This is a genomic window from Evtepia sp. (genome assembly GCF_056797215.1).
This window is the reverse complement of sequence record NZ_JBQILM010000006.1, coordinates 1-50961: the sequence shown is the minus strand read 5'-3', so window position 1 is coordinate 50961 and position 50961 is coordinate 1. Positions and strand designations below refer to the sequence as shown.

Below are 50961 nucleotides of genomic sequence, written 5' to 3'. Positions count from 1 at the left end.
GGTGATCACATCGTTGAGCACAGATATGATGGTATATGGTGCACTGCTTGCAGCTAAGGTGCCCTCAACAATCTCTGTATAGTCCAGGATTTTGCTGATCTGGTTGGACAGCCGCTTCCCTGCGGTTTGGATCGACTGCACATCCCCCCGGAGTTCCGGGGAAAGCTTCTTGCCCAGCGCCACCTCGCTGATCCCGAGGACCATGTTAACAGGCGTGCGAAGCTCATGGGACACATTGGATAAAAATTCAGCGTTCTGTTGTTCCACTGTTTCCAGCTGCGTAAGGGTTTCAGCATACCACTGCCGCTCTTCTATCCTCCGGTTGATCCGGTACTTTGCGATGGACAGCGCACCTGCTACGATGACCGCCCCCAAGCCCAGGCGTATCACATCCTGTACATCCATGCTGGATGTAATGGTGTGTAAGATCAGGCCATGATATAACAGCTCTACTATGTATAGGGCGGCTATCATATAGAGCGGCAAGGTCTTATCCAGCATGGAAAAAATCAGGAACACGATGCAGGCCACAGCAGGGATATCAAACAGGCTGACGCTGTGTACACCGAAAAAGAAAAAGCCGATCAGCAGCAAGCCCGAACACAAATTTTCATAGAGCGCTTTTGAGCCAATCCGCCCAATGTGGAGAAACCACACCAAGCCATTTCCGATCACAAAAATCGGGACCATCCAAAGCTCCCACGAAAACGCAATGGTGATCAGCATCAGCATCATGCCGACCATGGTGACAACGACAGCCAGAAGCAGATGTTTACTTGTCTGCTTGTCTGCCCTCATTTAAGATCCAGCTCCTTTGCAACACGTTTCAGCAGTTCCTGGGGATAAAAGGGCTTTTTCAGGTAATTCGCCGCCCCCAGCTCAATGGCACGCATGACATCGTCTGCGTCCCCGGATGCCGTCAGGAAGATCACAGGGACATCAATGGGGATCTCTTTCATGTGTTCAAAGGTCTCAATGCCAGACATGGATGGCATGGCAATATCCAAGAGGACCAGATCGACTTTTCTGGTTTTCAGCTTCGTAAGTGCTACTTCTCCGGACTCTGCAAGAAGCACCGCATAGGTCTTCTCCAAAATCTTTTTTGTCCGCATCAAATTCATTTTGTCGTCATCGACAACCAAGATACATTTCGTCAGCATACAGCTTCCTCCTTCTTCACAGTTCAGGGTTTCCCCGCCTATTCTAATATGGCGCAGCGATAAAATCAAGAGCAATCTATCGGCCAAGCACCCCCTATCCCATGTCCAAATATGCCTCCACATCAAAGGGCCGCACCAGCTCATCCTTGCGCAGATACAGCGGATGATGTGGGTGACCTTTTTTACTGCACTTCCCCGCACACAGCCACCGGGCCCCATACTCCTTCCCAATGCGGATCATATCCCCCACACAGTGGCGCAAATAAGGCCGTTTCTCAATGATGGTCCCCCAGGCCGCCCAGACGGCGGGGGCGTAGCCCGCCCCCACCTGCTCCAACACAAAGCGGAACGCCGCCATGTTCTCCCGGTGGAGGGCCTGGTTGCAGACCTGATCCATATCCTCTGGGCGGGTGGCCCGCTGGGCGTAGACATTGAACATCAAGAAGCTGTCGAAGCCGTTGCCTGCGGCAATGCGTTCCACAGATTTCAAGGTGTTGTCCAGATCCCCCGGGGCGGCGGTGGAGGGGTTGATGCCGATACAGATCAGCGGGTTCTCCCCACGGGTGCCCAGGAGGTAACGGTATTCAGCATAGTGGTCGGGGATGTACCACCAGCGGTCCCGGTCATAGTCCTCCTGGGTGGGGACCATGGCCTGTTGAAAAGTCAAAATTTCCAGTTCTTGTGTCTCACAAAGTGGGATGTGCATAGCTGCCTCCTCTGCTGTCCTTCAAAGGGCTTGTGGTTTCTCTGTTAGGGTCCGGCTCCCCTTCCGCAGCATGGCCAGGAGGAGAAGCATCCCCACCCCACCAGTGAGGGTAGCGAATGCCAAAAGGGCGGGGACTCCGGCGTAGTCCAGGAGCAGGCCCCCCACGAAGCTGGCCAAGACATTACCCAGGGTGATGGCCATAGCAAACCACGCCTGGCCCTGGACCCGCTCCGCCTCTGCCACGCTCTCATTGACAAAATAGATGGCTGCCAGGGTATAAAGGGCATAGCCCGTCATCTCAAACACCTGGACCAGATAGGCCACCCCCATATTGGGGGCCACCCACATGCCCAGGGCGTGGAAGAAGAACCCTGTCCCAGATAGCTGCACCCAAAAACGGCTGCTCTTCTTCCCCAGCATCCAGGAGAAGAGGAACATCACCGGCAGCTCCAACAGGGACTGAACGAAAAGCAAATCCCCCATGGCCTCGCTGTCACCCCCCAGGGGCTGGACAATCTGAAAGGTATAAATATTCAAGATATTGTGGCTGATGAACAGGCACACCACCCCAAACAACAGGGGAACCACGCCGTAGTAGTTGGCCACGAACATGCCACCTCGGGGTTCCCTCTGCCCCGCTTTTTTGGGGGCCTCCCGCTCTCCCCGGTCCGCAAAGCGGAAGGCCAGGATAGATAGGAGCAAAATCACGTTCAGCACAGTCAAGGCCACTGGGATGGAAGTCTCCCCAAATTGCAGCACTAGACGCCCACAGAGGGAGGAGACCACCCCATAGAGGATGGACCCGGCACTCCGGGCCACGCCAAAGTTCAGGGGCGTCCCGGCGTCGATACAGGCCATCCCAAGTGCGGAGGTCAGGGGCATGATGAGCTGCACAATGATGAGAAGGAAGGCATACAGCCCCGTTTGGGGCACCTGTCCCGGCAAGAGGGGCAGGGCCACACCGCCGGCGAGAAACAGCACCACCAGCAGGGCAGAAAACTGCCGCAGGGACATCCGCCTCAGCCCGTCCGCCAGCTTGGACACCAGGGGCTGCAACAACGCGGACAGCAGCCCCGAAACACTGATGAGGGTGCCAATCTGGACGTTGGAAAAGTCCCGGGAGAGCAGGTATACGCTGGAAAAGGTGACCACACAGCAGTAGCTGGCCCAATAGCTCCCCTGGATGGCTGTATATTGAGCGGTAGGCCGCAAATTCGCAATACGAAATCTTGCCATTCCCTTCCCTCCTCCTTGAGACGTTTTCCCCATCATACCCCATGCCTATCACTTTTGCAACAAAATTTCCGCAAATTTCCCCTTAAAAATCCTGCAATATGGGGCTTGACAGAGGGGTGATCCTATGCTATCCTTTGAGAAACCGATGAGCAAGAGGAGTACTCTTGAGCGGGAGGGTCCAAGCGAGCTGCGGACGGTGAGAGCGCGGCACCTGACCCCAGGAGGAATGGCCTTGGGAGGGCGAGCTGAACGGGAGGATTCCCCAGTAGGTGAGACGGAGATGGCTGACCGTTACCAGAAAAGCCGGCGTATGATGGTACGCTAAAGTGGGCGCAGTGTGCGCCAAGCCGGGTGGTACCGCAGGAGTTTGTCGCTCTTGTCCCTGCATTTTGCAGAGACAGGGGCGTTTTGTTTTGTCTCTGCACCAAAATCTCTCGAAAAAGGAGCAAGCATCATGAACAACATCCCTTACAAAATCTATCTGGACGAAGCGGAGCTGCCCAAGCAATGGTACAACCTCCGGGCCGATATGAAGAATAAGCCCGCCCCCCTGCTGGACCCCGCCACCCTCCAACCTATGACCGCCCAAGCCCTGAGCGGCGTATTTTGCGAGGAGCTGGTGAAGCAGGAGCTGGACGACACCACTCCCTATATCGACATCCCCCAAGAAATCCAGGACTACTATAAGACCTTCCGCCCCGCCCCCCTGATGCGGGCCTATAACTTGGAAAAAGCCCTGGGCACCCCTGCGAATATTTATTACAAGTTCGAGGGCAACAACACCAGCGGCAGCCACAAGCTCAACTCCGCCATTGCCCAGGCCTACTATGCCAAACAGCAGGGCCTGAAAGGCGTCACCACCGAGACCGGGGCCGGACAGTGGGGCACCGCCCTGTCCATGGCCTGCGCCTACCTGGGCCTGGACTGCAAGGTCTATATGGTCAAGGTCTCCTATGAACAAAAGCCCTTCCGGCGGGAGGTCATGCGGACGTACGGCGCCTCCGTGGTCCCCTCCCCCTCTATGGACACCGCTGTGGGCCGGAAAATCCTCCAAGAACACCCCGGCACTGGCGGCAGCCTGGGCTGTGCCATCTCCGAAGCGGTAGAGGTGGCCACCTCCACCCCCGGTTACCGCTACGTCCTGGGCAGTGTCCTGAACCAAGTTCTGCTGCACCAGTCTGTTATCGGCTTGGAAGCCAAGACCGCCCTGGACAAATACGGCATCAAGGCCGACATCGTCATCGGCTGCGCTGGGGGCGGCAGCAACCTGGGCGGCCTCATCGCCCCCTTTGTGGGGGAAAAGCTCCGGGGTGAGGCAGACTACCGCATCATCGCCGTGGAGCCCGCCTCCTGCCCCAGCTTCACCCGGGGCAAATTCGTCTACGACTTCTGCGACACCGGCATGATTTGTCCCCTGGCTAAAATGTACACCCTGGGCAGCGGCTTCATCCCCGCCCCCAACCACGCCGGCGGCCTGCGCTTCCACGGTATGAGCACCACCCTGAGCCAGCTCTACCACGATGGCTTGATGGAGGCCACGTCCGTGGAGCAAACCGCCGTATTTGCCGCGGCGGAACAATTCGCCCGGATTGAGGGCATTCTCCCCGCCCCGGAGAGCAGCCACGCCATCAAGGCTGCCATAGACGAAGCCCTGCACTGTAAGGAAACCGGGGAGGAAAAGACCATCCTCTTCGGCCTCACCGGCACCGGCTATTTTGATATGTACGCCTATGAGGCGTTCCACGACGGGCGGATGCACGACTATGTCCCCACAGACGAGGACCTAGCCCCAGGCTTCGCCTCCCTGCCTAAAGTTTAACGGTTTCGTCCCGCCTGACAAAAGCCAGAACTCCTTGAACTCACGCAATCGTTACCCCCAGGTAACTATGCCACAAAATTGTGCGTACTTTTACACCCCGGAAGATCTGAAAGATGCGGAGGCCAAGATTCGCTATTTGGAAGAGCTGAAGGCCATTGCCGCCTCCTGCGCCGGCGCGGCGTCCTTCAAAGCCGCGGTCCAGGAACGGTATCCGGCTTACAGCGGGGAAAATTATCTGGACATGACCACAGGATTTTTCTTCCCTTGATTTTACACAAATCCTCCCCCCGGCAAAGCCCGGGGGGAGGATTTATCATGAACAGGTATCCATTGGGTGTAGACTACAACACTCCGGTAATTATAAGCGATCCCTTCTGGACGGCTTACAGCGAAGCCGCCTGTTCCTCTAGCTTCCCGATGAGCGCGGCCAATTTCTCCGCCCGTTCCCGCTCGGCAGCTACCACATTCTCCGGGGCTTTGGAGACAAAGCCGGGGTTGCCCAGCTTCTTTTCCAGCTTGTCCAGCTCGTCCCGGTTCTTCTTCAACTGCTTGGCGATGCGCTCCCGCTCCTTGTCCAGGTCCACCAGTTCCGCCAGGGGCAGGAAGAGACGGGCGGCGTGGGTGATGATCTCCACCCGTCCGGCCTTGGCTTCCTCCCCAGAGGAAGCGGCATCCGCCACGCCCTCCACGGTGACATCACTGGCGTAGCCCAGCCGCTTGAGGAAGGGAATGCCGGCGGTAAAGATGTCCCCCTCCTGGGTCGCGATGGTGAGATGGGCCTTCTTGGAGGGGGGCACGTTCATCTCCGCCCGGCGGGTACGGATGGCCTTCACCGCGTCCATGAGCATCTCCACCGCCTTCTCCTCCTGGGGGAACGCCAAGTCCTCCCGGTAGGCAGGCCAGGACTGCATCATCAAAAAGTCGCCTTGGCAACCGGCCTCATGGGGTAGGGCCTGCCAAATCTCCTCGGTGAGGAAGGGCATGAAGGGGTGCAGCAGCTTCAAAATATCCGTGAGCACGTAGCACAGCACCTTTTGCGCCTGCTCCTTGGCGGCCACATCCTCCCCTTGCAGCCGGGGCTTGGTCATTTCAATATACCAATCGCAATAGCTGTCCCAGATAAAGTCATAAATCTTCTGGGCGGCTACCCCCAGCTCATAGCGGTCCATATTCTCCGTGATCTCCGCCACCACAGTGTTCATCTTGGAGAGAATCCATTTGTCCTCCAACTCCAGCTTCTCCGGCAAGGCGTTCTCCCCGATGGTCAGGTTCATCATCAGGAAACGGGAGGCGTTCCAAATCTTATTGGCAAAGTTACGCATGGCCTCACAGCGCTCGGTGTAAAAACGCATGTCGTTGCCAGGGCTGTTGCCGGTGACCAGGTTGAAACGCAGGGCATCGGCGCCGTACTGCTCGGCAATTTCCAGGGGGTCAATGCCGTTGCCCAGGGACTTACTCATCTTCCGGCCCTTATCGTCCCGGATCAGGCCATGGATGAACACAGTGTGGAAGGGGGGCTTCCCTGTGTGCTCACAGGCGGAGAAGATCATCCGGGCCACCCAGAAGAAGATGATATCATAGCCGGTGACCAGCACGTCGGTGGGATAGAAAAAGTCCAAGTCCTCGGTCTTTTCCGGCCAACCCAAAGTGGAGAAAGGCCACAGGGCGGAGCTGAACCAGGTGTCCAGCACGTCGGGGTCCCGCTCAATATTCTTGGAGCCGCATTTTTCACATTGGGTGGCATCTGTCCGGGAGACGGTCATGTGGCCGCAGTCCGCACAGTACCACACGGGAATTTGGTGCCCCCACCAGAGCTGGCGGGAGATACACCAGTCGTGGACATTCTCCATCCAGTTGGTATACGTCTTGGCGAAGCGGTCGGGGACGAAGCGGGTCTCCCCCTCGTTGACCACCCGCAGGGCCTCCTTGGCCAGGGGCTCCATCTTCACGAACCACTGGGCGGAGATGATGGGCTCCACATCGTTGTGGCAGCGGTAGCAGGTGCCCACGTTGTGCTGGTGGTCCTCCACTTTTTCCAAGAAGCCCAGAGCTTCCAGGTCTGCCACCACGGCCTTCCGGGCCTCATAGCGCTCCATCCCCTCATACTTGCCCCCCAGCTCGTTGACCACACCGTGGTCGTCTAGGACACGGATGGATTCCAGCTTGTGGCGCAAGCCCACCTCAAAGTCGTTGGGGTCGTGGGCGGGGGTCATCTTCACACAGCCAGTACCAAACTCCATCTCCACATATTCGTCGGCCACGATGGGGATTTCCCGGTCCATGAGAGGCAGGATGCAGTGCTTGCCCACCAGGTCCTTGTAGCGCGCGTCGTCGGGGTGGACGGCCACGCCGGAGTCCCCCAGCATGGTTTCCGGCCGGGTGGTGGCCACAATCACGTAGCGCCCCGGCTCGTCCTTGATGGGGTACTTGATGTGCCACAGGTGGCCGGGCTTGTCCACATATTCCACCTCGGCGTCGGAGAGGGCGGTGACGCAGTTGGGGCACCAGTTGATGATGCGGCTGCCTTTATAGATCAAGCCCTTCTCATAAAGGCTGACAAACACCTCCCGGACAGCATGGGACAGCCCGTCGTCCATGGTGAAACGGGCCCGGTCCCAGTCACAGGAGACCCCCAGCTTCTTCTGCTGCTCCACAATACGGGCACCGTACTTGGCCTTCCAAGACCACACCCGCTCCAAGAATTTTTCCCGGCCCAGGTCATAGCGGCTCAAGCCCTCGTTGTTGCGCAAGTCCTCCTCCACCTTCACCTGGGTGGAGATGCCCGCGTGGTCCACGCCAGGGACCCACAGGGCGGCATAGCCCTCCATACGCTTGAAGCGGATGAGGATATCTTGCAGGGTACAGTCCATGGCGTGGCCCATGTGGAGCTGTCCGGTGACGTTGGGGGGCGGCATGACAATGGTATAGGGCTTCTTCTTGGCATCCCGGATACCGGCGAAGCACTTGTTCTCCTCCCACTGGGCATAAATGCGGCCTTCCACCTCTCTGGGGTCGTAGACCTTTGGCAATTCTTTTCTCATGGGTTCCTCCTCATTTGTTCAGCGGCCCAGGGGCCGCGCAGTTTTCAAAATTCCTGGATGGGGAGCTGGGTGTGCTGGCCAATGAAGCTCTTAAAGCCCAGGGCATCCCCCTCGGTAAAGCCTGTCTTTTCCAAAATGACCCCGTGATCCTCATCGAAAAACAGGACGTACCACTGCTCGTCCGCCACCACGGCAAAGACCTGCTCATAGGGGTGGTGGGTCACCCCCGCCTGGGTGGCGCAGGTGAACTCCTCCTCCTCAAAGGCATAGGTACATACCTTCATGGCGCTTTGAAGCTGGCGCTGGGAGGAGCGGAGCTGGTAGGCGTCCCAACGCAGGACCATCAACAGCAGGAAGAGCCCGTAGAGGATGAGCAGCGACCCAGCCAGTTGCCAGCCTTCTCCCTTGTAGCAATAGATGCCCCCCGACAGGAAGGCCACACCGATGATGGCATTGCCGCCCCGGGTACGCCGGGATTTCTCCTTGCGCACGCTGGCCTGAGCCAGGCGGTTCATGGCCGCCAGGGCCCGGCGGTCATAGGTGGTTTGGTTGATGAACAGCGCGTTTTCGTTCATGGTCACAATCCTCTCTGTCCGGGTACAGCAAAAAACGCCCCAGGCCCCCGTAAGGGCTCCAGGGCGAAGAAACTCTGCGGTACCACCTGAGTTCAGGCCAAGGGCCTGCGCTTCTTATCCCGGTAACGGGGGACCGGCCTGCCTTACTCCAAGGTTCGGGCAGGCAGCTCCGGGACGACTTCCCCGCAGCTGGGGGGAGACTCACAGCAACCGTCCCCTCTCTGTACCCCCGCTTGGCGTGTACTACTTCCCTTCCTTGCTTTCATTTAACAGTATAGGGAACATTCTAGTTGTTGTCAAGAGTTAACTATTCCAAATGCCTTAGATCGAAAGTATTATTTTCCTTGTTTATATTTTCTCCTTTCAGCCATATGCTTAGCCGCAAGGGGACTTCCATGTCTCAATCCATCAGACATCAATTCCATAAAAAAAGCATCTTTTTCATAGCACAATCCTTCGAGTTGACTAATTCTTTTGTCCTTCCTCTCTATCTCTTTTTTTAATTGTGGGATTTCATTCTTATCCTTTTTTGATCTGAATAAACTCATTGTATTCAACCCTTTCATGCTAAAATAAACTTTTTACATAAATTGATCAAGGCATTCAACCAATCTTTTCAACACATCATTTTCTAACAAACTCAAATCTATTTTTTATTATTCCCATAATAATCCAATATTCTGGCATTCAATCGTAACCATCTTGTCACAACTATCACATTCATGGTCAATTTCAAAATCTCCTTGAAGTGCAACTATGTTAGAAGAAAAATAGAATCCAGCATTATATTCTCCACAATATGGGCAATACCAATCAACACTTATAAATCCCCCTGTAGAATCAACATCTATTTTAACATTTGACCCTCTTATTCTTTTCATAATTTTCTCCTTGATATTCACGAATTTATTAGCGGTATAGACACAATAATCTTTTAAGATATCATAAAAACTCTAAATTACTGCAGAAAGAGTATCACATATACTCATTTCTGTCAAGTTATATTAGGCATATAGAACAGGTCAACAGCATTTGAAAAAATACTAAGAGAGTTCGGACCATTGAAAGTAGATCACAAACTCTCTCGATTTCCTTCTTTCCTTTTAACCCTGTTACCTTCAGTCCTTCTCTCCCTGCCGTTGAAAAACCAACCCTACTGTGATAAAATAGGAAACATCCCATACGACGAAGGAAAAGAAGGAACAATCCCTATGGTAAACTTTGATTACATGGACTTTGAGCGCCTCAACGGCCCCCCTATGACCCAGGCGCAAATCGACGAATATTTGAACCGCATCGGCCTCAGCGGCCCCGTCTCCCTGAACCTGGCAGGGCTCACCCGTCTCCACCAGGCCCATCAGCGCAGTGTCCCCTTTGAGAACTTGGACGTGTTGGCAGGGCGGCCCATCTCCTTGGAGCGAGAGGCCTTGTTTGAAAAGATCGTCCGGCAGAAGCGGGGCGGGTTGTGCTCAGAAATCAACACCCTATACAACTGGCTGCTCATCTCCCTGGGCTTCCAGGTCATCAGCTACAACGCCCGGATCACCGGCTATGGCAAGATAGAATTTCGCCGCCACCGGGTCCTGGGGGTCAGCCTCAACGGCACCCAATACACCACCGATGTGGGCTCCACCCTGGAATACGCCCGCATCCCTCTGCTGCTCATGGGCAACATCATCCAGGAGGACGGCGCTTGCGAGTATATGTACAAAGAGGACCCCTTTTACGGCTGGGTCCAGTACCAGCGCTGCCCCGGTGAGGACTGGAAGTCCCTCTACGGCTTCTCCCTGGAACCCAACATCGACCTGGACTATGTCACCCCCACCTTTTATTATGCCCATCATCCAGACTCCGTGATGGTCCAGGCCCCCCGGGTATCCATCTACACCCCCGACGGCATCGTGGCCGTGCGGCGGCACTGCTACTTTGAGGAACGCAACGGCCAGGAACAGCTCTGCCGTCCCTTGGAGGACTGGGAAGAGGAAAAACGTCTGCTCCGGGACATCTTCCATCTGCCCACCGAGGGCATCGGTTAAGGCCGGAAATACCCACCATCGGGGCGCAGGTCCCGATCCCGGAAGAGGGCATCCACAGCAAAACGGTAGTCTGCCAGTGATTTGGACTTGCGGATGGCTTTCATATACCGGCTGGGGTCGTCAAACAAGGCGGCGTGGTAAAACCATAGCTCCTTCATTTTCCCCAGCACCGGCCGTTCCCCGGAGAGGGTTTCCCGGTAGGCCTCCAACAGGCGGTCGTGGAAGGTCCGCAGCTCCCCCTTTTCCAGGGGCGCTCCCCCCTGAAGCTGCCGCCCCAGGGCAGGGTTGGCAATCAGCCCCCGGCCCAGCATGAGCCCCGCCACCGCTGGGAACCGCGCCTGGATGGCGGTGCAGTCCGCCGGAGTGTTCAGGTCCCCGTTGTAGCACAGGGGCAGGCCGCTGTGCTCTGCCGTGTAAGCGAACGCCCCCAGGCGCACCGGCTCCCGGTAAAAGTCCTGGCGGACCCGGGGGTGAATGATAAGCAGCCGGATGGGATAGCGGTCAAAGATTTCCAGCAGAGTTGTCCACTCCTTTTCATCCTCCCAGCCCACCCGGGTTTTTACCGAGAGCTGGATATCCGGGGCGGCGTCAAAAACCCTTTGAAAAAAGGCGTCCAGGCGCTCCGGCTCCCGGAGGAACCCCGCCCCCTTGCCCTTGGCTGTCACGGTACCGGAGGGGCAACCAAGGTTCCAGTTGATCTCCCGATACCCCAACGTCTCCAGGCCTTTTGCGGCGGCGAGGAAATCCTCTGCCCGGTTGGTGAGCAGCTGTGGGACCAGGGTAAGGCCGTGGTTGTGCTCCGGCTGCAGGTCTGCAAGGCCCTTGTTGGTCAAGGGGCTGTCCCCGGTGGGGGCAAAGAATGGGGCATAATAGGCATCCAGGCCGGGGAACATAGCATGATGGATGCTCCGGTAGACCCAGCCGGTGATCCCCTCCAAGGGGGCAAATGAAATCTTCATAAGCATTCTCCCAAGCAATGGCATATAGTGTCAATAGGGCCCTGATACCACCTCAGGGCAAAACAACCGCTACATAATTTTTAGAGGAGGTAAACAAGATGGCAGAATGGAAAAACCTTGGGGAAAAGGCAAAGAACCTAACCCTCACCGGCCTGGGCAAGGCCAAGGACCTGGGCGAGAGCGCCAAGCTGAACCTGGACAATGTCTCCGAAGAGGAGAACAAGAAGAAGGCCTATGCCGAGATCGGCAAGTGCTTCGTGGCCGCCAACCCCGTGCCCCCAGAGGGCTACGAGTTCTGGTACCGCCAACTGGAAGAGGCCAACGCCAAGATTCAAGCCAACAACGCCCGGCTCTCTGAGTTGAAAGAGCCCATCTGATTGTTCCATCCCGGAAAGAGGCGCGTCGCAGAATAGCTCTGCAACGCGCCTCTTTTTTTGTCCTCTGACCGGCCTCAGATGATCCGCCGGGCTGCGTAGTAATGGTTGGTGTAGTAGGTAGAGTTCAAGTCGCTGATGATCACGCCGGTGGTAGACGTGGAGGCGTGGATGAACTTTCCGTTGCCGATGTAAAGCCCCACATGGCTCACCGTGTTGCCATCCCGGGAGAAGAGGAGCAAGTCCGCAGGCTGAAGCTGGGACTTGTCCACCGGGACACCGTTGCGCAGCTGGTCCCTGGACGAGCGGTTCAGGCGGTAGCCGAAGTGTTTGAACACGTAGGAGGTGAAACCGGAACAGTCAAAGCTGTTGGGGCCCGCTGCACCGTACACATAGGGGTAGCCCTTGAACTGAAGGGCATAGTTGACAATCTCCTGGGCCTTGGTGCCGTCGTACTCGGAGTCCGTCAGGCCGTCGTTGGTGTCCCCACCACCGTTGATCAAATCATCCACAGTCTTTTCCAGGATGAATTCTGCGGAGACGTAGCCGGTACGGCCGTTGCAGGCAATCTGATACCAGCCATCCACCTTGCCGGTGATGGCGAACAGGTTCCCGTCGTTGACAGTACACAGGATGGGATAGGTGGTGCCGGGGCCCTGGCGCACCCGCAGGGGGTCGCCACCGGCGTTCACGCAGGCAAACACCACGTCCTCCGGGTTTTTGGCCGTAACGGTGGCGCTGGTCTCCTGGCCGTTCTGATCCTGGTAGACCACCTGGAAGCTGCCCTGGGCCTGATCCCCAGTCACAGTGATGGGGCTGGTACCGTTGCCCTGGGCCTGGACGGCGGAAGCGGGCTTGTCCGTGCCCACCTGGATGGCAGAGCCGCTGCTTTGGGCCCGCTGGGCTGCCTGGGCAGCGATGATTTCACTTTCCGACGCCATCCCCTCGTCCCCTGGCGCGGCCAGGGCAGTGACGGAGAGGAGGGAGACGGCGGCCAGGGTGCAGGCCGCCACTCTCCTGCTGAATTGTGCAAGTCTCATTTGTGGCACCTCCCTTAGCGTGCGGCCAAGGCGCGCTCCAACCAGACAGAGGCAATGTCAATGGCCGCGTACAGGCTGTCCTTTTCGCTGCGCTTGACCACCCGGTCCCGGCTCTTCAAATCCGGGTCCGTGAGTTGGAGCTGGATGTTCACCTTGGTGGCCACCTTCAGGTCGCCCACCGGCTTGGTCTCCTGGATCTGCAACAGGATGATGTGAGAGTCGGCCATGTCGCCGTAGTAGATCAGATCGTCCTTCCGACGAAGGGGATGACCCTTATAAGTAAGGGGAATGGATTCGTTTGCCATAAAAACCTCCTGGTTGGGTGATGAAAGGGAATGCCAGCCTATAGGTGCAGGCTGACAGCAGGGCATTTGCCCTGTTCATAGATACTTCAATATACCATGGACGGCCGGGATTGTCAAATTCTTTTGCCTTGCCAGCAGAGGCCAAGGGCCGGCTATCCCTCTAGCAGCCGGCCCTTGGTCTGTTCAGTCCATTCCCCGATAGGGGTTCAACGTGATGTTCACCACCCCGCAGAGGATGCCCCCCACGGCAAACACCCACCAAGTAGTCCCCCACAGATGCAGGGCCAAGCCCAGCCCCACATAAACCGCCGTAACAGTGACCATCAGCCCCCCGCATATCATGCTGATGAGCCCCTTGCGAGCCTTCACCTCTGGGGTGGGGTTGTTCTCTCGGTTATACTTCTCCACATTATACTTCTCGCTTTGCAGACCGCCGTAGACAAAGGTCGTCACCGCCCCTGCCACAATGGCCAAAAACACCGCTGCCATCTGGTCCCCATAAAATTCCTCCTCTAAGAATTGCTCCCCCAGAGTCAGCAGCACCACGCCAAAGAGAATGGCCCCCACGCCGCCGGAGATGAGCCACACGAATTTTCTCTGAAAGGCGCTGCGTTGTTTCGGCGTATAGAAATCCACAATGGTGGGGTGCTCCTTACAAAAGGCGCTATATTGGATGCCGCTGGCCACCATCACCACCACTGACACCGTCACCACCAGCAGGAACAGGGCACAGCTCACCGCCTCCGACACGCCGTAGGCATCCAGAAAGCCCTGCAGTGCCACCCCCAGGAGAATGGCCCCCACGGAGAGGGCGATGCGCCAAGAAAAGACATCCATAAATCGGTCATACTGGGCAGTGTCCCCCTCCCTGCTCTTCTCCACACTGCCCCGGAGCAGCGTATCCAGGTCCACATCGTAGCGGTCGCACAGGCGCAGCAGCGTTTCCATCTCCGGAAAGCTCTGGCCCCCCTCCCATTTGCTCACAGATTGCCGGGAAACTTCCAGCTCCTCGGCCAACTGCTCCTGGGTCATCCCCGCCTTGGTGCGAAGGAATTGTAGATTGTCGGAAAATGCCATATCCATGTACCTCCTGTACTGTAATCTTGCCCTATCATACCTGGGCAGGGTCCGCAACGCCAGCAATTCCTTGTTGCGTTTGGATATTTCCATGTCGCGTTGCGGTTGCGCGGGGCCATTTCCCTCTATTTCTGCCAGGGCTGCAAGCTCCGCTTCAGTATCCGCCCTGACCAAGCAAGACAGCCTGCAAATCCCCTTGCCAGGGGATACCTTGGTAATAAACTGCATTTTATTTTCAATTTATGGCAAATAATGATTGATTCTTTCGCTGATTTGTATATAATATACATATATCCAAACGGAAAAGGAGGTTTTTCCCATGCCTAGAAAACCGAAAGGCACAGCGAAGCCCATCGCCAAAACATCCGCTCGGATGTCCCGTAAGGCTGCGCTCACTCCCACGCAACTGGAAAAAGTGGACGCTTACTGGCGCGCATCCAACTATCTCTCTGCCTGCCAGCTTTATCTACTGGACAACCCTCTGCTGAAAGAGCCCCTGCAGCCCGAACATATCAAGAAGAAAATCGTCGGCCATTGGGGCACCGTACCCGGTCAGAACTTCATCTATACCCACCTCAACCGGGCCATCGTCAAGTATGACCTGGACATGATTTACCTCTCCGGCCCCGGCCACGGCGGCAACGCCATGGTGGCCCAGACCTATATGGAAGGGGTATACAGTGAAGTCTATCCCAACATCAGCCAGGACCTGGAAGGGATGCGCCGCCTCTTCAAGCAGTTCTCCTTCCCCGGCGGCATCCCCAGCCATGTGGCACCGGAAACCCCCGGTTCCATCCATGAGGGCGGCGAGCTGGGCTACTCCCTGGCCCATGCTTTCGGCGCAGTGTTCGACAACCCCGACCTCATCGCCGCCTGCGTGGTGGGGGACGGCGAGGCGGAAACCGGCCCCCTGGCCACCGCCTGGCACTCCAACAAGTTCCTCAACCCCGTGGGGGACGGGGCAGTGCTGCCCATCCTCCACCTGAACGGCTTCAAAATCCACAACCCCACCATCTTCTCCCGCATCTCCAAGACGGAGATGGAGGACTTCTTCCGGGGCTGCGGCTGGGAACCCCGCTTCGTGGAGGGGGATGACCCCAAGGACATGCACCAGAAGATGGCCTCTGCCCTGGACTGGGCCATTCGGGAGATCAAGCGCATCCAGGCCAATGCCCGGGTCAGCGGCGAGGAGGCCCGGCCTGCTTGGCCCATGATCGTCCTGCGCTCCCCCAAAGGCTGGACCGGCCCCAAGGAAGTGGACGGCCAGGTGATCGAGGGCTCTTTCCGGGCCCATCAGGTGCCCATCGACATGTCCAAGCCGGAGCACCTGGGCCTGCTGGAACAGTGGCTGAAGAGCTACCGTCCCGAAGAGCTCTTCACCGACGACGGCAAGCTGGTCTCCTCCCTCCAGGAGCTGATCCCCCAGGGGGACCGGCGCATGGGTGCCAACCCCCACGCCAACGGCGGCAAGCTCCTGCGGGAACTGCGCCTGCCGGACTTCCGCCAGTACGGCATCGACATCCCCTCCCCCGGCGCGGTGGAGGCCCAGGACATGCTGGTACTGGGTGAGTTCGTGCGGGATATCGTAAAGGAAAACGAGGCAGCGAAAAACTTCCGGGTCTTTGGCCCCGATGAGAGCAAGTCCAACCGCCTCACCCCCATGTTCGAAGCCACCAACCGGGTCTGGAACGCGGAGACCGGCCCCAACGACGAATTTTTGGGCCGCAGCGGACGGGCCATGGACGCCATGCTCTCCGAGCACATGTGCGAGGGCTGGCTGGAAGGCTATCTGCTCACAGGCCGCCACGGCTTCTTCAACAGCTATGAGGCATTCATCCGCATCGTGGACTCCATGTTCGCCCAGCACGCCAAATGGCTGAAAACCTGCAATGAGCTGCCTTGGCGGCAGAGCATCGCCTCCTTGAACTATATCCTCTCCTCTAACGTCTGGCAGCAGGACCACAACGGCTTCACCCATCAGGACCCCGGTTTCCTGGACCATGTGGTGAACAAAAAGGCCGACGTCGTGCGCATTTACTTGCCCCCGGATGCCAACTGCCTGCTCTCCTGCTTCAACCATTGCATCGCCAGCCGGGACTATGTCAACGTCTTGGTAACCTCCAAGCATCCCCGGCCCCAGTGGCTGACCATGGAACAGGCGGTGAAGCACTGCACCCAGGGCATCGGCATCTGGCAGTGGGCCTCCAACGACCAAGGGGAAGAACCCGACATCGTCCTGGCCTGCTGCGGCGAGACCCCCACCCTAGAGACCTTGGCCACCGTCACCATCCTCCGGGAGCACTTCCCCGATGTGAAGGTCCGGGTCATCAACGTGGTGGATCTGATGCGCCTGCAGTCCGACAGCCAGCATCCCCACGGCCTGTCCGACCAGCAGTATGACATGCTCTTCACCAAGGACAAGCCCATCCTCTTCACCTTCCACGGTTACCCGTCCCTCATCCATGAGCTGACCTACCGCCGGAAGAACAAGAACCTCCACGTACGGGGGTATATCGAAGAGGGCACCATCACCACCCCCTTCGACATGCGTGTGCTGAACAACCTGGACCGTTTCCATCTCGCCATGGATGTGGTCAACCTCCTGCCGGAGAAGTTGGGCACCCGGGGTGCTTTCCTCATCCAACAGCTTCAGGACAAGCTGGTGGAGCACAAGCAGTATATCGCCGAGTACGGGATGGACCTGCCAGAAATCCGCGATTGGACGTGGAGCGACGGCAGCGCCGAATAACCAACCCTGTCTCATCGGCCCGTGTTTCCTCCAAAATACACGGTTGTACAACAAAAAGGCCAAGTCGCCCTTCCGGGCAGGCTTGGCCTTTTTCTCATACCTCCAACAGCGCCTTCCCATTCAACACCGCCTCCACCAGGGTGTCCCCCTGGTAGGATAGCTTTAAGGAGAAGAAAGGCACGTCCTGACGGAGCAGATCCAAAAAGATCTTGTCCCCCGTCCAAATGGGCAGGTCACAGACCTTATCTATGTCCACCCACTCCAAATCCCCCTCATCGCAGGGGAGTAGCTCCCCCTCCCAGGCGTCGGCGGTGAAGAGGTGCATATACTCCGTGGTCCAGCGGTCGGAGACGAAGGTGACCAGCCCCCGGTAGGCATAGTGGGTCAGGGTCAACCCCGTCTCCTCCTTCACCTCCCGGAGCAAGCATTCCTCGGGGCTCTCCTTGTCCTCAAACTTGCCCCCTACACCGATCCACTTCTCGTGGTTGATATCGTTCTCCTTCTTCACCCGGTGGAGCATCAGGTATTGCCCCTCCCGCTGGATATAGCACAGGGTTGTGTTCCACATATCCCTCACCCCTCAGTATTCCTTGGCGAAGCGGTCGTAAATGTTGCGCACCTCCCCATCGATGCAGCGCATGGCCTCCGCCCGAATGGCCTTCGGCACGCCGTAAAAGGCCGCCGCCACCCCACCGGTGATGGTGGCAATGGTATCGCTGTCGCCCCCAATGGAGATGGCCCCCCGGATGGCGTCCTCAAAGTCCTCCGCCTCAAAAAAGGCCTCTAGGGCTTGGGGGACACTGCCGGCACAACTGGTGTCCTGGGTATAGTCCTTGCGAATCTCGTCCAGGGTGAAGTCCAGGCGGTAGTAGCGGGTCACATGATCCCGGATGGTCTCCTTGTCCTCCCCTGTCCGGGCCAGATACACCGCCCCGGCCACAGCCAGGGCCCCGGCAATGCCGTCGGGGTGGTCGTGGGTCACCTCCGCGGAGGCTTTCGCCAGGGCTAAGCACTCCGGCAGGCTCTCCGCCACCCAGGCCACCGGGGAGACCCGTGCGGCACTGCCGTTTCCATAGCTGTTGTAGGGCTTGGGGTCGTCGCTGAGGAGCCAGCGCTCAAAGCGGGGGCCAAAGGCGAAACCCAGGTAGTGGTGACCCAGCCGCCGCAGCTCCCCCACCAGGTCGGTTTTGAACTGCTCCAAGTCCACCTTCCAGTCCTCCATAAGCAGGGCAGATGCCACCGCCGCCGTGAGGACGCTGTCGTCCGTCATACAGCTGCTGCGGCGAAAGAGGGGGAAATTTTTACTTTTCAGGTTCTTCCATTCATAGGGGGAACCGACAATATCACCAATGAGTGCTCCCAGCATGGTTGTGTCTCCCTTCTGTTGCTCGTTGTTCTCTCCGGCGCGTTCCGCCGCCGGACCTGTCTTGTCCCTTATTATACCCCTATTTTTCCCGTTTGCCAAGGCGGAGAAACAGAAGGGAAGCGCCAAGCAACGCCTTCGGGGAACCTTCCTGTTATTTCTGGGATGTCCCAGCCCCCACCGGGGCCTTTTTCCACCCCACAGCATAGCCCACGGCCATGATGGCCAGGCATACCGCCATGCCAAGGAACAGCGGGGCAAAGGGCAGGGCCAGGAAGTTCCCCACCAGCACGGCAATGGGCCCAGCGATGATGGCCGCCAGGGCAAAGCGACCGGGAATTTTCCCTTGGAACCACAGTCCGCCGCACAGGGGCAGAAATACCACCGCCCCCCGCAAGCCCATGGAGAGGAATCCAAAGTCGTTGATCATAGCCCCCGGCACCAGGATGGCCACCACCGCCGCCGCCGCCAGAATCACAAGAATGGTAGTCCGGGTGACCACCAGGTTGGTTCCGGACTCCCGCACCCGGGGGCTTTTCCGGGCAAAGATATCCGTCACCAAAATGGAGGCCATGCCCAGGGCCAGGCCAGAACCGCCCCCTACCACGGTGATGAAAAGGGTCCCCAGCACCACGCCCCCCAGGAGCTTGGGCATGAAGTGTACCACAAACACCGGGAACACCTGGGAGGTGGAGGCGATTGGAATCATCCCTGACGGCACCGCCTGTCCCGCAGCCTGAAGGGCCGCCACCTCGTCGGCAGTGATACAATGGCCCCGCATATACAGCCCAATGAGGATACAGGCCACCCCGATGGGGGGGATAAGGACTGCACTGAGCAGGGCCCCCTTCTTGGCCGCCCGATCTGTTTTGGCAGACCAGATGGCTTGGGCGTAGGTCTGGGTGGAGAGCACCCCCAGAAGCAGGGACAGGCAGGAGCCCAAATCCTTGGAGGCCCCTCGGGAGAACAGGGAGGTAAAGCGCTGGTGGACTGCCTCTGCCCCCTGCAAGCCGCTCAGCTCCCCCAGGGGGCTGCTGGCCAAGAGGGCCTCCAAGGTCTCCAACACGCCGTCATAGCCATTGGCCAGGCCGTAAACCAGGATACCCCCCACAATGGAGGACACATACAGCAGGATCAGCTTGGCCACCCCACCCATGCCTGCCCCCCACATACCCCCAAAGATCACGTAAAAGGCCATCAAGGCAATGGACAGCAGCGCCGCCACCAGATGGTTCAGGGGGAATATGGTGATGAGCAGGGCTGTGGCAGAGAGCACCTGGGCCACCACACTGATGAAAATACCGATAGAACAAAAGATACTCCCCAAAGTCTCTGCCTTGGGGCCGTACTCTTTGGAAACGATTTGTAATAAGGTGGCGCATCCGCTGCGGCGGTAGGGGGCTGCAAAGCCCAAGGCCAAGACCAGGCAGCCGATGCCGGACCCCAGGGTGAACCACCAGGCGGACATGCCAAAGGAAAAGGCCAGCTGTGCGGTGCCGATGGTGGCCTGTCCGCTGACCAGGGTGCCCATGATAGCCCCACAGACGATCCAGGCCCCGGCCTTTCCTCCCCCATTGGAGAAGTCCTCCCCAGAGCTGACCTTCCGGCCAGAATAGATACCAATCCCAATGATGAGAAAAACAGTGGCCAGGAGGCCAGCCACATGCAGGACACTGAGGGCCATACTCTCTCTTCCTCTCTCGATCTACAGGGTAACTCCCACGTTCTTTCCAAAAAACTATAGCACCAGTGATTCACCCTGTCAAGCGCTGGGAAGGATTGACAGGGCCAATCCCCCAGGGTATACTGGTGGCATTCTCGAAAATTTCCCAAGATGCAAAAGGAGGCACCGTATGTTTATCTTCAATCTAACCTATATCAAACCCATAGAGGAACTGGAAAAAGTCCTGCCCCGGCATTTCCAGTACCTAGACCAGCACTACCTGACCAGGGAATTTATCTGCTCTGGCCGGAAAATCCCCCGCACCGGTGGAATCATCCTGTGCAACTGCTCCACCAGGGAAGAGGCCGAGGCCCTCATGGTCCAGGACCCCTTTTATGTGGAGGGAATCGCCCAATATGAGCTCATCGAATTTGAACCCTCCAAGGCCTTGGAGGATTTTCGGGCTGTGATTTCTGGAGAACTGTAAACAAAACCGCTTTCAGCCCCGGTACAGAACACCCGTATATCAGCAATGCTTCCCTCTTCCCACTAAAAGAGATATATTTGTAACTTTTTCTTGACATCGCTTTCTGAACGTGATATATTTATCCCATTAAGAGATAAATATATCACTTCAAGGAAGGTGCCTCTATGATGAACAAAAGGAAACCGCCTCGGATAGCTCTCCTGCTGGGCGTGGCCTGCGCCGTCCTCCTGGCCCTGGCCTCCTGGTATTCTGTCCAGTACAACGACGCCCGCCTGGTGGCCCCCACGGACCTCTCCACCTACGTCTTTCGTCCCCAAGACCTGCCCATGCTCCTAGCCGCGCTCTTTCTGCTTCTGTATGTGCTGGGCCTCTCTGTCTGGCTGATCCGGGGCATCTGGGCGCGGAAGCGGCGGGGGCAAACCGCCCAGACCACCCGCAGCCTGAACCCAAAGCTGGGCTTCCTGGGACTGTTGGGCTTTCTGGGCTTCCTGGGATTCTGGTCTTACCCCACCCACCAAGATGTAACCCCCTTTTTCTTCTTCCTCTTCTTCGGCTTTTTCGGCTTCTTCTATGAGGGCAAGCTCTCTAACACGTTCATGGACGAACGCTTTCGGGAAAACCGGATGCGGGCGGAATACACCGCTATGAAGATCGGGTTCTCCATCCTCTTCCTGTCTGCAATCCTCCTCAGCCGGGGGAAACTGCTGGGCAGCTTGGAGTATAGTTTCATCGCCCTATCCATCGTCCTCTCTCTGGTGTTGGGGCTGGTGCTCTTTTTGCAGGAATACCTTCTCTACCGCTACGATCACAGCGACAGCGAGGAATAAGCCATGGCGGACTTTGTGTGCGAGCTGAAAAAATACCGTCAGTTGAAGGGGCTGACCCAGGAGCAGCTGGCCCAGCAGGTGGGGGTGCGGCGGGAGACTATCATGCGTCTGGAAAAAGCCCAGTACAACCCCTCCCTGAAGCTGGCCATCGACATCTCCCGGGCGGTAGAGGCCCCCATTGAGGAAATTTTTATCTTCGCATGAGTTTGGAAAGGAGTATGCCCCATGAATTTTTGGAAAATGAACGGCGCAGGTAATGATTTTATCATTTTGAACAATATGGAGGGGACGCTGCCCCCCTCTGCCCTCCCCCTGCTGGCTCAGGCCCTCTGCACCCCCCACCTGTCCCTGGGCGCGGATGGGCTGATGGTGGTGGAGCCCTCTGACCGGGCTGACTTCAAGATGCTGTTTTTCAACAGCGACGGTTCCGTGGGGGAGATGTGCGGCAACGGCGCCCGCTGCATCTGCCGCTACGGCTATGAGATGGGCCTCTCCGGGACGGAGCAGGTCATTGAGACCACCGCAGGCATCGTCACTGGGACGCGGATAGACCAGCGGCACTACCGCATCCGCCTCAACGACCCCACCACCGTTCACCTTCAGGAGACAGCGGTGGTCAATGGCAAGGCCTATCCCCTGGCCTATGTGGAGCTGGGAAACCCAGGGCTCCCCCACGCCGTGGTCCCCTATCCTGGCTTGGCCCAGGCAGACCCGGCAGCGCTGTTCCAGTTGGGACGGGCGCTGCGGTATCACCCAAACTTCCCCAAGGGGGCCAATGTGAACTTCTATGAAATCACCGGCCAAGATCAGGTCTTGGAAAAAACCTATGAGCGGGGGGTGGAGGACTTCACCCTGGCCTGCGGCACCGGCACCGGGAGTGTGGTAACTGTGCTCACTCTGTTGGGACAGGTCAGCGGACGAAACGTCCAAGTAACCATGGGCGGCGGTGTCCTCACGGTGGATGTGGACCGGAAGGATGAACAGGTCCAAAACCTCTGGCTCACCGGCCCCACCAACATTGTGGCCAAGGGGGAGATTTTTGACGAGGAATTGCCCAGCTTCTGAATTTCCCACGCAAAAAGGCTTTTCGGAATAGACCGAAAAGCCTTTTTGTGGTATACTACTAGGAAACCAGTCGGGGCAAGCTCACAGCTCCCGCAAGGCCTCCACCAAAGCGGTCTTTTCTGCCGCCTTGCCGTCCTTGCGCTTGAGGACCCGGGCAGGGACGCCGGCCACCACTGTGTCCGGTGCCACATCACTGACCACCACCGCGCCGGCGGCCACCACGGCCCCCTTGCCGATGCGGCAGCCCTCCAACACCACGGCGTTGGCCCCGATCATCACGTCGTCCTCTACCACCACGGGGACCGCACTGGCGGGCTCCACCACCCCGGCCAGGACCGTTCCCGCGCCGATGTGGCAGTTCTTCCCCACAATAGCCCGGCCACCCAGGACCGCGCCCATGTCGATCATGGTCCCCGCACCGATGACGGCCCCGATGTTGATCACCGCGCCCATCATGATGACGGCGTTGTCCCCAATCTCAACCTTCTCCCGGATCACAGCCCCCGGCTCGATGCGGGCGTTGATCCCCTTCATATCCAGCAGGGGGATGGCGGAGTTGCGGCAGTCGTTCTCAATGACCACCTTGTCCAGGTCCCCGGCCTGGGCCTCCAAAACGGGGGCAATGTCCTTCCAGTCCCCAAAGATGATCTTGCTCTCCCCACAGGGGAAAACGGTGGCATTGGGGAAGTCCACGGGGCGTTTCTCCTGGACAAAGACCCGGACGGGGGTTTTCTTCTCTGCTGTTCGGATGCGTTCAATGATTTCCTGTGCGTCCATACTGGGTTCCTCCTTTTGTTTGGCCTACAGGCAACAAATAAATCATGCAAAAGTATACCATCTCTCCTGCATAAATGCAAGAAGAAGGGAGCCATCATGTCCGTGATCACCCACCGCCGGGCACTCCACCAGATCCCTGAACTGGACCGGGAGTTGCCCAAAACCCTACATTACCTACAAAGCATTCTGCAACCCCTGGGCTGTGCCCTGTCCAGTCCCATCCCCGGCGCCCTGTGCGCCTTTTTCGATTTTGGCCAGCCTGCCGCCATTGCCTTTCGCAGCGACGCAGACGCCCTGCCCATTCAGGAGAACACCGGCCAGAAATTTGCCTCCCAGCACCCTGGTAGGATGCACGCCTGCGGCCACGACGGCCACATGGCCATGCTCTTGGACCTGGCCCAATGGCTGAGCCAGCAGGCCCAGCTTCCCCACAATGTCCTCCTGGTCTTTCAGCCTGCGGAGGAAACCACCGGAGGAGCCAAGGACCTGTGCCAGAGCGGCCTGTTCACCCAGCACAATGTCCAGTGTATCTTCGGGATGCACCTGTGGCCTGACCTCCCCGCCGGGGTCATCGCCAGCCGGAAAAACGAGCTGATGAGCCGTTCTTGTGAGGTCAGCGTGGAAATCACCGGCCGTTCCAGTCACATCGCCAAGGCAGAGGAGGGCATCGACGCCCTGGCCGCCGGGATGGAATTTTACCGTCGGGCGGTGGCCCTAGAGCAGGCACTCCCCCCCCAGGTATTCCGTCTGCTGAAATTTGGACGGATGGAGAGCGGCACGGTGCGCAACGCCGTCAGTGGGAAAACTGTCCTTCTAGGGAGCCTGCGGGCCTTTCAGGACGATAGCTTTTTCCAGCTCCGGGACGGGCTGCAAGCCATCGCCCAGGCAGTGGCCCAGGAGAGCGGGTGCACCGTGTCTGTCCACACCAGCGACGGCTACCCCGCTGTTTGGAATCCCCCCGACCTCTACGACCAGGTCCGTGCCTGTGGGCTGGATTTTGAGGCATTGGACAAGCCGGTGATGATTGCCGAGGATTTCTCCTGGTATCAGCGCCAACTGCCGGGGCTGTTCTTCTTCCTGGGTACCGGCCCCTCCCCTGCCCTCCACGCCAACGATTTCCACTTCGACGAGGATATCTTACAGACAGGGGCAGACTTTTGGAAGGCCCTGGCCCAGCGCTTCCAGGGCTTCGTCCCCACTGGCAGCCCATAATTTTGTGGCTTTATTTTTGATATGATGCAGCTGCAACAGAAATTTCCCCTCGTTTCTGCTATCCTGAGAGAACAAAAGCATGTAAGGGCGCAGGATCGGATTCGTCTTTTTGATTCAATCGTATGTTTCATTTCATTTTACAATCTTTTTTCTAGGAGGAACTTCCCCATGACTGAGCTTTTGAACCGCAACCTTCTGTCCCTGAACCCCCATGACCCCCAGCGTTTTGTGGCGCTGGCAAAGGACACCGAGGACTGCCTCCTGCTCACCCTCAGTGAGCCCGACTTTGGCATCTCCGACGTGGTGCGCACCAACATCCCCAAGTCCCTGGAAATCGGCCGGACCCACTATATCCCCACCACCGGAGACGACAGCATTCGCGTGGCTATCGCGGACTTTGAGCGCCGCACCATGAACCTGGACTATAGCCACGACGAGGTCATCACCACAGTGGGCGGCACCGAGGCCCTGTTCCTGGCCCTTCAAGGCACCCTAAACCCCGGCGACGAGGTCATTATCCCCCGCCCTGCCATCGACCTCTATGAGAACATCACCCGCCTCTCCGGCGCCACCCCTGTGTTCCTGGACACCACCGAGGACAGCTATCAAATCCAGGGTGAGAAACTCAACACCTTGGTCACAGACAAGACCAAGGCCATCGTCCTCAACTCCCCCAACAACCCCACCGGCACCATCCTCACCGCTGAGAGCCTCCAGGCCGTGCGGGACGCCGTGGCTGGAAAGCCCATCTTCGTAATCTGCGACGATGTGTACAACCGGGTGGTCTATGAGGGAACCTGCCCCTCCTTCGCCGCCACCTACCCGGAGCTGAAGGAGCAGACCCTGGTGGTCCAAAGCTTTAGCAACTCCTACGCCATGGCCGGTTTCCGCATGGGCTACCTCCTGGGCGCCAAGGCAGTCATTGAAAAGCTGAGTTTCCTCCACACCGCCACTGTGAACTCCGTGGTGGCATTCAACCAGGATGCCGCCATCAACGCCCTCCACTCCGACATTATGGGTATGGTCTGGGCCTATGACTCCCGGCGCAAATTCATGGAGGAGAAGCTCACAGCCCTGGGCCTGGACTATGTGGCCCCCCAGGGAGCCTTCTATATCTTCCCCTCCATCCAGAAGTTCGGCCTGGACTCTGAGACCTTCTGCACCCGCATGATCCAGGAGGCCAAGGTGGCCGTGCTGCCCGGCAGCTGCTACGGGGCTGAGGGCTACGTCCGCATCTCCTACAGCGCCCCCATGGGCAACCTCCGCGCCGCCATGGTCCGTTTCGAGAACTTCATCAAGTCCCTGTAAGAAACCTCAACACAAAAAAGCTGTCTCACGCTTGATGCGTGAGACAGCTTTTTTACTGTTTGATTGTGTGGCGCACTCTCCGCAAACCATGCAAGTCTTGCTTAATAGCAGAAGTAGCTTGTGCTAGAGAACCAGCCGCTGTTAAAGTACACGCTCTTCCACACGCCCTTGCCCTGGGTGAAGTTGGCCTGGAACACCACGTTGGAGGGCATAGCCACCCGGCCCATCATGGCTTTCTTGGCGGCAGTGACACTGCTGGCATAATTGATGGAACTGGCATTCTTGGCGGCCTGTGTGGATTCCACTGTGGCGTACTTCCCGGCATACTGGCCAGGCTGGGTGATTACGCCCCGGATGCTGTTGGGGAAGCGGCTGTCCCCCACCCGGTTGAGCACCACCTGGGCCACATACTCCCGGAGCTGGTCGGTGGTGCTGCCCGCCTCATAGTAGACAGCAGTGGCCAGGATGCGGATATCCTCATCGGTATATTTCGCCAGCCGGTTGTAGGCGGCGATCTCCTGCTGGGCCTCGTTCCAGGTGGCCTTGGCAGTCTGAATGTAGGCACTGCTCTCCTCATACCCCATCTGGCGCATGGCCTGGGCGGCCTCATGGGCCTGGGCCTGCACGGTGCGTTGCTCGCTGATCACCGCCATGCAGGTGGTATAGTTGCTGTCCGCGGCGGCGGCCGCAGGGAGCATGGCTGCCACAAGGGTCAAGCTGAGGACGGCTGTTGTCAAAAACTTCTTCATCACGAAAACTCCTATCAACGCGAAGAGGCGCACTCGCCATCGCTTACACAAACGCCAGTGCGGACTTGGCAGGCATCGCCAAGGCTAAGCGGCGGCAAGGTCCAGGCCCCTCCTGGTCCTATGGTTCGGCCTGCTCTGTTTTTATCGCAGGTTCGTTTTGGCGCTTGCAGGGCCGATTATACAGGATGTTTTCCGTGATTTCAAATCCACCAAATTCGCGAATTTTGCGATTTTTCTTTGTGGATTTTGTTTAGAGTAACCGAAGTCCTCTGCCCTTTTTCTTGTGATTTTAGGCAGAGTGTCTCTAAATTGTTTTTCTTTGTTACCCTTTTGTTAATAAAATGGCTCCATTTTGTTATCCTTGAACAAAAATACCACCAAGCTGACAGGGGTCAGACAGGCCTTTCCCAGGAATACTCCTTGTGTATCAAGGGGTTTGGACTTCGTCAAAATGCACTTGGCAAAATGACGAAAAATTAAAATTCGCTGAAATTGGGCTTGCGGCGCTCCAAAAAGGCAGTCATTCCCTCCTGTTTATCCTGGGTGGCGAAGAGCAGGCCCAGCAAATCCTGCTCCTTGGAGCAGCCACTTTTCATGTCTGCGCTCATGCTGACGTTGATGGCCTGCTTGGCCATGGTCACGGCAAAGCTGGCCTTGGAGGCGATTTTCTTTGCCATAGCCATACAGGTATCCATCAGCTCCGCCTGGGGGACCACATGGTTGGCAAGGCCCATACGGTAGGCCTCCTGGGCGTTCACCTGGTCGCAGGTGAAGATGAGCTCCTTGGCCCGTCCCACGCCGATAATCCGGGACAGGCGCTGGGTGCCGCCACCCCCGGGGAGGATGCCCAGCCCCACCTCTGGCAGACCGAAATGGGCATTCTCTGCCGCCATGCGGATGTCGCAGGCCAGGGCCAGCTCACAGCCCCCGCCCAGGGCGTAGCCATTGACGGCGGCGATGGTTACCTGGCGCATATTCTCCAACAGGTCTCCAGCCTGGTGGGTCAACAGGGCCAGTTCCTTGCCCTCCTTGCCGTTCTGGTGGACCATCTGGGCGATGTCAGCCCCGGCGGCGAAGGCCTTATCCCCTGCCCCGGTGAGGATCACCACCCGCACCTGGTCGTTGGCCTCCACCTCTTGGAGGGTGGCGGAAATTTCCCGAAACACCTGGCTGTTGAGGGCATTGAGGCAGTCGGGACGGTCAATGGTCACCACAGCCACCGGTTCCTGGATGCTCAGTTTCACATACTTCATGGTCGCTTCCTCCTACATATCTCTTATTTCTCGCCTTGGAATGCCCGGTAGACTGCCCTCCTGGTAAATCCCGTCTCCGGCGGGAAAAATTCCTTGGGCAGGCTGGTCACAGGCCCATCCGGGTCCATGGCGTATTTTAAGATTCCCTGTTCTGCGCACCAGTCCATGGCACCCCAATAGGCGTGTTCATGGTTGCCGGTCTCCCGAATCCGCCGGACACGGCGGCCGATGGCCTCCCCACGGGGGGCTAAGAGCATGGCCAACTCCCCCCAAGTCATGGGGGCATCCAGGCGCAGGCGGTTGTCGGAATAGACGATGCCCCGGGTCCGCTGCAGCGTTTCCAGGGTTGCAAAGTCCGGATCCTCCCGGCCCACATCGGCAAAGGGGCTCTCCTCCATGAGCTGGGATACCGTAACCACCTGGTAATCGTAGCGCTTCAACAGCTCCAACTGCTTTCTCAGCCCAAAGGCCACCGGGGTGCGGCGGGACATGTTGTAGCCGTCTTTTTGGAAGATAATCTGTCCAGCCAGGGCATTGGGGTCCTCTGCCAGGGCCCTGGCCATGGGGGCGGTCATGGCCTCGACCTCCGCTTTTAAGGTCTCCTCGGCAGACCCACGGTTCACCGGCAGCCAACCCGCCCCGTCAAAGGAGGCGGCCATGTACTGATAGCCCAGCTGGTCATAGACATCGTAACTGCTAAAGCCCCCGGCCATCTTGTCCACATAGTGGGGTGGACGGCCCATGGTGATCTCATATCCGTACTTCTCTCGCAGGAGCTTGTGGAGGCGGTTCAAATCCTCCACGGCGGCGTCCAGCCCCTCTAGGTAACTGCGCTTGCCGTAGACAAAGGGCTTTTTCCCAAAGAGGACGTGGCGGTAGCCATGGTTGGTGATCTGGTGCCCTTCCTCCAAGATGCGGCGGATCAAGCGCTCGTTGTTCACCGCGCCCCCCCGCTCGTCCTGGTTGATGTCCGGGTAGTGGTCGAATTTCACCCCACCCCAGTCCGCTTGGCCGTTTTTGCCAGGGGTGTCGGGGTAGTTCTCCCCGGTGTCCCCCACCACGTCGAAGGTCCCCAGGGCATCATATTCCTTTAATATATCCAACAGAACGTCCGTCAATGCCCGGCCGCTGAACTTGTCCGGCGCCGCCGGCAGGTCCATGGGGCCGTCGTCAAAGGTCATTGCCACCAAGCGCTTCGTGGTCCGAACCCGCTCAATGCGCCGGGTGTAGCTGATGTGGTGCTTCTCCTCAGGCAGGAACCGCTTCAACACTTTTTTCCCGACTTTCCCCGCCTTCACAATGATCGACATACTCTGCGCTCCTTCCTATTTTACAAAATCCCTCCAAGCACAGCGGACGGCAAAGGCCGCCCACTTTCCGTAGCGTACCAGGGATCCATTGGTCTTTTTCAGTTTGGTATACTGGCTCCGGGCCACCCACAGGGCCCGACCGTCCCGGCCACTCACCTGGCCCTTCCCCTCCAACAGGGCCCCCCGAAGGGCGGGAAGGGTGCAGGCTTGGGCCTCCACCAGGATGCGCCCGTTGCCGATCTCCTGGGGCAAGTGGGCATCGCTGCCGGCAAAGGGGGGCAGGCCCTGGGCCTGGGCAAAGTCCGCCGCCATCTGGTTGGCCCTGGGGTTTTTCCGGTTGGCCCGGCTGTTCCAGACCTCTACCCCATCTAGGGACGGAACCAGGGGGAGGAGGGGTTCCACCTCCCGCCGGTACTGAAAGGGATGGGCCAACACTGCCAGCCCCCCCTTCTCCCGAATCTCTGCCGCGCTGGCAGGCAGGTCTCGGGAACCGCTGACATGCTCCACAAAGAGGCCCAGCAGATGTCCCTGGGTGGTGGAGACCTCCACCCCAGGGATCAGCAGCACCCCGTTGCACTGGGCAGGGCCGGTGTAGGGCAGGTCGTGGTCACAGATGGCCACAGCATCCAAGCCCCTTTCCCGGGCAATTTTGGTAATTTCCTCTACCCCCATCCGCCCGTCAGGGGAGCGGTTGGAGTGGACGTGCAAATCAAGACTCAACTTCATCAGTGGTTCCTCAAGCTATTTCTCAAATAGGCCCAGTAAGCACCCATATCACCCTTTCGCTTTAGGGCCTCCGGAACCAAGAAAAAGTCTGCCACACCCGCAAAGGCCTCCACAAACTTCCCATGGCGCAAATAGGCCAGGGTGGCCAGACCATCGTTGAAGAGGTACCGCATCTTGATCCCCAGCTCGTAATCCTTGGGGGTATACTGGCAGGGCTCCCCGGCAGCAGCTTGGGCATAGAGGCTGGCAAAGGGGCTTCCGCAGCAGGCAGTGAGAGGGAAGCTCCCCCACACCCGTGGGTTCACCTCCAACACCCGGTTGTCCTTGAACTCCACCATGGCCATCCCCACAAAGCCGAAGCTGGCCAAGAGGCGGTGGGCCTGGTCGATCTTTTTCTCGTTGTAAAAGCTCATGCAGCAGGTGGAGGGCCCCCCGGTGATGGGGTACTCCCGCTCCCGCCGGTGGCACAGGGCACACAGGAGCTGGCTCTCCTCCCCCAACAGGAGGTTCACACCCTCCCCATACCCCTCCAACATCTCCTGTACAATGGGGGTATCATAACTGGACATGGCCTGGTAGTTCTCCAAATATTCCTCCTGGTTGTGGGCAATCACATAGCGGTCCGCAGCTTTCAGGCCGAACTTTTCTCCACAGTGGGGCTTGAGGACCACCGGGTACTTCTCCGGCACCCCGTCGTATTCCTTGGGCACAGGAATATCCAACTCCAAGGCCCGTTGGTGGACGATTTCCTTGTCATTGAGGTCGTCCAACACCTGGGATGGGGCGATGAGGAAGTCCGCCACCTGGGCAAAACGCTCCCGCTGGCGGCTGACCATATTCAAGCTATCCGCCCCCACGCAGAAGAGGATGGGGCGGTCAAATTCTTGGAGATAGGCCAGAAGCCGGGGGGCATAATCCGCATCCTTACAGCTCCCCTTCAGCCATCTCACCTTGGCGGCGTAGCGGGATTGAAAGGCAGCGGGCGTCACCGGGCTGTCCGCCTGGGTCTGGGTCACCACCACCCGGTATCCCGCCTCCCCCAGGCTGCGCACTGCGGCCAGAGCGGCGCGGTAGCGTCCGTCCGTGACCACCACAGTTCTATTTTTCAAGTGCATTCTCCCCTCTTTCGGGCAACCACCGCTGGTTCAGCGGGTATATTTGTCAAAGCTTGCGCGCAATAAACTCTCATACTGGGCCGCTTGGTCCCCCCGGCGGTCAATCACCCCTTGCAGCGGGGTCTCCCGGATGGAAACAGTCAGCAGCAGGTCCAGTAGTTCCTCGAAAAACTCCCCTTCACACAGGTGGACCACCCCGCAGCCTATATTCTCCAACCAAAACAGGTCGATCACATCCAGCCCGGTCTGGTCCTCAAAGCGGCTGAGGAGATATACCCCCCGGCGCAGGCCCTTCCCAGGGGAGCGGCGAAAGACGGTGTAATATACCTCCCCCTGCCAGCGGTGGAATACGTCCCAGCTTCGCCGGGAATCGCTGAGGGCATAGAGCCCCCGGAGGAACCGCCGGCCTGAGCGCTTACTCAGGCGGTACCAGCGTATCCCGCCCCCTTGGGTCCACTCCATCAGGGCATTGCCCACCTCCCGGTCTAGCAGGGGGGCGCGGAAGGGCTCCGGTTGGAATTCCCGCGCCAGGCGCTGGAAGCGCTCCGCCAGTTCCGACAGGCGGCGGACATCCATCACGTCTTTGATCCGGTTTAAGATGTCCACCAGGTCTCTCGTATGCAGTTGGGCGGCATGTCCCACCCGGTCGTTGACCACGATATTATAGATGATCTCTTCCATGGCCTGGATGCCCTGGAAGTAGGCAGAGAGGGTGGCGCATTGCAGGGCCTTTTCCCCGTCGCTGCGGCCATCCAGCCAGCGGTCCAGGGCCTCTAGCTCCCGGCCGGGGTTCTCCTCCATCAGGCGCAGGATGCGATGGATGGGGCCGGGGTCGTAATCGCTCTCCCCAAAGAAGTCGCTGGCATTGTCGCTGACCCTGCCCCACAGGCTGGCGTAACGCTCCTGTTCCTCAGCGGGCAGGGTGGTTTGAAAGTCCATGTTGAGGAAGCGCACCCGGATCTCCCCCTCGGCATCCTGCTCCCGTTCCACGAAATACAGGTCCCCCCGCTGGGGCGGGCCGTAGAAATCCTCATACCATTTGAAATGAATATAAAAGCTGCTCTCCTGCTGGGCTGCCGCCACCCAGGCCATAGTTGTCCATGCTTCGCGTATGGGTGCCCCTTTTCCGGCATACTGGTCGAACATCCGGGCAATGTTTGGGTCCGAGAGTATGTCGTGGTACATCCAGCATATCCTGTGCTGATCGGTATCTCCCATGAGCTCGTCCACGGCGTCACGGTCTAAATAGATGGGGTCATCAAAGCACATGTATCAGCGGCAGCCTCCGATTCCTTCAAAGTGGTTACAAATTAGTTACCAATTTGTATTATAGCAGGTGTTCCCGCTCTCTTCAATCGAAAAGCAACGCTTTCTATAAAAAAAGACAAATTTCTTTGGAAATGGATGGGGCCCTCCCGTTTTGCCGGGGGGCCCCATGGTCTCAATCCTTTGATTTGTAGTAGAGCATACAGTGGCAATAGCCCTCAAACTCTGGGTCCTTGATCTGGGCCTTGAACTCCTCGCACATACACTTGTTCTCCTCGGTCCGTTCCAGACGGCAGGGGCAATAGCCCCCGGTCTGCTTCAACCCTTCCCGGATCATGTCGGCAATCTCCTGGTTGGGGTTCACTTTGATTTTCAAGCTGTCTGCACCTCCTGTTCCGTTTTCTGCTCCTGACTTTCATTCTATGCCGCTGAGAACAATTTATCCTCTGATGTTTCCATCAGAGGATAAATGATACAGACGGCGAAACGCCTCAGCTTTGCGTTTTCTCAGGCTTTCCAGAGGCCGTGCAGGTTGCAGTAGGCATACACAGCTTCCACCTCATCCCCGTCGCACAGGGCGAAGCAGACCTTGGGCTCCTGGCCGGGCTGCAGGGCCTTGCGCTGGTTGCCGGACTTGGTCTGCAGGGATATCCACTCAATGTAATGCTCCGGGGCCATGGGGTGCTCCACAGAGCCCACGGTCACGTGGACCTGGTTGCCCTCCACGGTGTACACAGGCATGTGCTTCTCCGCAGCAGCGTCAGTGGTACCGGGGATGATCTCCTTCATCTCCTTACCGCAGCACATGGTAGGCGCCTTGCTCCCCTTCACCATAGCAACGATTTTTCCGCAATGTTCACATTCATAAAACTTTTGTTCCATTTTGTTTACCCTCCGATATTTATTTTTTAATGAGAACAACTGCTGTGACCGCAGTTGTGTGCTCCGTCTCCATGGCCATGGCCGTGGTGGTCGCAGTGTACGTCAGGGTCATAGCCCAATTTCCCCGCCAGCAGGGCTTCCACCGCCCCGTCAGCCTCCCCGGTGACACCGCCGTAGAGCTGAATGCCTGCCTGGGCCAGGGCATTCTGGGCCCCGCCGCCGATGCCGCCGCAGATCAGGGTATCCACCTGGTTGAGGCGGAGGAACTCCGCCAAGGCCCCGTGGCCATAGCCGTTGGCGTCCGCCACCTGGCTGGACTGGACCGCCCCGTTTTCCACGTCGTAAAACTTAAAGGCCTGGGTATGGCCGAAATGCTGAAAGATTTTTCCGTCCTCATACGTCACTGCAATTCTCATGGCTTTGTTTCCTTTCCGCATAAGGGGCCGCTCCCCCCGCCTCCGGCACCGCTGGCGGAGGCAATGGGCCGACCTGCCCTGGCACATCTGATAACTGCCGCCGTCGATAATGAGCGGTTTGCCGTTGAGCAGGCTGTCAGCGAGCTTATACCTGGCCGCCTCATAAATCTCCGTCACTGTGGCCCGGGATATCCGCATTTGCTGGGCTGCCTGTTCATGGGTCCGTTTTTCATAGTCCACCAATCGGATGGCCTCGTATTCGTCCAAAGAGAGTATGACGGTTTCCGGCGGAGATATTCCATCGGGATGAAAGCTAACATAATCCGGCTCCTGGCAAATCGTCCGCATCCGTTTCGGCCTGGCCACTGTGCCGCCCCCTTTTCCGTTATATGCTGATTATACTATAACACATTCCCATAAGAAAGGGACTTAGTCACACAAGCCCATCTTTTCTCAAAAGAACAGGAGCCGGGGCGTTCCCCAGCTCCTGTTGTTCTATTTCTCTAGGGTTCAAAGCTCTGGGGCACCGCCTCAAAGCTGAGGATTTCATCCTCCACCGGAGGCGAGACCTCCTGGGCGGGTTCCGCCCCGCCGCCGTTCTTCATGCTCTCCCACTGCTCCTTGGTGATGAGAAGCTGCCGGGGCTTGGAGCCCTCAAAGGGACCCACAATGCCCTCCTCCTCCATCTGATCCACTAGACGGGCCGCCCGGGCATAGCCCAGCTTCAGCCGCCGTTGGAGCATGGAGACGGAGGCCTGGCCTAGCTCCATAATCACGTCCACCGCCGCAGGGAAGAGCTCGTCGTGCTCGTCGCCGCTGCTCTCCCCAGCCGGGAACGCCCCGGCCCCGCCGGAGGAGGACTTGCTGCCCTTCTTCTCCGACTCGCTGACGTGCTGCTCGATCTGTTCCATCACATCGTCGTCGTAGGCAGCGGTGCTGTTCTGCTTCACGCAGTCCACCACAGCGGCCACCTCCTCGTCGGAGATGAAGCAGCCCTGAACCCGGAGGGGCTTGCCGGAACCCAAGGGGAACCAGAGCATGTCGCCCTTGCCCACCAGCTTTTCCGCGCCGGTGTTGTCCAGGATAATCCGGGACTCCAAAGAGGAGGCCACGGCAAAAGCCACCCGGGAGGGGATGTTGGCTTTCATCAGGCCGGTGATCACGTCGGCGGAAGGCCGCTGGGTGGCAATCACCAGGTGCATCCCGGCGGCACGGCCCATCTGGGCCACCCGGCAGATGGATTCCTCCACCTCCTTGGCCGCCACCAGCATCAAGTCCGCCAGCTCGTCGATGACGATGACGATCTTGGGCATCGTCTCCACGTTCTCCTGCTCCCTGGCCCAGTGGTTGTAGGAGTTCAGCTCCCGCACCCCGGCCTCGGAGAAGAGACGGTAACGCTTCATCATCTCCGTCACCGCCCATTGCAAGGCTCCGGCGGCCTTTTTCGGGTCTGTCACCACGGGAATCAGAAGGTGGGGGATGCCGTTGTAGCCCCCCAGCTCCACCATTTTCGGGTCCACCATGATGAGCCGCAGCTCCTCCGGGGTGGACTTATAGAGCATACTGACAATAAGAGAGTTGATACACACAGACTTACCGGAACCGGTGGTACCGGCGATGAGCATGTGGGGCAGCTTGGCGCAGTCCCCTACAATGTAATTCCCCCCGATGTCCTTGCCCACAGAGAACGCAGCGCTGGACTTATGCCGCTGGAAGTCCGAGGCACTGAGCACCTCCCGGATGTTCACGGGGATCACGTTCTTGTTGGGTACCTCCACGCCCACCATGGATATCTTGTCGGGCACGGGGGCAATCCGGACACTGGCCACGCCCAGGGCCAAGGCCACGTCGTCGGAGAGGTTGGTGAGCTTGTTCAGCCGCACCCCCTGTTTCAGGGCGATCTCGTAACGGGTCACAGAGGGGCCCTGAACCGCCCCCACCACCTGGCCGTCGATGCCAAAGGATTTCAGCACCCCAGACAGGCGCTCCATCGTCCCCTCCAACTCCTCGTGGGCCGCCTGGGCCCCCTCGCCGCTGGGCGCGGTGAGCAGCTCCAAGGGGGGATAGATATAGGTCTTGGGGGTATCTTCCAAGCTCTGTTCGATAACCCCCGCCACCTCTGCCTCCGCCTGCCGCAGTTCTTCCTTCTTCTGGGCCTTGGTGGGCAGGGGCGGAGCAGCCGGGGTGGGCGTTGGTGCCGGGGGTTCCGGCGGGGGCGGGGGGGCAGCGGTGATGGGCTGCCACTCCGGTTCCTCCGCCAGAGGCGGGGGTTCTGGTGGGAGCTCCTCCGGTTCTGGTGGTTTCGTACCGCCCCGTTTGAACAGACCAACCCGTTCCTTCTTTGAAGGCGCTTCCTCCGGCTTCTCCTCTTGGAAGAATAGGTCGTCCTCTGGTGTATCTTCTTCCGGAGGCAGAGGAGGTAGGTCGTCCAGGGGCAGGTCCGCCGCTTTCCTGCGCCGCTCCCGTCTCATCCGGGGGGGCGGGGGTGGGGCAGTCCTGGCCTGGACCAGGGGGAACTCTTCCTCGTCCTCCTCTTCTGGGCCATCGTAGATGTAGCTGTCGTCGTCGTATTCCTCTTCATACTCCGCCTGATAGATCATTCGTTCCCGTCGATCCTGGATGAAGTGCATCACCCGGGCCGGGGTGATATGGAAGGCCCCAGCCAATAGTACCAGCAGCACCAGCACGAAGATCAGCCCCGCCCCCAGCTTGCTGAACCAAGCAGAGAAGGACACGCTCAGGGCGCCCCCCAGCATCCCACCGCTGAGGAGGTTCCCACCGTCTCGGCCCAGTTGGGAAAATGCGGCGATGCCTATCTCATATTTATATGGAGAAAGGCTCAGGTGGAGCAGAGCGCCAAAAAACAGCGGCAGCAGCCCAACGCACCACAGCCGCACCGTCAGGCGGCGCTGACGCTGGAAGAGCAGCAGGTACACCGCCATCACCAGGGCGAAGGGAGCCAGCCAGAAGCCGTAGCCGATAAGGCCCTTCACGGCGACACAGATGAAGTCCACCACCAGGGCATTGATCCCGGCCACGCCCAGGATCAGCATGAGGGCCAGGAAAGTGCAGACCGCCGCGGCAATGCCCCGGCTGAACATGTCTGGCTGATAGGCTAGGGCCTTACGCTTGGCAGGGGCCTTGGCCCCCTTGCCGCTGGGCTTCCCCCCGCCGCTGGACTTGCTGCCACTGTTGGATTTTGCAGATTTACTTGTGGGTTTCTTTTGTGTGGATGCCATAGTTTCTCCTCGGGTTTACTTCCAGATCAGTGTCGTGATCACCGCTGCGGCGCCGACGCCCCAGCAGTAAAAAGCAAAGTTGCCGAACTTGCCCTTGTTGGCCAGATTGTTCACCAGGCGGATGGCAAAGTAGCCGGACACCGCCGCCACCAGCATTCCCACCAGGTAGATGGGCAACATTCTCACGTCGATCCCATCCGCCACCGCGTCCTTGATGCTGAGGATGTTGGCCCCCAGCACCGCAGGGATGGACATGAGGAAGGAAAACCGCACCGCAAAGTTGCGCCGGAAGCCCCGGGTGAGGCCCACGGAGATGGAGGTGCCGGAGCGGGAGAGGCCGGGAACCACTGCCACTGCCTGACCCACCCCCACCAGCAGGGCATCCAGCATGGTGGCAGAGCGGGCAGTCTTGCGTCCTCTGCCCATCCGGTCAGAGTAGAAGAGCAGGAAGCCAGTGACCAGCAGGGCGCAGCCGATGAAAATGGTGTTGCCATAGAGGCTCTCCACCTTGTCCTTGATGGGCAGCACCGCAAACAGGGGCAGGGTGGCAATGATAATCATCAAAACCATCCGCCCGGAGGGGGAAAGATGCTCCTGGTCCTGGCGGCGGCGCTTGGAGAACAGGCAGGCCACCAGGTTGAAAAAGCCCTGGATGAGCTCCAAAATGTCCTTCCAATAGTAGACGAACACCGCAATGAGGGTACCCAGGTGGAGCAAAACGTCAAAAAACAGGGTCTCCTCTGGGTTTGCCAGGCCGAAGAAGTGTTGGAACAGGGACAGGTGGCCCGAACTAGAGATGGGCAGGAATTCCGCCACGCCCTGGACCAGCCCCAATAGGATGGATGAAAAAATATGCAAGCGGATTCCCTCCTTTAACCGTGATACAGGGCCGTCATAGCCTTGTAGGTCATATAACAGTCCAGCTTGGCGGTGGTCTCAAAGGGGGCGTGCATGGACAGCACGGGGACCCCGGCATCAATGGTGTCGATGTTCCGGTTGGCCAAGTAGCAGGCCACGGTGCCGCCGCCCCCCTGGTCGGTCTTTCCCAGCTCCGCCAGCTGCCAGAGGACATGGTGCTGGGCAAAGAGCCGCCGCAGCCGTCCCACCAGCTCCGCCGAGGCATCAGAGGCCCCGGACTTCCCCCGGGCTCCGGTATACTTGCTGATGCACACACCGTAGTTGAAATAGGCGCTGTTGCGGCTCTCATAGGCATCGGCAAAGTTGGGGTCATAGGCGGCGGTGACATCGGCGGACAGGCAGAGGGAGGTTTCATAGCAGGCCTTCAAGGGCACCCCCTGGGCCTGACACAGGTCGCTCATGAACACATCAAAGGCCGCCGACTGCATCCCCGTCACACCCAGGGAGCCCACCTCCTCCTTGTCCGCCAGGACACACACCGCCGTAGTCTCCGGGATGCTGTCCAGGTCCAGGAGGGCTTGGAGGCAGGCAAAGGCGCAGACCCGGTCGTCCTGGCCGTAAGCCCCAATGACGGAGCGATCCAGGCCCACATCCACCGCCTTGGCGGCAGGGACAGCCATGAGCTCGGCAGAGAGGAAATCCTCCTCCACCATGCCATACTTCTCATGGAGCAGGTCCAGCACCCCCAGCTTCACCCGGTCACTCTCCCCCTTTTCCCCCAGGGGAACGCTGCCCACAAAGAGGTTGAGCTGTTCCGCTTTCACGATATCTCCCATGGTCTTTTTCCCCTGGTCTGCCGCCAGGTGGGGCAGCAGGTCCCCCACGGTAAACTGGGGGTCTCCCGGCTCTTCCCCGATGCGGATGGGCACCTCTGTGCCGTCCCGGAGCACCACCAGGCCGTGGAGAGCCAGGGGTATGGTGGTCCACTGGTACTTTTTGATGCCCCCATAGTAGTGGGTCTTGCAATAGGCCAGCTCCTTTTCCTCATAGAGCGGGTTTTGTTTCAGGTCCAGCCGGGGGGAGTCGATGTGGGCGGCGGCGATGGCTGCCCCCGCCGAGAGGGGCTTGCTGCCAATCACTGCCAGCATCAGCCCCTTCCCCCGGTTGCTGCGGTATACCTTGTCTCCTGGTTGCAGGGCCGCCCCCCGCTCTAGGGGACGAAAGCCCGCCTGCTGGGCCAGGGCCACCCCATAGCTGACGCACTCCCGCTCGGTTTTGCCCTCGTCCAGGAAGTGCTTATAGGCTGTGCAATAGCGCTCCATGGCCTCCCGGTCCTCTTCGGTCAAAACATCATAGCCGTTGGTGCGCTGGAGGAAAAGCTCCTCCTTCTTCTGCTGCGCCAGGGTAGGCGCTTTCGTCTCAGTCATGGTTCCCCCTCCTTTAAGTATGCTATCATGGGCGCAAGGCACCCGCCTTGGTCTCGCTGACAGATTGGGCGATGATCTCCCGGAACAGGGCCTGAGCCCGCTGGGCAAAGCTCTCCGGGGTGTCCCCCTCGTCGTTCTCCAAGCAGTAGTCGCAGCGGGCCTTGAACCACGCGCTGCTCTGCTGGGCCGACACCCGCATCCGGGCATACTCCTCGGAAATCCCCTCCCGGGCCATGATCCGCCGGATGCGCAGCGCTTCCGGGGCGGTGATGGCCACGGTGCAGTCGCAAAAGTCCAGCAAACCGCCCTCCAACAGGGCAATGGCGTCGATGGCCGCCGCCGGGCGGCCCTGGGCCCGGGCCGCGTCCAGCCGCGCCCCCACCGCCTGGCTGATGTACTTGTGGGTGATGGCGTTCAAGTCCTCCAAGGCCGCCGGATCCTGAAAGACGATGGCCCCCAGCTTTTTCCTGGCCAGTTGTCCGTTTTCATACACTGGGCCGAAGCGCTCTGTGAGCTCCCGGCGCAGGTCGTCGCTGTTGGCGGTGAGCGCATGGTACACCGCGTCGGCGTCGATGATCTCCCCACCCAGGGCCACCAAGGCCCCCAGGGCAGTGGTCTTTCCTGCCCCGGTGGGGCCGGTGATGCCGATCACCCTCATGCCTGGTGCTCCCGGATGAAGGCCAGCAGTTCTTCCGTGGGGATGCCCCCCTCCCGGAGGACCTTGGGCTCCTCCTCCGTGAGGTCCACCACAGTGGAGGCCACCCCCAGGGCGCTGGAACCGCCGTCCACCACGCCCTCAATCTTCCCATCGAAGTAGGCCAACACCTCTTGGGCGTTCTTGGCCGGCTCCTTCCCGGAAAGATTGGCGGAGGTAGCCGCCAAGGGGAAGTCCGCCTTTTTGATGATATCCAAGGCCAGGGGATGGTCTGGGCAGCGGACCCCCAAGGTATCTGTCTCAGCCGTGACCATCAGGGGCACCACGCCCTTGTCCTCGAGCACCATCGTCAGGGGGCCGGGCCAATACTTCTCCGCCAGGCGATAGGCCACAGGGGGGATGTTCTGGCAGTACCGCTCCACCATCTCCATGCCGCTGACCAAGACACTGATGGGTTTTTCATAGTCCCGATCCTTTAAGTCAAAGATTTTCTGTACGGCCACACCGTCCCTGGCGTTGGCGGTGAGGCCATAGACCGTCTCTGTGGGAATCGCCACCAGACCGCCCTTCCAGAGCATGGTGGCCGCCTCCTGGGTCTCCTCTATGCTATACCGAACGGTATTGATCAATGTCTTCATTTCTCATTCGCTCCTTTTTTGTTCCTGGTCCCAGAGCCGCAGGGCGCTGATGATCTCCTCTAGCTCTCCGTCCATGACGCTGTCGATCTTATATAAGGTCAGGCCTACCCGGTGGTCCGTCACCCGGCCTTGGGGGAAGTTGTAGGTACGGATGCGCTCGTTGCGCATCCCGCTGCCCACCTGGCTGCGGCGCTCTCCGGCGATGGCCGCCGCCTGCTCCTCTGCCGCCCGCTCGTAGAGCCGGGAGCGGAGGATAGACAGGGCGCGGTCCTTGTTCTTATGCTGGCTGCGTTGGTCCTGGCACTCCACCACGGTCCCTGTGGGCAGGTGGGTCACCCGGATGGCGGACTCCGTTTTGTTCACGTGCTGTCCCCCGGCCCCGGAGGAACGGAAGGTGTCGATGCGCAAATCGTTGGGGTCAAGATGGAACTCCACCTCGTCCACCTGGGGCAGCACCGCCACAGTACAGGTGGAGGTATGGATACGCCCTCCGGACTCCGTCTCCGGCACCCGCTGGACCCGGTGGACACCACTCTCGTGCTTCAAGCGGGCATAGGCCCCCGCCCCCTCCACCAGGAAGGAGACCTCCTTGAAGCCCCCCAGCTCCGTCTCGCTGACCCCGGCGGCCTCTAGCCGCCAGCCCTGTTTCTCCACGTACATGGCGTACATCCGGTAGAGGCTGGCGGCAAACAGGGCCGCCTCCTCCCCGCCTACCCCGGCGCGAATCTCCATAAGCACGTCTTTTTCGTCCATGGGGTCCTTGGGCAGGAGCATTTGGCGCAGGCTTTCTTCCAACGCCTCCACCTGCTCCTTCACCCCGTCGTATTCCAAGCGGGCCAGCTCCCGGCACTCCGGGTCCCCCAGCAGCGCTTCCAAGCCCGCCAGCTCCCGGACCTTGGCCTGGTATTGGCGCAACTGCTCCACCAGGGGGGTGAGCTCCTTTTGCTCCCGGCTGAGCTTGGCCACCAGCTCCGGGTCGTTATAGGTCTCGTTCTGGGCCAGTTGGGCCTCCACCTCTTCCAGGCGCAATGCCAGCTTGTTTAGCTGCTGGTGCATGTTACGCGTCCTTCTCCTTGTCCGCCTGCTCTGCCGCCTTTTCCTCCGCCTCCCGGCGTTGGTAGTCCTGAAGCATAGCCTCATACTGGTTCATCATCATGGAGAACTCATAGGCTGACTGCTCCGACTGGCTCATGGGGGTCATAGACTCCTCCATTTTTTCCCGGAACCGGCTGTTCTCCTGCTCGTCCGCCTCGTCGATTTCGTTGAGCTCCCCGGCCGCGGCCTTTTCCTCCATCAGCTGGAAGAGCTCCTGCATCTTATCCTCTGTGGTCTGGGGATTCTTTTCCTGTTGATCCATGTCCCTGTCTCCTTTGTTCCTTTTCTAATGCGTCAGCCGCCGCCTGATGCGGGGCATATCCTACAGCTTAGCCCGGGCTGCTCCCCTCCTCCGCCTGGATGGCGGTGGATAGGGTTTCCCAGGTCTCCATGAGGGCGTCATACTCCGCAGTATATGCCCCCTCCTGCTCCAACAGCTCTTGGAGCGTTTGGTAATCGGAAGCCGCTGCCTCCTTCTGGCCCTCCAACTCCTCCAAGAGCTGGTCCAGCTTTTCCATGCGTTTTTCCGCCGCGGCCAGCTCTTTTTTCAGCTGCTTGGTACCGCCGCTGCGCTTGGGCTTTTCCTTTTTGGGCTTCTCCTCTTTCTTGGTGGGTGGGGGCAAGGTCTTTTGCCGCTCCCGCATGGCCTGGTAAGCGGTGTAATCCCCCTTGAAGTCGGAAATCTTTCCGTCCTCCAAGGTCCAAATCCGGGTGGCGAAGCGGTCGATGAAGTACCGGTCGTGGGAGACAAACAGCAGTGTCCCCCCATAGTCCTCCACCGCCCCCTCCATCCACTCCCTGGCGTCCAGGTCTAGGTGGTTGGTGGGCTCGTCCAGGATCAGCAGGTTCACCTGCTCGTCCATGAGCATACACAGCCGCAGGCGGCTCTGCTCCCCGCCGGAGAGGACGGATACCGGCTTGAACACGTCCTCCCCTTGGAAGAGGAAGCGGCCCAGACGGTCCCTGGCCTGCTGGGGGGTACAGTTGGCCTCGTAAATCATGGTGTCGAAGAGGCTGCGCTCCGGGTGGGCAAAGTGAATCTGTTGGGGCAGGTAGCCGGTCTTTACTGTAAGGCCCTGCTTGATTTTTCCCCCGTCCTGGGCTTCCTCCCCCAGGAGGATTTTCAAAAGGGTGGACTTCCCTGTGCCGTTGTCCCCCAACAGGGCAATGCGCTCCCCGTCGTCCACCCGGAGGGTAACATGGGAGAATAGGGTCCGCGTCCCGAAGGACTTTTCCAACTCCGTGATGCTCAGCAGGTCGTCAGCCCGGAACTCTGCCTGGTTGAAATGGGCCTTCATTTTCCGCTCCTGGGTGGGGCGGGCGGTCTGTTCCAGCTTGGCAATGCGCTTTTCAATGGAGAACGCCCGTTTGTTCAAGTGCTCGGTGTTGTGCTCGTGCATCATCCGGGCGGTGTCGGAAAGGCGTTGGATTTCCGCCTGCTCCTTCTTATAACGGCGCAGCTGTTCCAGATACCGCCGTTCCTTTTCCACCGCGTAGAAGGAGTAGTTGCCGCTGTAAAACTCCGCTTTCCCGTCCTTGAGCTCCACCACCCGGGCGATGGTCCTGTCCAGGAAATACCGGTCGTGGGAGATCACCAGAACGGTGCCTTTATAGTGGCGGATATAGTCCTCCAACCAGACGGTGGCGTTTAGGTCCAGGTGGTTGGTGGGCTCGTCCAGCAGGAGAATTTCTGTGTCCATGAGGATGAGCCGGGCCAGGTTCACCCGGGTCTTTTCCCCGCCGGAGAGGTCGGCAAAGAGTTGCTCTCGGAAGCTGCGCTCCAACCCCAGGCCGGTGCAGACCTTTTCCAGGCGCATCTCCGTCTCATAGCCGCCGCCGGTTTCGAAGGCGGTCTGAAGTCGGTCGTAACGGGCCAAGAGCTCCCGGTCCCCCTGGGCCAGCTTGTCGGAAAGGCTGTGAATCTCCGCCTCCATGGCCTTCAGCTCGTCGAAGGCCGTGCGCAGCACATCCTCCACCCGGTACCCCCCTGGGTACACAGGGATCTGGGAGATCAGCCCCAGGCGCTTCCCCGGCGCGATGCTCACGCTCCCGCCGTCTGCCTCCTCCTGCCCAGTGAGGATACGGAAGAGGGTGGTCTTTCCCGCGCCGTTGCGGCCCAAAATGCCCACCCGCTCCCCGGTGTCCACCTGGAAGCTCAGCCCGTCCAGGACAGGCTGGCCCAGCTCATATTCTTTTGTGACGTCATGTATTGCGATGTCGATCATGGCGCTTCGTTCCTTTGTCTTGCATGATTGTGAATTGGGTGTGGCGCGGGGCGGTAAAGTGTGGTATGATACCAATATCGTCAGTTCCCGCCCTCTTGGGGCGGAATTTTACAAATTTTAGGAGGCACACAGCGTATGATCGCACTTCAGTGGCAGGATAAAGTCCTGTCCCTTCTGGATCAGTCCAAGTATCCCCAGGAAGAGTCCTGGATCACCTGCTCCACCGTGGAGGAGACCGCCGCAGCCCTCTCCTCCGGCGCTATTCTGGATGAGAAAATCGCCGCCATCGCCGGGGCGTATGCCTATTGCCTGGCCGCCTTGGCCAAGCAGGACGCCCAGCAGACCCCCGCCTTTGACGAGGCCTTAGCCCAGGCCAAGGCCCTGCTGCTGGACAGCCGCAGCGGCGCCCGGGACATGGCCGCCGCCCTGGACTTCATGGAGCATCCTCCAGAAGCCTATACCAAAAATGTTGACCGGCTGACCACCCTTCTGGCCACCGCTGTCACCTATGAGCGCCAGCAGGTGGTGGCCGACCGGAACACCTGCCGCAACGGCACAGAGCTCATGGGGGAGGGCACCCGCGTGCTGGTTCGGGCAGACCGGGGGGCGTTCCACTCCGCTTCCCCCTGTGGTTCCCTAGGCATCGTCCGCCGGGGGTACAAGCGGGATATCTTGGAGCAAATCACCCTCTGCCAGGGAAAGCCGGAACTGGCCGGGGAAGGGCTGCTGGCCCAAGAGCTGGACCGGGACAAGGTCCCCTGCACCGTCCTCCCCGACAATGCCGCCGCCACCTTCCTCTCCAACCAGGGGGCTCACATGGTGCTGTGCGACGGCATCCTAGCGGCGAAAAATGGGGACTTGAAAGCCCCTGTGGGGGCTTATGAGCTGGCCATTGTCAGCTATTTCCACTCCATCCCCTTCTATGCGGTGATGAATGCCGACGACGTGGACCTCTCTCTGGAAAGCGGCGCGGCCTTCTTGGCAGACGCCAAGCCCATCGAGCCCTCCCCCGCTGGCATCCAGGGCTGGGCACCAGCCTATGACGTGATTCCCGCCTTCCTCATCACCGGGATGATCACCGACCGGGGCATCGTCAGCGCCCCCTATGAGGAAACCTTGGACGAGCTGGTGAAGCACACACCCCGGAAAATGATCCTCAACTTTGATGAGCTATAATCCAAATCTATCTGAACGGAACGGGCCCTTGGGGGCCCGTTCTCTTTTCTTTCGCTGCTGGGGCTTAGCCCTCCGGGGCCAGGCGGCGGACTTCCCGCACCAATTCCTCAAAGGCCATCCCCCGGGATGCCTTCGCCAGCACCACCGCCCCCGGCTGGATGAGCTGGGGCAGAAGGGCTTTGGCCTCCGCCTTGTCCTTGGCATAGTACACCGCAGGGACATGGGAGGCCTTGGCCCCCTCGTAGATGTTCCGGGCCAGCTCCCCCACCGCCAGCAGGACGTCAATGTTCCCCACGTTGCCGGCATATTCACCCACGCTGTAGTGCAGCTCCGGGCCCAAACTACCCAGTTCGAACATATCCCCCAGGATGGCCACCCGCTTGGTCCCCCCACTCTGGGACAGGACTTCCAAGGCAGCACCCATGGACTGGGGGTTGGCGTTGTAGGCGTCGTCCAGGATGGTCACTTCCCCCTGGTGCAGCACGTTCATGCGCATCTTCGTGGGGACAAAGGCGTGGATGCCCCGGATCAGCTCCTCTTCATTTAAGCCAAAGTGCTCTCCGATTACGCAGGAGATGAGCACGGGATAGATCATGTGGCTCCCCAAGGCGGGCACCGTCACCTCGAATGCCCGCTCAGGGGTATGTACGGTACACTTCATCCCCTGGGCCCCCAGCTGCTGGATGGACTTGGCCTGGTAGGGCGGATGGTGATCCGCCCCGCAGAAGATGATGGATGGGGTGATCTTCCCCTCTAAGCCCCGCAGGAGGGGATCGTCGCCGTTGAGCACCGCCAGGGAACCGGGCTTCATGTAGTGGAAGATCTCCGACTTGGCCTTGAGGATGTTCTCCCGGCTGCCCAGGTTTTCAATGTGGGAGTCCCCGATGTTGGTCATCACCGCCACGTCGGGGCACACCAGGCTGGTGAGGTAGTCGATCTCCCCAAAGTGGTTCATGCCCATCTCCAACACGCAGATCTCGTCCTTCCGGCTCAGGCGGAAGAGGGTTAGGGGCAGGCCCAGCTCGTTGTTGAAGTTCCCCTCGGTCTTGAGCACCCGGTATTTGGCCCCCAGAACCGAGGCCACCATGTCTTTCGTGGTAGTCTTGCCCACACTGCCGGTGATCCCCACCACTGGGATGGGGAAACGGGCCTTATAGGCCCTGGCCACCTGGCCGATGGCCACCATGGTGTCCGGCACCTTGATGTAGAACTTGTCGTTGTCCAGGGTTTCTGGGACTTCCTCTGTCAGGCAGCCTGCGGCGCCGCTCTCCAACGCGGTGGCAATGTAGCGGTGGCCGTCGGTGCGCTCCCCCCGCAGGGCCACGAACAGGGCGCCAGGATGGATGGCGCGGCTGTCGGTCTCCACAGAGGTGACGGTCTTTTCCCAATGGGAAAACCCGCCCAGGGAAACGCCGCCGGTCGCTTCCAGCAGCTCTCGAACTGTCATAGCTTCCATGGAATTTCTCCTCTATCCTCAAAAATCACCCAAAAGGGGTGGGGCGGGCTGTCCCGCCTTTTTTCTGGGTCATCCGTTGCCCCGCAGGCGCAGGGATTCCTCCACGATGGCCTGGCACAGGGCAGGGTAGCCGATGCCCACCGCCGCCGCCTCCTGGGGCACCAGGCTGGTGGGGGTCATGCCAGGGAGGGTGTTGATCTCCAGGAACCAGGGGGTCCCTGTCTCGTCCACGATAAAGTCCGCCCGGGAGTAGACCCCCAGGCCCAGGGCACGGTAGACCGTCAGGGCCGCCTGCTGCACCGCCGCCTCCCAAGCAGGGGGGATGGGGGCGGGGGTGACTTCCTCCGCCGCGCCGGGCTGGTACTTGTTGTTATAGTCATAAAATCCCGTTTTGGGGATGATCTCAATGGAGGGCAGGGCCCGGTCCTCCAACAGGGCCACCTGGATTTCCCGGCCGGTGATGTATTCCTCCACCACGCAGGCCCCCCCCAGGGCCAAGCTCTCCTCCAAAGCGGCGCGGAGCTCCTCCCGGCTGTGGGTGATGAACACCCCAATGGAAGAACCGCTGGCCACCGGCTTCACCACGCTGGGCAGGGGCAATTCCTGGGTCAGGGGCTCGATCTGCTGCTGGGTGAGCTGCAAGCGCTGCCAACGGGGGGTCTGGACGCCCAGGTGGGCAATGAGGCGCTTGGTCAAGTCTTTGTCCATGGCGATGCCAGAACCCAAATATCCGGAACCGGTATAGGGAATGCCCAGCAGGTCGAAGGCCGCCTGGACCCGACCATCCTCCCCACAGGTACCGTGGAGAGCCAGGAACACAATGTCCGCCATTTGGCACAGCTCCAACACCCCCTGACCAAACTGGCTGGGGCTCTCCAACCGCCGGGCGGCTTTCACCGCCGCCAGATCCGGGGCCCCGGGGGCGATGTTTCGCCACCGGTCGGAGATGGGCTGGTCAAAATAGTCCCCCAATGGGCCGTTATAATCCTCCAACCCTATGTACATATCCACCAGGGCCGCTTGGTGGCCTAAACTCTGTAAGGCGTGGGCGATCATGGTCCCGGAGGAGAGGGAGACGTTCCGCTCCGGGCTGAGACCGCCGGCCAGCACAACAATTTTCACTGTGGTGCCCTCCTTATTCTAAATTGAAGTTTGGGCTTATCCTATCGTATACCGCAGGGGCCGGTTGTGTGAAGCGCCGGCGCCTCCGCAGCCGCCTGGATGAGGGCACAGGTTCACAGTTTCTTTTTAATATAGCACATTCCCGCTGAAATCTCAACAAAAACAAAACAGGTGTACCGCATTTCTTTGCGGCACACCTGTTTTATTTCTTAGATTAGGAGAAAAAATTACTCCTCGAAGCCCAGAGCCTTGGGATCGGTCTCGCAGGCGTCTTCGCAGCCGCCGCAATCAATGCACTCGGAAGTGACGACGCAGACGTCCTTCCCGTTGACGTTGCCCTCAACGATGGCGTTGGTGGGACATTCATCGATGCACTTCTTGCAGAAGGTGCACAGTTCGGGGTTGATCACATACATGGTTTAGCTACCTCCAATCAAATTTCTTGGCACTGACCATTGTAACATAACTTTTGAAAAATGCAATTCAAAATTCACTGAAAAATGTTGGTTATTTTTCTGGTTTTCGGGCATGATTTTTATAGATTTTACACACAGAACCAAGTTGGAGAGGAGTTTCTCTATGCAAAACCGCTTATCCATCCCAGACTTTCCCGCCAGCGCCACCCCCAATTTAGAGGGTGCGCCCCGCTCGGAGAGCCATGAAGCACGCAACCAATCCGTCACGCCCCCTGAAGTTGGGCCGGAACAGGGGAAAAAGGAGGGGAATCCATGAAAACTGCCGCCTTTTCCCCCTGCGCCAAGGGCAGCCTGGCCATTGCCGGGGCCATGGCCCAGCGTCTGGGGCACGATTACGTAGGCAGCGAACACCTGCTGCTGGGTTTCCTTCAGCAGCCCAAGTGTGGCGCGGCCAAGCTCTTAGCCCAAGCCGGGGCGGAGCAGAAAAAAATTATGGGGGCCCTCACCCGCCGGCAGGGGATCGGCTCCCCCCTCCCCCATCACCGGCAGCTCACCAACCGTCTGGAAAAGATTGTGGAGCTGGCGGTGGCCGAGGCTGTGGGGATGAAACACAGCCAGGTGGGCAGCCGCCACCTGCTCTTAGGGATGCTGCGCCAGGGGGACGGCAGCGCCGTGGCACTGCTGGAAGAGGTGGGCATCCAACCCAACCAGCTCTATCAGGAAACCCTGGCTTCTCTCGGCAGCGGGGGGACCTATTCCTCCCGCTCCAAGGAGGAACGGGAATACACCCCACCCCCCACCGGGGCCGCCACCCGCCTGCTGGACCAGCACGCCCGGGACATGATCCAGCAGGCCGCCCAGGGGGGCTTTGACCCGGTGGCCGGTCGGGAGGAAGAGGTGCGCCGCCTGATCCAAATCCTCCTGCGCCGGAGCAAGAACAATCCCCTGCTGCTGGGGGACCCCGGCGTGGGCAAAACCGCCGTGGTGGAGGGCCTAGCCCAGCGGATGGCCCGGGGCCAGGTGCCTGACCAGCTGCGCAACAAGCGCCTGATGGCCCTGGACCTGCCCTCCATCGTGGCGGGGACCAAGTACCGGGGAGAATTTGAGGACCGGATGAAGAATATCCTGGGGGAGGTGGCCCGGGCAGGGAACGTGATCCTCTTCCTGGATGAGCTCCACACCATCGTGGGGGCGGGCAGCGCCGAGGGAGCCATTGACGCCGCCAACATCCTCAAACCCGCCTTGGCCCGGAGCCAAATCCAGCTCATCGGCGCCACCACGGTGGACGAATACCGGCGGATCATCGAAAAAGACGCCGCCCTGGAACGGCGCTTCCAAAGTGTCCGGGTGGAGGAGCCCAGCCAGCAGGAGGCCCTTGCCATCCTCCACTCCCTGGTGCCCCGGTACAGCCTCCATCACCAGATCAGCTTCCAGCGGGAGGCCTTGGAGGCCGCTGTCTCCCTGTCCGTGCGTTACCTGCCGGACCGTCGGCTGCCGGACAAGGCCATCGACCTTTTGGACGAGGCCGCCGCCCAAGCAAGGCTGCAAACCATGGGGCCTCCGTCGGAGTTGCAGGCCTTAGAGGGACGCATCCAGCAGGCGGCCCGGGAGCGCAACGAGGCCATCGCCAACCAGGACTATGAGACCGCCGCCCGCTGCCGGGACGCGGAGCTGGATTTCCGCCGGGAGTTGGAGACCTCCGTCCGCCGCTGGCAGGCGGGGAAAAAAGAGCCTGCCGTCACCCCCCAGGAGGTGGCGGGGGTGGTGTCCCAGTGGACAGGCATTCCCCTCACCTCCCTGACCCAGCCGGAGAAGGAACGGCTGCTACAGCTGGAAACAGAACTCCACAAACGGGTCATTGGCCAGGATGCCGCAGTCAACGCGGTGGCCCGTGCCGTCCGCCGGGGTCGGACAGGACTGAAGGAGCCGGACCGTCCTGTGGGGGCTTTCCTCTTCCTGGGCCCCACAGGGGTGGGGAAAACCGAGCTGTGCAAAGCCTTGGCTCAGGTACTTTTTGGCCAGGAGGAGGCCCTCCTACGCTTCGACATGTCAGAATTTTCCGAAAAGCACACCACCAGCCGCCTCACCGGCTCCCCGCCGGGCTATGTGGGCCATGAGGAGGGGGGCCAGCTCACCGAGGCCGTCCGGCGGCACCCCTATTCCGTGCTGCTCTTTGACGAGCTGGAAAAAGCCCACCCCGATGTCTGGGGGCTACTGTTGCAGATCATGGAGGACGGCATCCTCACCGACGCCCACGGCAAAAAAACCGATTTTCGCAACACCGTGGTGGTCATGACCTCCAACGTGGGGGGTGAGCGGCTCTCCGCTGGGACCACCCTGGGCTTCTCCTCCCAGGAGCAGGACCAAAAGACTGGGGAGGCCGTGTTGCAGCGGGAGCTGCGGCAGGTGTTCCGGCCGGAATTCCTCAACCGTCTGGATGAAACCGTCGTCTTTCATCCCTTGGAGAACCGGGAACTCACCGCCATTGCCAAAAAGCTCCTGCGCTCGGTAGGCCAGCGGATGGCAGATCAGGGGGTGCGCTTCCTCCCCACAGAGGCGGCGGTGGCCCATCTGGTCCAGGCCGGTACCGACAAGCGCTATGGAGCCCGTCCCCTGCGGCGGCTCATCCGCAGCGAGGTGGAAAACCCCGCCGCAGAACTGTTGCTCCGGGAGGAAATCCGCTCCGGCAGTACCTTATATTTGGAAGAACAGGGCGGGAAGCTGACCCTGGTGCCCCTGCGATCCAGTCCTACACAGAGATAAACTTGCCCCCCAGCAGGACCATTCGATGGCCCTGCTGGGGGGCGTGTGATTTACTTCGCCTGTGCTCTGTTCGTCGTTACGGTCTTGTTGTCTGTCTCGCCGCCTGCGGAGGCGGTGATGGTGACAACTGCGTAGTAAGATACGCCGGGGGTTCCCTTGTACGTATAACTGCCGCTTTTTCTGCTGGCATTTAAAGCCATCAACCCATTGCCCGTACTGCCCTTGATTGTGGTTACATAGCTTCCGTCGCTTTTACGAATCACAATGGATGAGGCCCCAATTGACGTTGCCCTCTGATTCGCACTTGCATTAAACGATATTTTCACTTCACCTGAGTTGGCCCCAGCTGATGCGGATGCGTCGTATGTGCTCAAAACGTTTGCTGCCCGTTCTAC

Annotated in this window: 51 protein-coding genes and 1 other annotated feature; of the genes, 14 read left to right on the top strand and 37 right to left on the bottom strand. The window is 59.4% G+C overall.

What is annotated here, in order from left to right:
- The 4 genes from ACTOZL_RS02600 to ACTOZL_RS02585 form a co-directional block, all read right to left on the bottom strand.
- A partial coding sequence (locus ACTOZL_RS02600; RefSeq protein WP_482476523.1) for a sensor histidine kinase occupies positions 1 to 798 on the bottom strand: 798 nt, incomplete at its 3' end.
- The gene (locus ACTOZL_RS02595; protein ID WP_482476522.1) at positions 795 to 1160 is read right to left on the bottom strand and encodes a response regulator; all 366 of its coding nucleotides are present in this window, start codon (positions 1158 to 1160) and stop codon (positions 795 to 797) included. The genes ACTOZL_RS02595 and ACTOZL_RS02600, both read right to left, overlap by 4 nt.
- Before the next feature lie 94 nt (positions 1161 to 1254).
- The gene (locus ACTOZL_RS02590; protein WP_482476521.1) at positions 1255 to 1866 is read right to left on the bottom strand and encodes a DUF1643 domain-containing protein; all 612 of its coding nucleotides are present in this window, start codon (positions 1864 to 1866) and stop codon (positions 1255 to 1257) included.
- Between the two features lie 21 nt (positions 1867 to 1887).
- A complete protein-coding gene (locus ACTOZL_RS02585; protein ID WP_482476520.1) occupies positions 1888 to 3102 on the bottom strand; it encodes an MFS transporter in 1215 nt (404 codons plus the stop codon).
- A 454-nt stretch (positions 3103 to 3556) separates the two neighbouring features.
- Between ACTOZL_RS02585 and ACTOZL_RS02580 the strand changes: the two genes are divergently transcribed.
- Both ACTOZL_RS02580 and ACTOZL_RS02575 read left to right on the top strand, forming a co-directional pair.
- Positions 3557 to 4921, top strand: a complete 1365-nt coding sequence (locus ACTOZL_RS02580) for a TrpB-like pyridoxal phosphate-dependent enzyme (protein ID WP_482476519.1) — start codon at positions 3557 to 3559, stop codon at positions 4919 to 4921.
- Positions 4922 to 4988: 67 nt separating this feature from the next.
- A complete protein-coding gene (locus ACTOZL_RS02575) occupies positions 4989 to 5189 on the top strand; it encodes a hypothetical protein (protein WP_482476518.1) in 201 nt (66 codons plus the stop codon).
- 115 nt (positions 5190 to 5304) lie between these two features.
- On the opposite strand, the gene ACTOZL_RS02570 is transcribed toward ACTOZL_RS02575, so the two are convergent.
- The 4 genes from ACTOZL_RS02570 to ACTOZL_RS02555 form a co-directional block, all read right to left on the bottom strand.
- On the bottom strand, positions 5305 to 7962 hold the full coding sequence (locus ACTOZL_RS02570; RefSeq protein ID WP_482476517.1) for a valine--tRNA ligase: 2658 nt from the start codon (positions 7960 to 7962) through the stop codon (positions 5305 to 5307).
- Positions 7963 to 8006: 44 nt separating this feature from the next.
- Complete coding sequence (locus tag ACTOZL_RS02565) at positions 8007 to 8537, bottom strand: YcxB family protein (RefSeq protein ID WP_482476516.1); 531 nt, start codon at positions 8535 to 8537, stop codon at positions 8007 to 8009.
- A 56-nt stretch (positions 8538 to 8593) separates the two neighbouring features.
- Positions 8594 to 8803 (bottom strand) — a binding site (T-box leader).
- Positions 8804 to 8872: 69 nt separating this feature from the next.
- Positions 8873 to 9085 carry a hypothetical protein gene (locus ACTOZL_RS02560; protein ID WP_482476515.1) on the bottom strand — a complete coding sequence of 71 codons (213 nt, stop codon included), beginning with the start codon at positions 9083 to 9085 and terminating at the stop codon, positions 8873 to 8875.
- Between the two features lie 108 nt (positions 9086 to 9193).
- Positions 9194 to 9418, bottom strand: a complete 225-nt coding sequence (locus ACTOZL_RS02555; protein WP_482476514.1) for a hypothetical protein — start codon at positions 9416 to 9418, stop codon at positions 9194 to 9196.
- A gap of 330 nt (positions 9419 to 9748) precedes the next feature.
- On the opposite strand from ACTOZL_RS02555, the gene ACTOZL_RS02550 reads away from it, so the two are divergent.
- Positions 9749 to 10573 (top strand): arylamine N-acetyltransferase family protein, encoded by an 825-nt coding sequence (locus ACTOZL_RS02550; protein ID WP_482476513.1) that lies wholly within the window; start codon positions 9749 to 9751, stop codon positions 10571 to 10573.
- On the opposite strand, the gene ACTOZL_RS02545 is transcribed toward ACTOZL_RS02550, so the two are convergent.
- The gene (locus ACTOZL_RS02545; protein WP_482476512.1) at positions 10570 to 11532 is read right to left on the bottom strand and encodes a tRNA dihydrouridine synthase; all 963 of its coding nucleotides are present in this window, start codon (positions 11530 to 11532) and stop codon (positions 10570 to 10572) included. The genes ACTOZL_RS02550 and ACTOZL_RS02545 overlap by 4 nt on opposite strands.
- Positions 11533 to 11630: 98 nt before the next feature.
- On the opposite strand from ACTOZL_RS02545, the gene ACTOZL_RS02540 reads away from it, so the two are divergent.
- A complete protein-coding gene (locus ACTOZL_RS02540; RefSeq protein WP_482476511.1) occupies positions 11631 to 11909 on the top strand; it encodes a serine proteinase in 279 nt (92 codons plus the stop codon).
- Positions 11910 to 11983: 74 nt separating this feature from the next.
- Here ACTOZL_RS02540 and ACTOZL_RS02535 read toward each other — a convergent pair whose 3' ends face one another.
- The 3 genes from ACTOZL_RS02535 to ACTOZL_RS02525 form a co-directional block, all read right to left on the bottom strand.
- The gene (locus ACTOZL_RS02535) at positions 11984 to 12946 is read right to left on the bottom strand and encodes a C40 family peptidase (RefSeq protein ID WP_482476510.1); all 963 of its coding nucleotides are present in this window, start codon (positions 12944 to 12946) and stop codon (positions 11984 to 11986) included.
- A 14-nt stretch (positions 12947 to 12960) separates the two neighbouring features.
- Positions 12961 to 13251: a hypothetical protein gene (locus ACTOZL_RS02530; protein ID WP_482476509.1), complete on the bottom strand. Its 291-nt coding sequence runs from the start codon at positions 13249 to 13251 to the stop codon at positions 12961 to 12963.
- Positions 13252 to 13434: 183 nt separating this feature from the next.
- Complete coding sequence (locus ACTOZL_RS02525; protein ID WP_482476508.1) at positions 13435 to 14328, bottom strand: helix-turn-helix domain-containing protein; 894 nt, start codon at positions 14326 to 14328, stop codon at positions 13435 to 13437.
- Between the two features lie 373 nt (positions 14329 to 14701).
- Between ACTOZL_RS02525 and ACTOZL_RS02520 the strand changes: the two genes are divergently transcribed.
- Positions 14702 to 17077, top strand: coding sequence for a phosphoketolase family protein (locus ACTOZL_RS02520; protein ID WP_482476529.1), 2376 nt, complete (start codon positions 14702 to 14704; stop codon positions 17075 to 17077).
- Positions 17078 to 17171: 94 nt separating this feature from the next.
- Here the strand turns inward: ACTOZL_RS02520 and ACTOZL_RS02515 are convergent, their stop codons facing one another.
- The 3 genes from ACTOZL_RS02515 to ACTOZL_RS02505 form a co-directional block, all read right to left on the bottom strand.
- Complete coding sequence (locus tag ACTOZL_RS02515; RefSeq protein WP_482476507.1) at positions 17172 to 17645, bottom strand: NUDIX hydrolase; 474 nt, start codon at positions 17643 to 17645, stop codon at positions 17172 to 17174.
- A gap of 12 nt (positions 17646 to 17657) precedes the next feature.
- Entirely contained in the window at positions 17658 to 18443 is a 786-nt protein-coding gene (locus tag ACTOZL_RS02510) for an ADP-ribosylglycohydrolase family protein (RefSeq protein WP_482476506.1), read from the bottom strand.
- A gap of 151 nt (positions 18444 to 18594) precedes the next feature.
- Entirely contained in the window at positions 18595 to 20124 is a 1530-nt protein-coding gene (locus ACTOZL_RS02505; protein ID WP_482476505.1) for a sodium:solute symporter family protein, read from the bottom strand.
- Positions 20125 to 20293: 169 nt separating this feature from the next.
- Here ACTOZL_RS02505 and ACTOZL_RS02500 point away from each other — a divergent pair, with 169 nt between their 5' ends.
- The 4 genes from ACTOZL_RS02500 (at position 20294) to dapF (ending at position 22482) form a co-directional block, all read left to right on the top strand.
- Positions 20294 to 20590 (top strand): YciI family protein, encoded by a 297-nt coding sequence (locus ACTOZL_RS02500; RefSeq protein ID WP_482476504.1) that lies wholly within the window; start codon positions 20294 to 20296, stop codon positions 20588 to 20590.
- A 164-nt stretch (positions 20591 to 20754) separates the two neighbouring features.
- Positions 20755 to 21417: a DUF2178 domain-containing protein gene (locus ACTOZL_RS02495; RefSeq protein WP_482476503.1), complete on the top strand. Its 663-nt coding sequence runs from the start codon at positions 20755 to 20757 to the stop codon at positions 21415 to 21417.
- A gap of 3 nt (positions 21418 to 21420) precedes the next feature.
- On the top strand, positions 21421 to 21621 hold the full coding sequence (locus ACTOZL_RS02490) for a helix-turn-helix transcriptional regulator (protein WP_482476502.1): 201 nt from the start codon (positions 21421 to 21423) through the stop codon (positions 21619 to 21621).
- A 21-nt stretch (positions 21622 to 21642) separates the two neighbouring features.
- Positions 21643 to 22482 carry a diaminopimelate epimerase gene (gene dapF, locus ACTOZL_RS02485; protein WP_482476501.1) on the top strand — a complete coding sequence of 280 codons (840 nt, stop codon included), beginning with the start codon at positions 21643 to 21645 and terminating at the stop codon, positions 22480 to 22482.
- Positions 22483 to 22563: 81 nt separating this feature from the next.
- Here dapF and dapD read toward each other — a convergent pair whose 3' ends face one another.
- Positions 22564 to 23259 (bottom strand): 2,3,4,5-tetrahydropyridine-2,6-dicarboxylate N-acetyltransferase, encoded by a 696-nt coding sequence (gene dapD / locus ACTOZL_RS02480; RefSeq protein ID WP_482476500.1) that lies wholly within the window; start codon positions 23257 to 23259, stop codon positions 22564 to 22566.
- 96 nt (positions 23260 to 23355) lie between these two features.
- Between dapD and ACTOZL_RS02475 the strand changes: the two genes are divergently transcribed.
- Positions 23356 to 24471 (top strand): M20 metallopeptidase family protein, encoded by a 1116-nt coding sequence (locus tag ACTOZL_RS02475; protein ID WP_482476499.1) that lies wholly within the window; start codon positions 23356 to 23358, stop codon positions 24469 to 24471.
- A 168-nt stretch (positions 24472 to 24639) separates the two neighbouring features.
- Positions 24640 to 25779 carry a pyridoxal phosphate-dependent aminotransferase gene (locus ACTOZL_RS02470; protein ID WP_482476498.1) on the top strand — a complete coding sequence of 380 codons (1140 nt, stop codon included), beginning with the start codon at positions 24640 to 24642 and terminating at the stop codon, positions 25777 to 25779.
- A 101-nt stretch (positions 25780 to 25880) separates the two neighbouring features.
- On the opposite strand, the gene ACTOZL_RS02465 is transcribed toward ACTOZL_RS02470, so the two are convergent.
- From ACTOZL_RS02465 to ACTOZL_RS02385, 17 genes are all read right to left on the bottom strand, one after another.
- Positions 25881 to 26528 carry a cell wall hydrolase gene (locus tag ACTOZL_RS02465; protein ID WP_482476497.1) on the bottom strand — a complete coding sequence of 216 codons (648 nt, stop codon included), beginning with the start codon at positions 26526 to 26528 and terminating at the stop codon, positions 25881 to 25883.
- A gap of 476 nt (positions 26529 to 27004) precedes the next feature.
- A complete protein-coding gene (locus tag ACTOZL_RS02460; RefSeq protein ID WP_482476496.1) occupies positions 27005 to 27781 on the bottom strand; it encodes an enoyl-CoA hydratase-related protein in 777 nt (258 codons plus the stop codon).
- 23 nt (positions 27782 to 27804) lie between these two features.
- On the bottom strand, positions 27805 to 29091 hold the full coding sequence (locus ACTOZL_RS02455; protein ID WP_482476495.1) for a polysaccharide deacetylase family protein: 1287 nt from the start codon (positions 29089 to 29091) through the stop codon (positions 27805 to 27807).
- Positions 29092 to 29106: 15 nt separating this feature from the next.
- Positions 29107 to 29817, bottom strand: coding sequence for a PHP domain-containing protein (locus tag ACTOZL_RS02450; protein WP_482476494.1), 711 nt, complete (start codon positions 29815 to 29817; stop codon positions 29107 to 29109).
- Positions 29817 to 30926, bottom strand: a complete 1110-nt coding sequence (locus ACTOZL_RS02445; RefSeq protein WP_482476493.1) for a carboxylate--amine ligase — start codon at positions 30924 to 30926, stop codon at positions 29817 to 29819. The genes ACTOZL_RS02450 and ACTOZL_RS02445 overlap by 1 nt, the downstream gene beginning before the upstream one ends.
- A 36-nt stretch (positions 30927 to 30962) precedes the next feature.
- A complete protein-coding gene (locus tag ACTOZL_RS02440; protein ID WP_482476492.1) occupies positions 30963 to 32201 on the bottom strand; it encodes a hypothetical protein in 1239 nt (412 codons plus the stop codon).
- Between the two features lie 172 nt (positions 32202 to 32373).
- On the bottom strand, positions 32374 to 32574 hold the full coding sequence (locus ACTOZL_RS02435; protein ID WP_482476491.1) for a ferredoxin-thioredoxin reductase catalytic domain-containing protein: 201 nt from the start codon (positions 32572 to 32574) through the stop codon (positions 32374 to 32376).
- Between the two features lie 131 nt (positions 32575 to 32705).
- Positions 32706 to 33080 (bottom strand): desulfoferrodoxin family protein, encoded by a 375-nt coding sequence (locus tag ACTOZL_RS02430; protein ID WP_482476490.1) that lies wholly within the window; start codon positions 33078 to 33080, stop codon positions 32706 to 32708.
- Positions 33081 to 33106: 26 nt separating this feature from the next.
- Complete coding sequence (locus ACTOZL_RS02425) at positions 33107 to 33862, bottom strand: DUF134 domain-containing protein (RefSeq protein ID WP_482476489.1); 756 nt, start codon at positions 33860 to 33862, stop codon at positions 33107 to 33109.
- Between the two features lie 137 nt (positions 33863 to 33999).
- Positions 34000 to 36735 (bottom strand): FtsK/SpoIIIE family DNA translocase, encoded by a 2736-nt coding sequence (locus tag ACTOZL_RS02420; protein ID WP_482476488.1) that lies wholly within the window; start codon positions 36733 to 36735, stop codon positions 34000 to 34002.
- A gap of 15 nt (positions 36736 to 36750) precedes the next feature.
- Positions 36751 to 37593 carry an undecaprenyl-diphosphate phosphatase gene (locus ACTOZL_RS02415; RefSeq protein WP_482476487.1) on the bottom strand — a complete coding sequence of 281 codons (843 nt, stop codon included), beginning with the start codon at positions 37591 to 37593 and terminating at the stop codon, positions 36751 to 36753.
- 14 nt (positions 37594 to 37607) lie between these two features.
- Positions 37608 to 39020 carry an aminopeptidase gene (locus ACTOZL_RS02410; RefSeq protein WP_482476486.1) on the bottom strand — a complete coding sequence of 471 codons (1413 nt, stop codon included), beginning with the start codon at positions 39018 to 39020 and terminating at the stop codon, positions 37608 to 37610.
- Positions 39021 to 39045: 25 nt separating this feature from the next.
- Positions 39046 to 39678 carry a dephospho-CoA kinase gene (gene coaE, locus ACTOZL_RS02405; protein ID WP_482476485.1) on the bottom strand — a complete coding sequence of 211 codons (633 nt, stop codon included), beginning with the start codon at positions 39676 to 39678 and terminating at the stop codon, positions 39046 to 39048.
- Complete coding sequence (locus ACTOZL_RS02400; RefSeq protein ID WP_482476484.1) at positions 39675 to 40313, bottom strand: L-threonylcarbamoyladenylate synthase; 639 nt, start codon at positions 40311 to 40313, stop codon at positions 39675 to 39677. The genes coaE and ACTOZL_RS02400 overlap by 4 nt, the downstream gene beginning before the upstream one ends.
- Before the next feature lie 3 nt (positions 40314 to 40316).
- Entirely contained in the window at positions 40317 to 41369 is a 1053-nt protein-coding gene (gene prfA, locus ACTOZL_RS02395) for a peptide chain release factor 1 (protein WP_482476483.1), read from the bottom strand.
- Position 41370: 1 nt separating this feature from the next.
- A complete protein-coding gene (locus tag ACTOZL_RS02390) occupies positions 41371 to 41670 on the bottom strand; it encodes a hypothetical protein (protein ID WP_482476482.1) in 300 nt (99 codons plus the stop codon).
- 67 nt (positions 41671 to 41737) lie between these two features.
- The gene (locus ACTOZL_RS02385) at positions 41738 to 43633 is read right to left on the bottom strand and encodes an ABC-F family ATP-binding cassette domain-containing protein (protein WP_482476481.1); all 1896 of its coding nucleotides are present in this window, start codon (positions 43631 to 43633) and stop codon (positions 41738 to 41740) included.
- A 135-nt stretch (positions 43634 to 43768) separates the two neighbouring features.
- Between ACTOZL_RS02385 and ACTOZL_RS02380 the strand changes: the two genes are divergently transcribed.
- The gene (locus ACTOZL_RS02380; protein ID WP_482476480.1) at positions 43769 to 44809 is read left to right on the top strand and encodes a translation initiation factor eIF-2B alpha/beta/delta subunit family protein; all 1041 of its coding nucleotides are present in this window, start codon (positions 43769 to 43771) and stop codon (positions 44807 to 44809) included.
- 64 nt (positions 44810 to 44873) lie between these two features.
- On the opposite strand, the gene ACTOZL_RS02375 is transcribed toward ACTOZL_RS02380, so the two are convergent.
- The 3 genes from ACTOZL_RS02375 to ACTOZL_RS02365 all read right to left on the bottom strand — a co-directional run bounded on the left by ACTOZL_RS02375 (position 44874) and on the right by ACTOZL_RS02365 (position 47803).
- The gene (locus ACTOZL_RS02375) at positions 44874 to 46265 is read right to left on the bottom strand and encodes a UDP-N-acetylmuramoyl-tripeptide--D-alanyl-D-alanine ligase (RefSeq protein WP_482476479.1); all 1392 of its coding nucleotides are present in this window, start codon (positions 46263 to 46265) and stop codon (positions 44874 to 44876) included.
- A gap of 69 nt (positions 46266 to 46334) precedes the next feature.
- Entirely contained in the window at positions 46335 to 47387 is a 1053-nt protein-coding gene (locus ACTOZL_RS02370) for a D-alanine--D-alanine ligase family protein (RefSeq protein WP_482476478.1), read from the bottom strand.
- A gap of 227 nt (positions 47388 to 47614) precedes the next feature.
- Positions 47615 to 47803 (bottom strand): 4Fe-4S binding protein, encoded by a 189-nt coding sequence (locus tag ACTOZL_RS02365; protein WP_482476477.1) that lies wholly within the window; start codon positions 47801 to 47803, stop codon positions 47615 to 47617.
- Between the two features lie 163 nt (positions 47804 to 47966).
- Between ACTOZL_RS02365 and ACTOZL_RS02360 the strand changes: the two genes are divergently transcribed.
- Both ACTOZL_RS02360 and ACTOZL_RS02355 read left to right on the top strand, forming a co-directional pair.
- A complete protein-coding gene (locus ACTOZL_RS02360) occupies positions 47967 to 48119 on the top strand; it encodes a hypothetical protein (protein WP_482476476.1) in 153 nt (50 codons plus the stop codon).
- The gene (locus ACTOZL_RS02355) at positions 48116 to 50566 is read left to right on the top strand and encodes an ATP-dependent Clp protease ATP-binding subunit (RefSeq protein WP_482476475.1); all 2451 of its coding nucleotides are present in this window, start codon (positions 48116 to 48118) and stop codon (positions 50564 to 50566) included. The genes ACTOZL_RS02360 and ACTOZL_RS02355 overlap by 4 nt, the downstream gene beginning before the upstream one ends.
- Before the next feature lie 50 nt (positions 50567 to 50616).
- Here the strand turns inward: ACTOZL_RS02355 and ACTOZL_RS02350 are convergent.
- Positions 50617 to 50961 (bottom strand): hypothetical protein (locus tag ACTOZL_RS02350; protein WP_482476474.1); only part of this gene is annotated, 345 nt, incomplete at its 5' end.

Coding starts and splice junctions, on each gene's coding strand:
- prfA (WP_482476483.1), bottom strand. CDS start 41,369: ATGCACCAGCAGCTAAACAAGCTGGCATTGCGCCTGGAAGAGGTGGAG.
- ACTOZL_RS02570 (WP_482476517.1), bottom strand. CDS start 7,962: ATGAGAAAAGAATTGCCAAAGGTCTACGACCCCAGAGAGGTGGAAGGC.
- ACTOZL_RS02455 (WP_482476495.1), bottom strand. CDS start 29,091: ATGTCGATCATTGTGAAGGCGGGGAAAGTCGGGAAAAAAGTGTTGAAG.
- ACTOZL_RS02530 (WP_482476509.1), bottom strand. CDS start 13,251: ATGGCAAACGAATCCATTCCCCTTACTTATAAGGGTCATCCCCTTCGT.
- ACTOZL_RS02465 (WP_482476497.1), bottom strand. CDS start 26,528: ATGAAGAAGTTTTTGACAACAGCCGTCCTCAGCTTGACCCTTGTGGCA.
- ACTOZL_RS02555 (WP_482476514.1), bottom strand. CDS start 9,418: ATGAAAAGAATAAGAGGGTCAAATGTTAAAATAGATGTTGATTCTACA.
- ACTOZL_RS02495 (WP_482476503.1), top strand. CDS start 20,755: ATGATGAACAAAAGGAAACCGCCTCGGATAGCTCTCCTGCTGGGCGTG.
- ACTOZL_RS02545 (WP_482476512.1), bottom strand. CDS start 11,532: ATGAAGATTTCATTTGCCCCCTTGGAGGGGATCACCGGCTGGGTCTAC.
- ACTOZL_RS02535 (WP_482476510.1), bottom strand. CDS start 12,946: ATGAGACTTGCACAATTCAGCAGGAGAGTGGCGGCCTGCACCCTGGCC.
- ACTOZL_RS02525 (WP_482476508.1), bottom strand. CDS start 14,328: ATGGCATTTTCCGACAATCTACAATTCCTTCGCACCAAGGCGGGGATG.
- ACTOZL_RS02590 (WP_482476521.1), bottom strand. CDS start 1,866: ATGCACATCCCACTTTGTGAGACACAAGAACTGGAAATTTTGACTTTT.
- ACTOZL_RS02410 (WP_482476486.1), bottom strand. CDS start 39,020: ATGACTGAGACGAAAGCGCCTACCCTGGCGCAGCAGAAGAAGGAGGAG.
- ACTOZL_RS02575 (WP_482476518.1), top strand. CDS start 4,989: ATGCCACAAAATTGTGCGTACTTTTACACCCCGGAAGATCTGAAAGAT.
- ACTOZL_RS02440 (WP_482476492.1), bottom strand. CDS start 32,201: ATGTGCTTTGATGACCCCATCTATTTAGACCGTGACGCCGTGGACGAG.
- ACTOZL_RS02585 (WP_482476520.1), bottom strand. CDS start 3,102: ATGGCAAGATTTCGTATTGCGAATTTGCGGCCTACCGCTCAATATACA.
- dapD (WP_482476500.1), bottom strand. CDS start 23,259: ATGGACGCACAGGAAATCATTGAACGCATCCGAACAGCAGAGAAGAAA.
- ACTOZL_RS02565 (WP_482476516.1), bottom strand. CDS start 8,537: ATGAACGAAAACGCGCTGTTCATCAACCAAACCACCTATGACCGCCGG.
- ACTOZL_RS02515 (WP_482476507.1), bottom strand. CDS start 17,645: ATGTGGAACACAACCCTGTGCTATATCCAGCGGGAGGGGCAATACCTG.
- ACTOZL_RS02430 (WP_482476490.1), bottom strand. CDS start 33,080: ATGGAACAAAAGTTTTATGAATGTGAACATTGCGGAAAAATCGTTGCT.
- ACTOZL_RS02450 (WP_482476494.1), bottom strand. CDS start 29,817: ATGAAGTTGAGTCTTGATTTGCACGTCCACTCCAACCGCTCCCCTGAC.
- ACTOZL_RS02390 (WP_482476482.1), bottom strand. CDS start 41,670: ATGGATCAACAGGAAAAGAATCCCCAGACCACAGAGGATAAGATGCAG.
- ACTOZL_RS02360 (WP_482476476.1), top strand. CDS start 47,967: ATGCAAAACCGCTTATCCATCCCAGACTTTCCCGCCAGCGCCACCCCC.
- ACTOZL_RS02380 (WP_482476480.1), top strand. CDS start 43,769: ATGATCGCACTTCAGTGGCAGGATAAAGTCCTGTCCCTTCTGGATCAG.
- ACTOZL_RS02550 (WP_482476513.1), top strand. CDS start 9,749: ATGGTAAACTTTGATTACATGGACTTTGAGCGCCTCAACGGCCCCCCT.
- ACTOZL_RS02500 (WP_482476504.1), top strand. CDS start 20,294: ATGTTTATCTTCAATCTAACCTATATCAAACCCATAGAGGAACTGGAA.
- ACTOZL_RS02365 (WP_482476477.1), bottom strand. CDS start 47,803: ATGTATGTGATCAACCCCGAACTGTGCACCTTCTGCAAGAAGTGCATC.
- dapF (WP_482476501.1), top strand. CDS start 21,643: ATGAATTTTTGGAAAATGAACGGCGCAGGTAATGATTTTATCATTTTG.
- ACTOZL_RS02385 (WP_482476481.1), bottom strand. CDS start 43,633: ATGATCGACATCGCAATACATGACGTCACAAAAGAATATGAGCTGGGC.
- ACTOZL_RS02510 (WP_482476506.1), bottom strand. CDS start 18,443: ATGCTGGGAGCACTCATTGGTGATATTGTCGGTTCCCCCTATGAATGG.
- ACTOZL_RS02355 (WP_482476475.1), top strand. CDS start 48,116: ATGAAAACTGCCGCCTTTTCCCCCTGCGCCAAGGGCAGCCTGGCCATT.
- ACTOZL_RS02470 (WP_482476498.1), top strand. CDS start 24,640: ATGACTGAGCTTTTGAACCGCAACCTTCTGTCCCTGAACCCCCATGAC.
- ACTOZL_RS02560 (WP_482476515.1), bottom strand. CDS start 9,085: ATGAGTTTATTCAGATCAAAAAAGGATAAGAATGAAATCCCACAATTA.
- ACTOZL_RS02580 (WP_482476519.1), top strand. CDS start 3,557: ATGAACAACATCCCTTACAAAATCTATCTGGACGAAGCGGAGCTGCCC.
- ACTOZL_RS02475 (WP_482476499.1), top strand. CDS start 23,356: ATGTCCGTGATCACCCACCGCCGGGCACTCCACCAGATCCCTGAACTG.
- ACTOZL_RS02375 (WP_482476479.1), bottom strand. CDS start 46,265: ATGGAAGCTATGACAGTTCGAGAGCTGCTGGAAGCGACCGGCGGCGTT.
- coaE (WP_482476485.1), bottom strand. CDS start 39,678: ATGAGGGTGATCGGCATCACCGGCCCCACCGGGGCAGGAAAGACCACT.
- ACTOZL_RS02520 (WP_482476529.1), top strand. CDS start 14,702: ATGTCCCGTAAGGCTGCGCTCACTCCCACGCAACTGGAAAAAGTGGAC.
- ACTOZL_RS02595 (WP_482476522.1), bottom strand. CDS start 1,160: ATGCTGACGAAATGTATCTTGGTTGTCGATGACGACAAAATGAATTTG.
- ACTOZL_RS02540 (WP_482476511.1), top strand. CDS start 11,631: ATGGCAGAATGGAAAAACCTTGGGGAAAAGGCAAAGAACCTAACCCTC.
- ACTOZL_RS02505 (WP_482476505.1), bottom strand. CDS start 20,124: ATGGCCCTCAGTGTCCTGCATGTGGCTGGCCTCCTGGCCACTGTTTTT.
- ACTOZL_RS02400 (WP_482476484.1), bottom strand. CDS start 40,313: ATGAAGACATTGATCAATACCGTTCGGTATAGCATAGAGGAGACCCAG.
- ACTOZL_RS02420 (WP_482476488.1), bottom strand. CDS start 36,735: ATGGCATCCACACAAAAGAAACCCACAAGTAAATCTGCAAAATCCAAC.
- ACTOZL_RS02490 (WP_482476502.1), top strand. CDS start 21,421: ATGGCGGACTTTGTGTGCGAGCTGAAAAAATACCGTCAGTTGAAGGGG.
- ACTOZL_RS02460 (WP_482476496.1), bottom strand. CDS start 27,781: ATGAAGTATGTGAAACTGAGCATCCAGGAACCGGTGGCTGTGGTGACC.